Below are 54756 nucleotides of genomic sequence, written 5' to 3'. Positions count from 1 at the left end.
ATCAGCGCCGGCGCCCGTTCGGGCTTGCCTGGCACCGTCGAACGCGTCCGTTCGACGGTGCGGCGGTATTATTCCATTAATCGCAACGATGAAGTGCGAACAGCGCGCATTCTCGGCGCTACCCGATCGGATCATCGTGCTCCTGCGGTTCGGGACGACGCCCGTCCCGCCGATCAGGACGCACGATCATGAAGCTCTACCATCATCCCCTGTCCGGCCACGCGCACCGGGCGCGCCTGTTCCTCTCGCTCGTCGGCGTTCCGCACGAGGCCGTCGTGGTCGACCTGAAGGCCGGCGCGCACAGGACGCCGGAGTTCCTCGCCCTCAACCCGTTCGGCCAAGTGCCGGTGCTCGACGACGCGGGCACGGTCGTCTCCGATTCGAACGCCATCCTGGTCTACGTCGCGAAGAAGCTCGGGCGGACCGACTGGCTGCCGGAGGATCCGCAGGGTGCGGCAGCGGTCCAGCGCTGGCTGTCGGTCGCGGCCGGCGAGGTCGCGTACGGCCCGGCCGCCGCACGGCTCGTCACGGTGTTCGGCGCCGCATTCGATCCGGAGGAGGTGATCGGCCGGGCGCACACGCTGCTGCGGCGTCTCGAAGCCCATCTCACAGGCCGGGACTGGCTGGTGGGCGGGCGCCCGACCATCGCGGATGTGGCGCTCTACAGCTACGTGGCGCGCGCGCCCGAGGGCAATGTCGACCTCGCGGCCTACGCGAATGTCGGCGCCTTCCTCCGCCGGATCGAGGCCCTGCCGGGCTTCCTCCCCTTCGCCCAGACGCCGGCCGGCCTCACGGCCGCCGCGTGACCACGCGGCTCCGGGCGCGCCATCCGGCGCGCCCGCCAGAGAACCGGATCGGAGGATGACGCCATGAGTGATGGTCTGGCCCTGCCGAAGCCCTCGACGCCGAAGCTCCCGACGCCGAAGCTCCCGACCTGGCACCCGGGCGAGAGGGCGATCCAGGAACAGGTCGGCGTCGCCGACCGCATGGAGGAGGTCGGCCGGCGCGTGGTGCGGGACTTCATGCCCGACCAGCACCGCGCGTTCTTCGCCCAGGTTCCCTTCATCGTGGCCGGCAGCGTCGACGGATGCGGGGATGCCTGGGCGACGCTCGTCGCAGGGGCTCCCGGCTTCATCGCCTCGCCGGATCCGGCGACCCTCACCCTCGCGGCGCGGCCCGATCCCACCGATCCGGCGAGCGCGGGCCTGCGCGACGGCGAGGCCGTCGGGCTCCTCGGCATCGAGCTGCACACCCGCCGGCGCAACCGCGTCAACGGCTTCATCCGCGGCGCGGCCGACGACGTCCTGCGCGTCGCGGTCGACCAGAGCTTCGGCAACTGCCCGCAATACATCCAGCTGCGCGACGTCGCCGTCGCCCGCGACCCGCGGGTGGCCTTCGCGGGCGACGTCGAGGAGAGCGCCGGGCTCGACGCGGCGGCCCGGGCGATGGTGGAGGCGGCCGACACCTTCTTCGTCGCCTCTTACGCCACGCGCGAGGCGAGCGGCCAGATCCATCGTCAGGTCGACGTCTCGCATCGCGGCGGCAGGGCGGGCTTCGTCCGCGTCGGCCCCGACGGAACGCTCACGATCCCGGACTTCGCCGGCAACCTCTTCTTCGCGACGCTCGGCAACATCCTGCTGAACGGCAAGGCCGGTCTGGTCTTCGCCGATTTCGCGACCGGCGACCTCCTGCAGATGACCGGCGATGCCGAGGTCGTCTTGTCCTCGCCCGAGATCGCGGCCTTTCAGGGCGCCGAGCGGCTGTGGACGTTCCGGCCGCGCCGGGTCGTGCGCCGGCGCGGCGCGCTGCCGCTGCGCTGGACCTTGCGGACGGACGGGTGGTCGCCCAACTCCCTGATGACCGGCGACTGGCGCGAGGCGGCCGACCGGCTCCGCCCCGCCGACCTCGCGACGCGGTGGCGCCCGTTCAGGGTCACGACGATCGTCGACGAGAGCCGCGCGATCCGCTCGTTCCACCTCCTGCCGGCGGATGGATCCGGGCTCATCCCGCACCAGGCCGGGCAGCACCTTCCGATCCGCCTGACGCTCCCCGGCGCGGACAAGCCCGTCATTCGCACCTACACCCTCTCGGTCGCGCCCTCGGACGCGGTTTACCGGATCAGCGTCAAGCGCGACGGCGCGGTGTCCGGCTACCTGCACGACACTCTTCGGGTTGGGGACACGATCGAGGCGCGAGCGCCGGAAGGCGGGTTCACCATCGACCCCCATGCGGGGCGCCCGGCGGTGCTGCTCGCCGGCGGCGTCGGCATCACGCCGCTCCTCGCGATGCTGCGCCACCTCGTCTACGAGGGCCTGCGGACCCGGAGCATCCGGCCCACCACCCTGATCCAGGCCGCCCGCACCCGGGACGACCGTCCCTTCGGCCAGGAACTGGCGGATCTCGCGGCCGCGGCGGGCGGCGCGGTCCGGATCGTGCGCGTGCTGAGCGACCCGAGGGATGCGGTGGCGGGCGTCGATTACGACGCTGCGGGCCGGATCGACACGGCGCTCCTCACCCGCATCCTGCCCTTCGGCGACCATGACTTCTATCTCTGCGGGCCGCCCGCCTTTACCCAGGCGCTCTATGACGGCCTGCGCGGCCTGAACGTGGCCGACGAGCGCATCCACGCCGAGGCGTTCGGGCCCTCGTCGCTCGTGAGGAGCGTCCCGACCGCCGCGCCGGCACCGGCGCTGCCCCCCGCTTCTGCCGAGCCGGTCGCGGTCGCCTTCCTGGATTCGTCCAAGGAAGCCCGCTGGACACCGGAATCCGGTACGCTGCTCGAACTCGCCGAGGCTCGCGGCCTCAGCCCGGACTTCAGCTGCCGGGCCGGCACCTGCGGCACCTGCAGGACCAGGCTCCTCGCCGGCGCGGTCACCTACCGGCGCACGCCCACGGCCCCCGCCGCGACCGACGAGGTCCTGATCTGCTGCGCGATTCCCGCTGCGGGAAGCGGCCCCGTCCAGTTGGCCCTCTAGCCGGCGCGAAACCGTCCCTGACGCGGCCCACGAGATCCGTCACGTCGTTTCGGGGGATCACAACGGGGAACGCGAGACCTGGGATTGCCCCGGACGGAGACGGCCGGCGAATCCTTCCGGCCGGCTACTGCGTTGCTGGAACGAGGCAGATCGCTGTCGGCGGAGGATCGCCACGTCGCTGCATCCCGGCATGGGGACGCTGTCGCCGGGCGTGCGGACCCGGCATCTGCGGCGGGCCCGCCATCTCGGACCGGCCAAGGTCCACCGCCGGCATGTGCTGACCGCCGCCCTCACCATCGGCCGGATCGCCGACCGGCGGGCGGGTGAGACCGTCGCAGCGATCCGCCGCTCGCCCTTCGCTCGCCTCATCAGCCACGCCGCTTGAGCTGCAGACTCCGCCGGCATTATCCGATCCGGGGCAATCCCAGAACCCGGCGCAGCGGGTGGGCAGGCCGGGCATGGCGGTGTCGCCGTGAAGGCAGGCACGTGCATGCAGGTTCGGACCGCGCCCCGATGTCAGACGGTGTTCCTTCGAGACGATCGTAGCCACCAGCATCAGCGCTTCGCAGACGACGTCGACCGTGGCGTGTCCCGCAACCCCAAGCCTCGTGCATGGAACCCGTCGCGGGTGTGTGGGGGGGGGCGGCAGGCCCGTCACCTTCCGGACAAGCTTCGCCGCTCGCCGTTGCGCACAGGATCAGATGAACGCCGTCCTGGAGGCCTGATCGCACGGCGTCCCAGGCTTTCCGGACCAATCAACCATCGATGAACCCTGACAACGAGGCCTGTCCGGCAGCTTCCAACACCTGTCTGAATCACGTAAGCTTCGATGCTGCTCCAGCTTCGAGGACGGGACACCCCCTGTTGTGGTCGGTCGACCCTGCTCAGACCCGACTCGCGTGCCGAGGTCCGCCGCGCCCGTCCCTGTCGGCCTCCTGGGCGTCATCCTGACCGTGGGAGGGAGTCCGGCCCTCGCCTCACCCGACGCCGCCGATTGGTCCGAGGCGGTGATCGAGCCTCTGGAGCGCGCCGCGGCGGCGTTCTCGACGGGGCTGCGGGAGCGGCTCGCGCGGATGGGGGCGGCCGGTCTCGATCTCGACCTCCTCTGGTCCACGCTCGCCGCCGCCGGCTGGCCTCCGGCGAAGCTCCTGGCCGGGATCGTCGCCGTCGTGGCCGCGGGCCTCGCGGCCCATTGGGCGACGGCCCGCGCCCTCGGTGCCGCAACCCGGAGGCGCGACACGTCGATCGTCCGCGCTGCGGTCTCGGCGGTCGCCGCGTTGGGGGTGGGCCTCGTCGTGGCCTACCTCGTCGCCGGGGAGGCCGAGGCCGCGCGTCGCACCTTCCGCACCTGGGCATTCGTCATCCCGTTGGCCGCGCTCGCCTCGACCCTGATCGGGGCGACGATCGTGGCGGCGTCCCCCGCCGCGCGCCGCAAGCGCCTCGCCCCGCTCGCTAATGGGCTGGCCGCGGCCGTGGCCTGGGCGCTCGGCGGCATCGCCGTCCTGAGAACCCTGGCCGCCTGGGGCGCCGGAAGCGGCCTGCAGGATCTCGTCGGAACGGCGTTCGTCGCGCTGCCGACCGCCGGCCTGATGATCACGGCCTATGCCGGTTCGCGCCGGCCGCTGGCGGCCACGCTCGCGGGCCCTCGCCCCCGATCGCGCCGGCGGCGCTTCCTGGCCCGCCGCTGGCCGGCGATCGCCGTCGGCATCGTCGTCGTGACGGTCGTCGTGCTGCAGGTGGCGACGACGCTCGGCCGCCCCCTGCCGTCGCTCGCCACCCTCGTCACGCTGATCCTGGCGCTGATGTGGCCCCATGTCGACGGCCTGATCGTCGTCTGGGCCGAGCGCGGCTTCAGGGCCGAGACGGTGTCGGCGGCCTCGGTGGCGGCCCGCCGCACCACCCGCCTGGCGCTCGCCGCACTGATCGGCGCGGCCCTCGCCGCCATGTGGGGAGCCCCCGCCGCGTCGGGGTTGGGTATCCAGCTCGGGACGCTGGTCCGGGTCACCCTGGGGATCACCGCCGTCGCGCTGGCCACCGCCTATCTCTGGAACCTGGTCGGCGTGGCCTCCGACCGCCTTCTGAGCGAGGAGAGGGCCGCGCAAGGAGGCCACCACGCCGATGAGGAGGCCGACCCGGCCCCGCACACGCGGCTCGGCACGATCCTCCCCCTCGTGGTCGGGGCGTCGAAGGCGGGACTCGCCACACTCGCGGTGCTGTCGATCCTCCTGGCGGTCGGGATCAACGTGTGGCCCCTGGTGACCGGGTTGTCGGTCTTCGGTCTCGCGATCGGCTTCGGCTCGCAATCGCTGGTGAAGGACGTGGTTTCGGGCTTGTTCTTCCTCGCGGACGACGCGTTCCGCCTCGGCGAGTACATCGAGACTGTGGGCGCCAAGGGCCGGGTGGAGAAGATCTCGATCCGCTCGGTCTCGCTTCGGCACCCGCGAGGGGCGCTCGCCACGATCCCCTACGGGCAGATCGGAAAGGTGCAGAACTACAGCTGCGACTGGGTCATCGAGAAGCTGGCCTTCCGGGTCGCGTTCGACACCGATGTCGACAAGGTGCGCAAGATCTTCAAGCAGATCGGTCAGGACATCGCAGACAATCCCGATCTGAAGCCCGACATCCTGGAGACGTTCAAGAGCCAGGGAATCGCATCCGTCGACGAAGGAACGCTCGTCATTCGCGGGAAATTCAAGGCTCGTGCCGGCCACCAATTCGCGATTCGCAAGGCGACGCTCGCTGCCGTGCAACAGGCCTTCCAAACCAACGGGATCAGTGCGATCGCGCGGCCGATCGTCACTTACGCACCACAGAATCAGGATAAATAAGGCTGATCGTACGGAGCCAAGGCGACGAGATGCGGCGTGAACGCGGCCGTGCGACCGATCCACGCCAGGATCGGGGCCGGAGTCAAGACGCGATATTCGCCCGCTCGCGACGGTCTCGGCGCCCCGGTATCCGTCCCTCGCCCCGGCTCCCTCACCCCACCCATGCGACGCTCGATAGTACAGGACCTCGGGCATCACGTTGGCCCGGATGCCGCCGTCGGTGATGAGCGTGCGCGCCACGTAGTCGAGGTCGTAGTTGCCGACCGCCGCGGGCTGGGCCCAGCCGTTGACGATGACGCCGGGCAGCCTCTCCAGGTCGAAGGCCGGAGTGACCGGAATGTCGGGCAGCGTCGGCGACCCGGTGGTGCGGAGCGTGAACCGGTGCTGGAGGCGCACCGCCTCGTCCGGATCCGAGCCCAGCCCGACACGCAGCAGGACGCGGGAGGATCTCACCGGCAGGTCGATGCGCTTGACGTCGGGGAGCAACGGCACGTTCACGCCCCGCAGGCAGATGGCGAACTCGCCGTCGCGTCGCCGCGGGAAAACACGAAGCCGCAGATCAGGGTGGCCAAGCTTCCAACCGCGACGGCCTGCGCCCAGGGATGCCCGCGCCGGCGCGCGATGCGCCCGGGCATCGGGGCATCGCCCCGAGGGCGACGACGGCCGCCACGAGCGTCAGGGCGACGACGGCGAGGACGATCCAGGCGACGATGTCGATGAACTCCATCGGCGGCTCCTCACGACCTGAAGGCGGAGCGGAAGGCGCGTCGCAGCCGCTCATCCCCGCCCGGGCGCACGCGCAGGTGGGGGCCGATCAGCCTGCGGAAGGCGAAGGCGACCTGCGCGTATTCCTGGCCGCAGCCCTCGGCCCGCTCCTTCGGCAGGACGTCCTTGGCCACGATGGTGCGAAAGCGCCGCTCGTCCGAGCCGTAGGCCATGCAGGTCAGGTTGTAGAAGCGCTGCCAGGACAGGCCGTGCACGTCCGCGAAGGCGCCCCTGTCGACGGGCTCGTCCCTCGCGGTCGTCGCGAAGTAGTAGCCGCTGCCCATCACCACCATGCGGGCATCGGCCGGGGAGAGGTGCAGCAGGATCAGCGAGGCGATTTGGTCGGCGGCGTCCTCCTCGCGCCCGAGGATGGGCACATCGAGAAGGTCGAACAGGGCGTGGCTGCTCTCGTGCAGCAGGATCTGGAAGACCGGTCCCCGGATCGCCTCCTGTCGCGTGACGCCCGCCGGCGACTTCGTCCGGGGAGCGGCCTGCGCCACGCTGGCGAGGAGCTCGTAGCAGACGGTGACGCTCCGGCTCTCGGGCGCGTACCAGGCGTTGAGCTCGCCGGCGCATTCCTTGAGCCGGTAGGTCAGCCGGGTCGGCAGGCGGACGAGGCCGATGACGGCACCGACCCGCTCCAGGACGCGGTGCTCCCGCATCTCCCGGTAGATGCCGCGATAGGCGGCCGTCCTCGGAGCCTCGTAGACGACTCGGACATGCCCGCCGTCCTGCATGCTCGGTCCGGCCGTGCTCGCCCAGGGCAGGATGCAGGCCGCGAGGATGAGGGGCAGGAGGCGCGCCCGGGCGTTCATCGGCGGGCGCCCGGGCCGGGAGTGTCCAGCCGCTCCATCGCGGACACCGTCGCCCGGTCGTCCATCGCGACGAGACGGCCATCCCGTTTGGACAGGCGGTAGAACGGGAGGGCGATCTGCCCTCCGCCCATCAGGCGACGGACGCGGATGATGGCGGCCTCGTGCATGCCGTCCGGCGTGGTGCGCACGTCGATGATGCGCCCGACCGCGTGGCCGTCTGAGGAATAGACCGTCTTGTTCAGGCCGAGCTGCCGGAGCTCCTTCGCCATGATCTGGTAATAGGCATTGTCCCAGCCGTCCGACGGGTCGAAGGGGATGGGGGCCTGTGCCCGGGCCGGGACTGCCCCCGCGAGATGCAGGAGCACGATGACGAGCGTGGTCGCCGTCCCGGCGACGTCTCGTGGCTGGCCGGTCATGGCAACCTCCTCATGGGCTCCCGGATCATCCTCGGCGGGACCGAGGAGCGGACGGCAGGGTTGAGCGGCGGCAGCCGCGTCGCATCGCCGGTCGGTGCTGCCGCCGCCAAAGCCGCCTCGCGAAGCTCGCCGAGCCGGGCGCCGAGCCGCCCTGCATCCGCGGAGGTCCACGACGTCGGCGAGGCTCCCCCGAACAGGACAGCGGACAGGCGGCCGGCGGCGGCGTCGATGGCGGCGTCGGGCATCCGGCTCGCCCCGATGGTCTCCCCGAGGCGGCTCCGCCACCGATGCAGGGCGGCGTAGGCCGGCCGGGGATGCGGGCCCCGGCACGCGCGCCGGAGGCGGCGGAACGCCGCGCGCTCGGACCGGCGCTGCGCCCGTCGCCAGGCGAGGATGGCCTTGGACGTCCGTCGGCCGGCCCAGAGCAGGGCCGCGAGCGTGACCAGAACGAGGGGGTAGGCGAACCAGGTCAGGCGCCCCGCCCTCTCGAGGACGGGGGCTCTCGCATCCGGCGGCCGGGCCTGGACGTGCACGCTCGCGCCGGGGGCCTCGGCCTGGCGAAGGGTTTGGGCGCCGAGGTCCCACCAGGGCTGGCGCAGGGCGGGAAGCCGGAACTCCCCGGCCGTCTCGAACACGTAGGTGATCCGGTCGAGCCGCCGTCCGATCAGGGTGTCGCGATGGCTGCGATCGTCGGCGTCCGGCGGATCGGAATAGGCGCGCACGCCCTCGGGCATCGGGCCGCGCAGGTCCTGCATCGCGAGGGCCGGCACGTCCTCGGCCTCGCGGATGATGATCCGCCTCAGGGCACCGCCGGCCGCGATGCCGCCCGGCGGCGACGGCTCCCAGCGCTGGTCGAGGCTCAGCCGGGTGGTCGCGACCACAGGCCGGGAGGCATCAAGGCCCGGCGGTACCCGGACCGCCAGGGCCGCCGCCTGGCCGGAGAGAATTCCTGCCGCCTCGCGCTGGCGGTCGAGCAGGATCACCTCGGCAGGAGGAACGCTCAGGGTCCCGCCGCGGCGGGGGAACAGGGCGAACTCGAAGCGCTGGCCGGCATACGGGCTCCCGTTCACGCGGTCCTCAAGGACGGTCGCCTGGCTCTCGAACCGAAAGACCTGCGCGCCCGGCACCTCGGGCAGCCGGACCTGCGGCGGGACCGGCATCTCGCCGGGGAACAGCACGTCGACGAAGACCGACACGCGCTGGCCGACGACCGCGCTGGCGGGCCGGACGCCCTGGCGGACGACCACGCCGCCGGCCTCTTCGGCCATGGCGAGCGGGCAGGCGACGACGGCCGAGAGGAGGAGCAGCCCAAGGCGCGTCATCGCCGGCGCTCCTCAGGGTCAGCCGCGGGCGCGTTCTGCAGCTGGTAGGAGAACTTGGCTCGCAGGAAGTCGCCCGGACGGGTCTGGACCCGCCGCAGCCAGAGAGCCCGGGCCGCCTCGTCGCTCATCGGCGCGCCGCCGGCCACCTCCGTGTCCTCGCCCTCTCCGGCGCTCTCCTTCGTGCGGTCATAGACGACCGCGTCGGCGCGGGACTCGGTGTCGCCGGTCTCACCGCCCTCCGTTCTCATGCGGGCGGCGCGCAGCTGCGCCAGGGTGCGGTTGGCTTCGGCGTCGGGCCAGTCCGGGCGGAGCTCCAGCGCGCGGGCGTAAAGCTGGGCCGCTCGATCGTACTGTCCGAGCATCACGAGGGCGTTGCCGTGGTCGTATGCCGCCTGGGCGGTGCCGAGGCCGCCGAGCACCTGCGCAGCCTGCTTGAACTCACCGGCCCGGAACAGGGCGATGCCGCGCCAGAGCGGGTTCTCGAAGGCGGCCGCCGCTGCCCGGAAACTCCCACGCTCGACGTGCCACCGGCCCCGCTGGTCCGGCGAGGCGAACAGGTCCGCCGGACCGAGCCGGGCGGCGGCGAGCCCCAGACCCAGCGCGGTCGAGGCCGCCACGACGGCGTAGGGATGCACCCGCGCCGCGTCGCCGAGGCGCCCGAGCAGGGAGGCGAATCTCCGGAAGGCCATCGAACCGCTCCTCAGCTCGCCAGGACCCAGCCGCGCCGGAACCAGCCCGCCACGAGGGCGGCCAGCAGCGGCGTCAGCCAGTAGCCGGTCTCCGCCCAGCGCTCGCTGGCCGGGTCCCCCACGGAGGCCCGGGCGACGTCCAGGCGGCGGGCGATCCGCCGGACATCGGCATCGTCGGGCGAGAGCGGCACGAGGCCGGCGTCGAGGGCGGCGGCCGCGCCTTCGAGGGACACGGTGGTTTGGTCGGGGGGAACCATCGCCAGCAGCGTTATCGGCGGGGCGCCGGCCCCGCCCGCCGCCCGCAGGAGCGCGTCCTGAGCCGGCGCGACCGCATCGGCCAGGACCAGGATCGAGCCGCCCTGACCCCCGCTCGCGAGCGTCCGGGCCGCCAGGGAGACGGCCTCGGCCAGCCGGTCGCCCTCGACCGGCATCACCTCCGGCGAGAGGGCGCGGAACGACGACAGGAGCACGGAAGTGTCGGGCGTCGGCGGCAGGACGAGGTGGGCCGAGCCGCTATAGGCGACGAGCCCTGCCGCCGCCCCCTCGCGCAAGGCGAGCAGATCGGACGCCTTCTGCCAGGCGCGATCGGCCCGGGTCGGCGCCACGTCGGCGGTCTGCATGGACGGCGTTACCCGGAGGACGAGCATGACCGGGGGCTGGGGCGCGGCGAAGGGGACCGGCTCGCGCGTCCAGGTCGGCCCGGCGACGGCGACCGTGCCGAGGATCCAGGCGAGCGCCAGCATGGCCGCCGGAGTGATCCGGCCCCGCTCGCCGCCGGGGGCGGTCAACAGCGGGAGCAGGTCGGGCGCGATCACCTCCCGCCAGCGCATCGTCGTGTCCGCCCGCGCCCGCGTCAGCCACCACAGGGCCGCGGCCGGGACCAGCAGCACGAGGGCCCAGGGCCGCAGGACATGGAAATCCGCGAGCACCCCGGTCATGCCGCGCTCCCGGAATGCGGGGCCGCCGGCGATGCCGGCCGCGAGGCGAGCGCCAGGCCGAGGCCTTGCGCGCCCATGCTCAGGAGGAGCGCGAGGCCGAGCGGCACCCAGTAGAGGTCGGTCCTCGGGCGGAACGACACGGTCTCGATCCGACGGGTCTCGACGGCGTCGAGGCGCCGGTAGATGCCGGCAAGGGCCTCGCGGTCGAGCGCGCGGGAGAAGTCGCCGCCGGTGGTCGCCGCGACCTCCCGCAGGGCATCCTCGTCGAGCTTCTCCTCCCCGATCGCGGCCGGATCCCCGATGGCCACGGCATGGATGACGATACCCTTGTCCCTGGCGATGCGGGCCGCCTCCGCCGGGGGCACCCGGCTCGCCGTGTCGTTCCCGTCCGTCAGGGCGATGATGGTCCGGGCGCGGGCGCGCGATGGGTCGAACAGGGTGATGCCGAGGCCGATGGCGTCGCCGAGCACCGTCCGCGGCCCGGCCATTCCCACGGCGGTCTCACGGACGAGCTCGCGACAGAGCGCGAGATCGGTCGTGAAGGGGACGAGGACGAACGGGTCGTCGCCGAACACGATGACGCCGACCCTGTCCCCCTGCCGCCGTGCCAGGAAGTCGTCCAGCACGCCCTTCACCGCCGTCAGGCGGTCGGTCGGCCGCCCAGAGGCGTCACGGAAGTCGCGGGCATCCATCGAGCCCGACAGATCGACCAGGAGGAGGAGGTCGCGGGTCGGCTGGTCCTTGTGGAGCGGCGCCTCGATCCGCTGCGGGCGCGCGAGGGCGGCGAGCGCGAGGAGCCAGCAGGCGGCGAGCACGCCGGTGCGCCAGCGCGCCCGGCTGGCGACGACTGCGCCGCTCTGCGGGCGGGCGCCGGTCAGGGCGACCAGCGCGTCGAAGAACGGCACGGACAGGCCGGCGCGCCGCTCGGCCCGGGGCGGGGCCAGGCGGGACACGAGCCAGGGCAGTGGCAGGAGAAGAGCGACCCAGGGATAGGCGAAAGTCAGCATCGGTCCGTCCCCTCCGACCGCCCATCCCACCGCCCATGCGCCCGGACCCAGGCCCGCGCATCCCGGAGCGCCGCCTTGAGGGCCGCCGCGGGGACGGCACGGTCCCCGGCGAAGGTCCATTCCGCGATCCCGCGCGCCGCACCATCGGTGAAGGCGGTGGTGCGCCCGGTCCGGTCGAGGAACCCGAGCCAGGCGGGGCCGGTCAGCGAGGCCACCGCGGAGCGGGGATAGGCCGCGAGTGCCGTCCGCTTCAGCACGACGGCCAGCTCGGACGCCGCCCCCGCGCACCGGCCGGCCTCGACCCGGCGCGCGATGGCGTCGAGCTGCCGCCGCGCCTCGCGGCGATAAGCGTTCGCGCGGTAGCGCCGCCACGACCGCCATCCCGCCACCAGGGACGCGGCGGCGAGGCCGGCGGCCAGGATCGACCAGCCGGGCGCAGGCGGCCAGAGCGGGACCGGCGGCGGCAGCGCGAGGTCGCGCAGGTTCTCCAGGCTGGCGGGGTCCGGATTCATCGTCCAGGCCGTCCCGCGAGGGCGGCCCCCGTCCGCCCGCCGTCCCGGCGACGCCCGAGGATCTCCCGGACCTGCTCGGCCGTGTCGCGGTCCGTGCTCACGGGAAGGACCGGGATGGCGCGCTCGCGCGAGAAGGAGTGCAGGCGGCTCCGCCGCTCGGCGAAGGCCTGGCCGAAGCGGTCGCGGAGGTCGCGCGATCCGGTATCGACCTCGACCCGGCGCTCGCCATCCGCCACGACGACCCGGCCGAGCGCGGGCAACGTCTGTTCCAGCGGGTCGTAGACGAACACCGCCACGACGTCGTTGTGGGCCGTCAGCGCCGTGACGAGGTCCGCCGTCTCGTCGTCCGTGCCCGTCCCGTCGGAGATGAGGCAGACCAAGGCGTCATGCGGCGCCATGCGGGCGGCCCGGCGCAAGGCCTCGTTCAGGTGCCCGCGCGCTTCCACCGCTCCGCCCGGCGCGGGAAGCAGGCGGTTGGCGCGGCACGTCGCGTCGAGGATGCGCCGGACGGCGCGCTCCCGGGGCTCCGGCCGGATCTCGGCGATGCCGGCCGGCGACAGCACGACCGCGCCGACGCGGTCTCCAAGCGAGGTGACCCGCCAGGCGGCCAGGGCCGCGACCTCCGCGGCGACGACCGACTTGGTCGCCCGCCGGCTGCCGAAGAACATCGCCGGCCGCTGGTCGACGACGAGGATGACCGGGCGGTCGCGCTCCTCGCTGTAGACCCGGACGATGGGCTTGCCGAGCCGGGCGGTGGCGCGCCAGTCGATGGCGCGGGTGTCGTCGCCCTCGGCGTAGCCGCGCAGCTCCTCGAAGCTCAGCCCGCGTCCCCGCAGCCGCGAGGCGTGCCGCCCGTAGAGCAGGCTGTGCACGGGCTGGCGCGGCAGGAAGCTGAAGCCCGTCGCCTTGTGCCTGAGCCGCACGAGGTCGGCGAGCGCGACGGTGGCTTGCGCCCGTCCCGCCGGGATGCCCGCCGCCTGCGGGACCTCGAGGGGCGTGACCTGGAGGGGCAGGACCTTGAAGGGCATGTCGGTCCTCCTTCCGGCTCAGGCGGGCACGGCGACCTGGGCGACGATCTCGTCCACGATGTCGTCGACCCTCACGCCGTCGGCGCCGGCCTCGTAGGAGGGGGAGATCCGGTGGCGCAGACAGTCATGCGCGACGGCCTGGACGTCCTCCGGGACGACGTAGGTGCGGCCGCGCAGCCATGCGACGACGCGGGCCGTCCGGTCGAGGGCGAGCGAGCCCCGCGGACTGGCGCCGAGCGCAATCCAGCGGGGCAGCCTGTCGCCGTACTCGGCCGGGCGCCGGGTCGCGGCGATCAGGGCGACCATGTAGGTCTCGACGGCCGCGACCGTGGTGACCGCGTCGATCTCCCGGCGGGCAGCGAAGACGGCGGCTTGCGGGATCCTGGGCGGGGGCGGCGCCGTGCCCGCCCCCGCGGCCTCGGCTCGCACGAGACGCATCACCCGCACCTCGTCGGTGTCGCTCGGGTAGTCGATGGTGACGTGCATCAGGAATCGGTCCATCTGCGCCTCGGGCAGCGGATAGGTGCCCTCCTGCTCGATGGGGTTCTGTGTTGCGAGGACCATGAACAGGTCGGGCAAGGGATAGCGCTTGCCGGACACCGTGACCTGCCGCTCTTCCATCGCCTCGAGGAGGGCCGACTGCACCTTGGCGGGGGCCCGGTTGATCTCGTCGGCCAGCACGAGGTTGCCGAAGATCGGGCCCTGCCGGAACTCGAAGTCGCCGCCGCCCGCACCGTCGCTGCGGTAGACCTCGCCGCCGGTCACGTCGGAGGGCAGCAGGTCGGGCGTGAACTGGATGCGGCTGAACGCGCTCTCCAGGTTCCTCGACAGGCTCTTGATCGCCCGGGTCTTGGCGAGGCCGGGCAGGCCTTCGAGCAGGACGTTGCCGTTCGCCAGGAGCGCGACGACCAGCCGCTCGACCACCCGCTCCTGGCCGATGATCGACGCGTTCACCCGGCTCTGCAGGTCGAGGACGGCCTCGCGGGCGGACGTGTCCGCCGCTTGCGGGAGCCGGAGCGTCGCGGGCTCGGTCTTGCCTGCCACCATCGCGATCCTCCTCAGCGGCCTTCCGGCCGGGCGGCGGGAAAGACGGTCTTCCAGTCGCGGGCCATGTCCACGACGACCCAGCCTCGCCGGTCGGCCTCGTCGAGGGCGTCGTCGAGGCGGCCGAACGGGGATTGCCGGTCGTAGGCGAATTCGCGTTCGGCGTCGGTGTGATGGACGAGGCCGAGAAACCGTGGTCCGGACCCGCCCGCGCTCCATTGCAGCATCTGCAGGTCGCCGTCCGAGTTGCCGAATGCCAGGATCGGCCGGCGCCCGAAGACGGCGATGCGCCCGGCAGGCGCGACGTAGTCCTGCGTGCCCGGCGTGGTCACGCGCCCGACGAAGACCGTGATCTCGCGCTTCGCCCGCCCCTCGTTCCACGCGTTCAGCGGGTCGGCTTCCGCGGCCGACATCACCGGCGCGCTCGGTGCCGCGATCAGGATCGCGGCGCCGGCGAGGACCGCACGGCGAGGCGGAGTGACCACCTTCATCGGCATGCGAGGGCTCCACGAGGTGAGGCGGGCCGACGGCGCGGCTCGCCGCCGGTCACTGGTTCTGGGTGTCGAAGGCGCGCTGCATCTTCTCCACGAGCTGGTCGATGCTGAAGCTCGACGGCCGCTGGCTGGGCGGATACTCCTTGAAGCTGGCCAGGAACGCCCCGACCACGGGCGGAGCCGCGATGAACACGCCCGCACCATCGGACATCAGCCAGTCGTAGTAGGTGTTCGACGTGATGTCCGCGCGCTCGAACGGGTCGGCCCGCAGGTTGAAGAGCTTGGGGACGCGCAGCTTGGTGAAGGGCTCGGCCCAGATGCGCAGCGTTCCCGGCGCGCGCTGCTCCTCGAAGACGACCTTCCAGTTGCCGTAGCGCAGCGCGACGAGATCGCCGTCGTCGTTGAAGTAGATGAACTCCTTGCGCGCGCCGTTCGGCTGCTGGCCCGTGAGGTAGGGAAGCTGGTTGTAGCCGTCGAGATGGACCTTGAAGGTCTTGGTGCCGGCGCGATGACCTTTCAGCAGCTTGTCCTTGATGTCGGGATCGCCCGCGGCCGCCATCAGGGTCGGCACCCAGTCGAGGCCGCTGACCATTTCGTTCGACACGGTGCCGGCCTGGATGCGTCCCGGCCAGCGGATCAGGCAGGGCACCCGGAAGGCGCCCTCCCAGTTGGTGTTCTTCTCGCTGCGGAACGGCGTCGTGCCGGCATCCGGCCACGAGTTCTGATGCGGGCCGTTGTCGGTGGTGTAGAGCACGATGGTGTCGTTCGCGATGCCGAGGTCGTCCACCGCTTTCAGGATCTGGCCGATGGTCGCGTCGTGCTCGATCATGCCGTCGGCATACTCGGTCCGGGAATCCAGTCCGGGCCTGTCTCGGTGATCCGCCCGCACGTGGGTGCGAAAGTGCATCCGCGTGGAATTGAACCAGCAGAAGAACGGCTTGCCGGCCCTAGTCTGCCGCTGCATGAAGTCGATGGCCGCCGTCGAGGTCTCGTCGTCGATGGTCTCCATCCGCTTCCTGGTCAGCGGTCCCGTATCCTCGATCCGGCCGTCCACCGAGGTCCTCAGGACGCCGCGCGGCCCGAAGCGCTTCCGGAACTCGGGACTTTGCGGGTAGAAGTGGTTTTCCGGGTCCTCCTCGGCATTGAGGTGGTAGAGGTTGCCGAAGAACTCGTCGAAGCCGTGGTTCGTCGGCAGGTACTCGTCGCGGTCGCCGAGGTGGTTCTTGCCGAACTGGCCGGTGGCGTAGCCGAGCGGCTTGAGCAGCTCGGCCAGCGTCGCGTCCCGCGCCTGGAGGCCCACGGTCGCGCCCGGGATGCCGACTTTGGACAGGCCGGTGCGCAGCGTGCACTGCCCGGTGATGAAGGTCGACCGCCCCGCCGTGCAGCTCTGCTCGGCATAGTAGTCGGTGAACATCATGCCGTCCCGGGCGAGCCGGTCGATGTTCGGCGTGCGGTACCCCATCAGCCCGAACGAGTAGGCGCTGACGTTGGTCTGGCCGATGTCGTCGCCGAAGATGACGAGGATGTTGGGCGGCCGGCCCGCCGCCCCCGACCGCGCCGGCGCGCTCGGCTGGGGCTGCTGGGCGTGCGACCCGGTCGTGCCGCCCAGGGCCGCCGCGACCGCGGCGCCCCCCTGCAGCAGCATGGCCCTGCGGTTGACCGCCACGGGCCGATCCTCGCCGGTGGCATCCCGGGACGGCACGGGCTCGGTCATGCCCCACTCCTTCTGACGCAGCGAAAGCCGATGTGGCTCGTGGAGGTGTCGACCGGGTGCGGATGGCGCGCGGCCGGCCGATAGCGGCGGCAATAGTTCGGCGCGCAGAGGTGCGAGCCGCCCTTGACCACCCGGCGGGGGATGCGGATCGCGGGCTGGTTCGGGTCGTAGCTGTCGTCCTCGCGGCCGCCGCGCGGGTTCTGCGGGATGCAGCACGCCTTCGGGGCGTCGGCGGGGTGGCGGGGGGTGAAGAAGTCGGTCGTCCACTCCCAGACGTTGCCGATCATGTCGTGCAGGCCGTACCCGTTCGGCGGGAAGGCGGTGACGGGCGACGTCCGCTCGTAGCCGTCCTCGGCGAGGTTCTGGTGGGGGAACGTGCCCTGCCAGGTGTTGGCCCAATGCCGGCCGCTCGGCGTGAATTCGTCACCCCAGGCGAACTCCGCCCCGTCGAGCCCGCCACGGGCCGCGAATTCCCACTCGGCCTCGGTCGGCAACTCCTTGCCGGCCCAGGCCGCGTAGGCCGCCGCGTCGGCGTAGGCGACGTGCACCACCGGGTGGTCGTCGAGCCCGGCGATGGAGGAGCCTGCTCCGTAGGGCCGCCGCCAGTGCACGCCGGCCCTGAACCGCCACCACGCGCCGGAATCGCGCAGGTCGACGGGCCCCTTTGGCGGCCGGAAGACCAGGGAAGCCGCGCGCAGCCGGTGCGGCAGGGCGCCCGGATAATCCCCCGCCTTTGGCTCGCGCTCCGCGACCGTCACGTGGCCCGTGGCCCGCACGAAGGCCCGGAACTGGGCGTTGGTGACCGGCGTGCGGTCGATCCAGAAGGCATCGACCGTGACGCGGTGGACGGGCGCCTCCTCCGGGTAGTGCCGGTCCGACCCCATCCGGAAGGTCCCGCCGGGGACGAACGCCATGCCGGGATGCGCACTCGCTTCCGTGTCCCGCCGTTCGACGCTGGGCGCATCCATCATCGGCTGCTCCTCGACGGTGACAAGAAGACTACGGGCAGCACTTCCTGCTGCCGACCGCCCGTCCCGGGCGGCGCACGGTCTGCACGGTCCCGGCGACCCGGACATTCACGCGGAATCGGATCGCTCCGGGCGCCGCGATGCCGTTCATGGCGTCGGCGACCGGGTCGGCGATGGGGTTTAGGCTCGAAGGAGCGGACCGCGCCGGCTCGGGGACCGACGGGGCGAGAACTGCGAAGGTCGCGAGGCAGCAAAGCTCGACGGCGCAGCCGCATCTCTACCTCCCCCAGGGTGCGACCGGCTTTCACACGCCGTGCTCGGACGCGCGGCCAGCGGAATTAACCTGTGACAGATTAAACACCGAAGACAGTCCGTCCATCGGGGAAAACCCCGATTGGATCGGGTAGAAAACCCGAAATGCGAAACAAGGCGCCTTACGGCTCGATCAACTTGTTCCTGACCGCGTAGCGGACCAGGGCGGCCGTCGTGCTCAATCCCAGCTTGTGCATGGCGGAGGCGCGGTGGGTCTCGACGGTCTTCAGGCTGATGGCGAGCGTCTCGCTCACCTTCTTGCTCGACTGCCCTTCCGCGATGAGCTGCACCACCTCCCGCTCGCGCCCGGTCAGCAGATCCAGCTCCGAGGACCGGCCCGGATGGGCGAGGTAATGGGCGAGCAGCGCCTCGCTCACCCGGCCCGTGAAGTAGGGCTGATGATGGGCCAGAGCGTTGACGGCGGCGATGAGCTGATGGTCGGCGTCGGACTACAGGAGGTATCCACGGGCGCCCGCCGCGAGCACGTCGCGCACCAGCGCCTCGCTCTCGTGCATGGTGAATACCAGAACCTCGGTTCCCGGGCTGGCCTCCCGGATGCGCCGGGTGAGCTGGGACCCGTTCATCACGGGAAGCGAGTAGTCGATGACGGCGACCGTGGGCTTGTGCAGGGTGGCGAGCTCGAGCGCCTCGGCACCGGTGCTCGCCTCGGCGACGACCTCGAAGCCGTCCCGCGTCTCCAGGATGGCGCGGACGCCCCGGCGGATGGCGCCGTGGTCGTCCACGATCAGGATGGTCACCGGCACGGGCTCCGGCCTCCCTCAGCAGGTCTTACAAAAGTGGCCGCCCGATTGGCGACCAAAACCATAGACAGGACATGAATTCCAGCAGACGTGCTGTGGCAGGCCAACGCAAGTCTGATGAGTTCAGACCCTGGACATGGCAGAGGCCCGGTCCCCGAAGGTGGGTGCCGGGCTGGCTTCCATGGTGCACCACATCGTCTGCCTTCGCGGGCACGTATAAATCGCGTTACGTCTCCCCCATCCGGGTCGTGCTCCCGCCCCCGTCAGGATTTCGTGGCGGTGGGCCTCGGCTCCGGGGCGGCCTTCGGTGCGACCCAGAGCGGGAACGACACCTGGAAGAAGCCGATGGTGCCCTGCAAGCGGTTCTCGACCTCCACCTCGCGCAAAAGCTTCAGGCGAACGGTGACCGGGATCGTCCCGACTTCGCCCGTGATGCCGATGGTGCCGCCTACCGCCGTCATGCGCCCCTTGAACGGCCCGAGCCGGGCGCCCGGGCCGCTGTCGCCGGTCAGCTGCTGGTAATGGGAGGCGATGACGCCGACCGAGACGTCCTTGGACAGGAATTTCGAGGCCGAGACGTCGACGTGGAACTCGCTCCCCGTCGTGTAGCGCGTGGACGGGTTCGTGCCGTTGAGCGTGACTCCGACCGCGGCCGAGAGCTCGTAACCCAGCGTCGGATCGAGGTAGGTGGCGGCGGCGGAGACATCGCCCACGGTGCGGTTGAAGGCCACGTTCGAGAGCTCCCCGGGTTCGTAGCCGCCCGCCGGGATGCTGAGCACGCCGGCGATCTTCCAGTGCCAGGGGCCGGAATGCCAGCCGAGCGTCGCCGACAGGATAGGATCGCCCGGATTGAAGTCCCTGTCGGCGACGGATGCTCCCGCGGGGCGGCCGAGCGCCTGGTTCACGAGAGGCCCGTTGAGGAGGATGCCGGCGCGCAAGGCAGGCTCTCCGAACGGCATGACGAAGGCGACGGCGAGGCTGCCGCCGCCGATCTCGACCGGCGTCACCCATAGAGCCGTCGCGAAGTCGGCCACGATGTTGGCCCTGACATTGGCGACGACGTTGCCGCCGAGCTGGGTGGTGCGGTTGCCGCCGATGCTGGCGCTGTAGAACCAGGTGGTGCTGTCGAAGTACAGGCCGGGCGGGGGCACGATGCCGCCGAGCGGCAGGGCCTGCCCCGCGACGTAGAAGCTGAGGCCGCCCTCGGCTGCCCGCCCCGGCATAGCCTGGACGGCGACGCTGGCGAGACACGTGGCTCGGACGAGGTGACGCGCGACAGGTCCCATGGCCGCCCCCGGCTGTGGCTGGGGAGGTACATTCCACGGGCGCCCGGCCATTCGGCAATCGGGAGAAACCCGTAGTCAGACAGGTGAAAACCCTGATATACAACAATGACTGTCATCGATGCATGCTGGAAGCCCGCCTCGACAGAATCCGTGCGAATCTGATAGAGTCAGTTTCGTGTCGATGTTGAGCAGTCGGGAGTGGGTGCCGTTGGTTTGTTTTGGCACAGCGCCCTGTTCTGTCATTATCATGGCGGCACACTTGCCCGGCGGCGAACTCGTGTTGAGTCATTCGCCCGGCCGTCGCTACGGGAGTTGATCGACGAAGACGTGGGGGCACGATCGGGAGGGAGCTCTCGCATGGAATGGGGCCGAGCGGGATTCGAGGGGAGCGCGGGAACCGGCCGGGCTGGAATCGGGCGCGCACGCCGCAGGCTCGGGACCACACTGCTCTGGACGGCCTGGGCTGCCTGCGTGCTGGCCTTCGCGGGGCCTGCAATGCTCTGGGCGCAACGCTCCCGCGAGGCGGCCCTCGCCGCGGCCGGCAGGGACGTCGCCCACCTCGCCGAGGCCGGCAAGGGGGCGATGGAGAACGTGTTCGGCTTGACGGACGTGCTGCTGCGGAGGTTGTCCGAAGCCACGGTCGAGGGGGATCTCAGCGGTCCCGCCATCGACAGGCTCTGCCCGTCCTTCCTCTGCTCGACCAGCCGACGGTTGTCCCCCCATATGCTGATGGCCGTCACGCGTGCCGACGGGGGCGTGCTCGTCCAGGACAAGGAAATGCCGCCCCGGAGCCTGGCCGATCGGGACTACTTCACCGCGCAGCGCGAGGGGGATCCCGGTCTGTTCGTCGGCGCGCCGAGGCGCACGGCGCTGATCGACGGCCTGTTCGTGCCGATGAGCCGGCGCGTGACGCTCGGGGACGGGAGCTTCGGCGGCATCGTTGCCGCCGCCATCAACGTCGACCTGTTCCGGGCCGTCTTCCAGGGGCTGGGCATCGGGCGGGCGGACCGCGTCGCGCTCCTGGATGCGGATGGCAGACCGTTGATCGAGTGGTGGTCAGGACGCGGTGCCGGCCCGGCGGGTCCGGTCGAGCGTGACGACTCGGTCGCATGCGGGCCGGACGTCCCGGACGCGGCATCGGGGAGGCTGGCCGCGTCGCGGGCGCTGCGCATCGGAGGCTTGTCGGTCGAGGTCTGCCGGAGTACCGCCAGCGCCCTTCGCTCCTGGCGCAACCAAGTCCTGACCGTTGCAGGCGCCGGCGCCCTTCTGCTGCTCGCGCCCGTACTGGGCTATCCGCCGATCAGCCGGCTCTTGCGGCGTCAGGCCGGTCTGCAACGGTTGGTCGAAGGCCAGTCCGACCTCCAGTTCATCGTCGCGGCTCGGCCCGACGGACGGTTCGTGCTGGAGGCGCTCACGTTCAGCCGGCGGGACGGTGCGGAGAGCCCGGCCGCGGCGAGCCTCGTCGGGCGGACGGCCCGGGAGTTCATCTCTCCGGACGATGCGGATCTCGTCGAGGCCGATTACCGGGCCGTCCTCCTCTCGGGGGAGACCCGTCGGACGGAGCGTCGCATCCGGATCGACGGCGCCGAATTCGTGTGGAGCACGGTCCTGGTTCCGCTGCGGGAGCCGGGCGGACGCCGGGACTACATCTACGGCGCGGTCACCGACATGACGGAGGACCACAGGCTGGAGCGACGCCTGCTCGGCGTCGTGGAGGACACGTTGCGCCGTGAGGACGAGGAGCGCCGGCGCATTGCGCGGGAGTTGCACGATACGACCGGACAGACCCTCATCGCCGCCGGCTACGAACTCGCCGTCGCCGAACGGGGCTTCGCGGAGGCGCCGCCGCCCGTCCGGGCCGCCCTGGCGCAGGCCCGTGCCATGGTCGAGGCCAGCGTGGCGGAGCTGCGCACCTTGTCCTACGTGCTGCATCCGCCGCTTCTCGACGAGGCGGGTCTGGGCGTCGCGCTGGGGACCCTGGCGGACGGGTTCCAGAGGCGGGCCGGTATCGCGGTGGCGTTCGCCATCGGTCCTGAGGTCGACGGCCGCCGCTGGTCGCCGGAGATCGAACTCGCGCTCTACCGTGTCGCCCAGGAGGCTCTCACCAACGTGCAGAGGCACGCGGCGACGAGGACGGCCCGCATGTCGTTCGACGGGTGCGCCTCCGGTCGTCTGCACCTCGTCGTCGAGGACGGACCGGTGGGGGCCCGCGGCCCTGCGTCGTCCACGGCCTCGATCACGGAGGGTGCCGGCATCAGGGGGATGCGGGACCGCCTCGAGGCGCTGGGCGGTTCCCTGGTCGTCGCCCGGCGGGACGGCGGCTTGCGCGTGACCGCGACGGTGCCCGCGCGCAGGGCCGTGGGCGACGGGTGAGCGGCCCGGTCAGCGGCGGAAGCGACCGCCGCCGTAGACGCGGCCGCCCCGGTAGGCACCGACGCGGCGACCATAGACGGCCCGGCCGCCATACACACGGCCGCCTCTGTAGACGCGGCCGCGGTAGACGGCTCCACCGCGATACCCATAGACCGCCCCGCCCCGGTACCCGTAGGCCGCGCCGCCGCGATACCCGTAATAGCCCGGAGCGCCGTAGACGTTCGGCCGGCAGCCGCCGTAGGGGCCGCGGTGAAAGCCGATCCCGCAGCCGCCGGCGGCCCGGGCGGGTCCGATGCCGAACCCACCCTGGTCGAGTGAACCGATGCCGATCCACGCCGCGAACGCCAGGGCTGCGAGTGCCGGTAGTCTCAGGACTTTCATCGCTTCCTCCCGGATCGTATCGACGGAACGCTACCGGATGGCCGGAAGCGGGCACATCGGGGAGAACCCTTGGTGCGGCCCGGAATCACCCTGATCCGAAAATCCTGAGTCCCTGGTGGGGGCGAATCACCACCAAGCCGATCATTTGCATGCCGATCATTCGCGTCATCCGGCGCTTGTGCAGAGGTCTGCTTCCGACGGACGAGCCGCCATGCAGTTGGCGCTGATCGACGGTCCGGGACCGCACACCTGATCCCCGAAGCCGGCTGTGCGCCGCTCGTGTCGAAAAACTTCAGCGCCAGCCAAAGCTGCACCACGCTCAGGGCGCCGCGCACGCAGACGCCACACCCCCGAGGTCGAGGTGTTGAGGACCGCTCTCCCCTGCCCCTCCGGATCTTCAAGGGAAGGGCCCGGCTCTCGGAACCGTACGGCTGCCGCGCCTTCCGGATGCGATGCGCCGGTACTCGCCCGCAGGATCCTCCCCGATGGGAAGAAGGCCTGCGCCGGTGGTGGCCGACCGAGGCGGGCGCGGTAGGCGCCGCGGCCTCGGGCATTACTCCAGGGCGACGAGGGCGGTGGTCCGCCGACCGGTCAGGGGATGGCGCGCATAGTCGAGCGCGGGCCAGTCCGGTCCGTCGAGGCGGAGGGTGTCGAAGGCGCGCAGGAGCGCGCCGCGGGTCAGGTCGCGCCCGGCCGCGGCGAGTGCCCCGCGCAGGAGCACCGCGGCGGTCCTGGCCAGGCGCGCCGCCGGGGTGACCGAGGCGTCGATGCCGGGACCCGCGCTCGGATTCGTGACGACGAGCCGGACGCCTCCCCGCGCGAGGGCGGGGACCACCTCGCCGACCTCCGGCCCGATCGCGTGGACGCGCGTGCCGGGCCGCAGCAGGCCGAGGAGTCCGCGCCAGCGCGCCGGCGCGACGAGCACGACCAGCTCGGACGGAAGCGGTGCTTCGAGGCGATCGGCGTCGAGAATCCGGCGCCCTACCTTGACGGACAGCAGGGCGCGGCCTCCGCCATCCGTGAGAACCGGCGCCTCGGGCGGAGCGGCGGCCAGGAGAGTGTCGGCCTGGTCGCGACGCGACGGCATCAGGCTGCGGGCCTCGTCGGCGCGGACCTCGTCGTCGATCGGGGCGAGCGGGAAGAGCAGGGGCAGCCCGCCGTCGCTGTGGCGTAAGGCCGGATCGGTCGCGAACAGGAGCGCGAGCAGGCGGCCCTCCTCGAGGTCTGCGCCGCGAACGGGCACGAGGTCGATGCGGCGTCCGTGGATCCGCAGGTCGCCACCGAAATCCTCGCTCAGCCTCTCCAGCAGCCATGGACCCGCCGCGGCATCGACGCCCAGCCTGAGGCGGTCGGGCTCGACGCCGTGGCGCTCACTCGTCTCGAGCCGCGCGAGGTGGCGCCACAGGGCGGCCGCATCGTCCACGCCGACCGGGTAGCGCGGCATCAGCGCCTGGAGCCGGCCTCCGCCTGATCCGACACCGTCGCGCAGCGCGGTGGCGAATCCGGCCTGATCGTAGGCCGGCCGCGCGAGGGTGGTGCGGGTCAGGGCGGATCGGGCGATCGGCGGTGCGAGGACGCCGCCTTCCCGGCCCCCGGCCCCGTCCCGTCCGTGACAGTCGCGGCAGCCGGGCAGGACGACCGGCCGTCCGCCCGGGACGGCCGGCACCGTCCGGACGCCCCCGAGGAACAACGCCTCGCCCCCGGCCTGCCCGGCGGCGAGGCCCGGCTTCAGGACGAGGGCTGCCAGAAGAGCCCCCAAGAGAGCGGCCGCAGCGGCGGAGCTCGTCCGCGGAGCGTCGCGGCTCATCGATCCGGGATCGCCACCAGCGCCGCGACCAGCCGCTCCGGCGTCGCCTCGTCCCCGTCGATCCGGGCGACGAAGCGACCGGTGCGGTCGAAGACGAGGAAGAAGAAGGCGTGATCGGAGACCGAGCCGAAGGACATCCCGAGCCCGTCGAGGAGGGGGATGAGCTCTCCGAAGCTGCCGGTCAGGAAGCGGCGCGAGGGGCCGGGCGCGAAGGACTCCGCGTGCCGCCGCAGGTCCTCGGGCCGGTTGTCCGGATCGATGGTCAGCGTCACGAGGCGGATGTCGCCGCGGCCGCGCGCGGCGAGCGCGTCCTCGACCTGCGTGACGCGAAGATCGGAGATCGGGCACTGAACCCGGCAGCCGATGAAGGTGAACGACACCAGGGTGACGCCCTGGCCGAGCACGTCGCGCCGGAAGCGGACCGCGCTTCCGTCGGTGCCGCGCAGCTCCGCGTCGATCACGACCGGCGCCGGCGGCCGGGCGACAGCTGCGACCGAGGCGGGCCGCGCCGGCGGGGCGGCGGCGACGAGGCCGGACAGGGCCAGGGCGGCCGCGCGGGCGAGGGTCGTGGCCGCAGGCCGCCTCATCGCCCGGCCTCCGGAGCGGTGGGACGCAGGTCGACGATCGCGGGATCGGGCCGCAGCGGCGAACCGTCGGCGAGGCTGACCGCGTAGAGCCCCGGCGAGGCCGCGAACGGGGTCGTCACGTAGCCCTCCCCGAGCGGATCAGCCGCGACGTCGCGGATGTCGCTGCCGTCCAGGGCCGCCAGCCGGATCCGGAGCACGGCGCCGGGTTTCGCCGGAATCCCGCCGCGCAGGCGGATCGCGAGGGTGACGGTGCCACCCGCCCGCGTGCCGATCTCGGCGTCGAGCCGCGGCGCCGGCGGCGGTTCGGCCGTGACCTCGACCGGGATCGGCAGGCAGGCCGTCGTCCCGCCGATCCCGGTCGTCGTGACGAGCTCCCACCGGCCCCCATGCGGCAGCCGCGCCGTCGCCTCGAAGCGCCCCTCCCCCTGCGACACGAGCGAGCGCGGATAGGCGGCGAGCGCCACCGGCGGATCGCCCTTGAGGGCGATCGCCTGGGCGGGTGCGGAGGACAGGCCGCCGCCCGCAAGCACCGTCTGCAACACTCTCCCGCCCGGCCGCATCACGGCGACTGCCGAGAGCGGCGAGAGCGGCGCCATCATCGGGCCGCGGCGCGGGACCGGATGCGACTCGTCCGGCCCCCCGAGGCGCACGTCGCGGACGGCTGCATCCCCGTCCTTCAGCGCCGCGAGGTCGATCACCGTGACGACCGGGCGCGTCGGCCAAGTGAGGAAGATCGCGGCCCCGAGAAGGACGGCCTCGTCGAAGGGCTCGGGCGCCTCGAAGCCGTGGACGCGCCGGCCGGTGGTCAGGTCGAGGATGTCGAGCGCGAGCGGGCCCGCCGCGCTGCGCGCCAGCGGGCGTGACAGGACCAGGGCCCAGCGGCCGGCCGCGTCGGCGCGCACCGCCAGCGGCGCGCCCGGGACATCGAGCGCATCGGGCCGGTCGGGAGCGTCGGCGTAGAGGCGGACGAGACGGCCGTCGCGGATCGTGAGCACGGCCGCGGGCGTCGCCGCCGCGACCGGCCCGATCGTGCCGGGGGCGAACCGCGCGACCGCCTCGGCCGTGCCGCGGTCGAGCATCAGGCCGGAGCCGTCCCGGCCCGCCGCGAGCACCCGCCCCGGCCCCGCCTCGTGCAGCACGACCGGGCCCGGCAGGGGCAGGCGGTGCAGGGTTGCGCCGGTCCGGTCGAGGAGCCGGACATGCTCGTCCTCGGCGAGCCAGAGCCGTCCGGCCGGAGCGGGCAGGATCGCGTGCGGCCCGGCGAGCCCGGAGGCGAGGACCGACGGGCGGCCCCAGGGCAGCGGCAGCGCCACCACGTCGCCCCGGTCGGGCCGGCCATAGATCAGCTCGCCCCGCCCCGGATGGACCGCGAAGCCCGCCGGCCGCCCCTCCATCGGCACGATTCCCGCCACGATCCGCGACGCGGCCGGGCGGTGGGGGTCGACGACGGCGACGCGGTTGGCTTCATCGAGCGTGACGAGCGAGAGCCCTGCGAGGGGCACGTCGTCGCCGGAGAGCCGCCCGGTCACGCGCGCGGCCCGGGCGCTGTCCTGGCAGGTCGAGGCGGTGGGACCCAGCGGCCGCAACCAGGCGACCGGGCTCGTGACCGGGCGCGCCCCGCCGGCCGGATCGCGAAAATCGAGGCGGATCCGGAACGGAGTCCCGATTCGCGCCTCGGCAAGGGGGCTCCCGTCGAGCTCGGCGATCTCTGCCGTCACGGCGAGGCCGGCGGTGCCGAGGGCCGCGACCGACGCGTCCGGCTCCTCGCCGTCGGCCGCCCGGCCCCACCCGGCGGCCGCGACGGCGCCGAGCAGCAGGACGGGGGCGAACCAACGGCTCACGGCCGGCATTCCGGCGCGTCCGGACCGCCTGGCGTCACGGCGACGTGCCCCCAGGCGCCGGCCGCGAAGGTCGCCTGCGGCCCGTCGCGCCAGAGATAGGTGCCGGGCTGGCGCGGGGCGCAGAGCGAGGCCGTGAAGGCCTTGCCCGGTGCGAGATGGCCGGAATGGCCGGTGCCGAAGCCCGGAAACAGGTCGTCGTAGGAGGCGCCGAGAGTCACGAAGGCGCGGTGGCGGGAGCGGCCCGCCGGATGGGCGAGGCGGATCATCATCTCCTCGCCCGCGCGCGCATCGAGGGTCGGGGTCGGGACCGGGGCGAAGCTGGGCGAGAGGAAGTCGCGCGGGAACACCACGGCGTTGAGGTTCGTGTCGTCGTCCGGATAGGTCCGCAGGCCGAGGGCGCCGCCGAGGCGGCGCGTGAAGGGCGCCGTGCGATAGCTCACGCCCTTCTCGCCGAGATCGTAGGAGTCGTCGCAGACCGGGCAGTTCGGCAGCGGGTGCCCGGGATGGCCGGCATGGTCGACCGGAACGGGCTTCGGCCTGGACCCCGCCCAGCGGCGGCTCCACAGGTTCAGCCCGTCCTGAACCATCAGGGCGTGCTCGCGGATCGCCGCCTCCGGGATGCGGACCGGGCAGGTCTCGCCGCCGCCTTCCGCCTCGGGTGGGCAGAGCCTCAGCGGCGCGACGCGGAGGGACTCGCCGCCCTGGCTCCGAACCCGGGAGACGACGTGGATCGGGTCGCTTCCCTCCTGGCGGCCGGGATAGGCGGCCCCCTTGGGCTCGACGATCAGCAGACCCGAGAGGCCGTGGGACGCGTGGCCGATCAGGTCCCCTGCCACGCGGATCGGCAGCGCCCCGGCCGCGTAGGGAATCGCGGACAGGAACTCGCCCTGGCGCTCGCCCAGGTAGTCGGCGAGCCGGCGCGCGACCTCGTCGGCGTTGTCGGCCGCGGGGCCGGTGGCGGCGGCCGAGAAGTCGAGGGGCGTCGCTCCGTTCGCGGCGCAGAGCAGCACCGTCAGGAAGGCGAACTCGACGCGGCCGGGTCCGCAGCCGGTCCGGGGCCGGGTCTCGATCCGGATCGCGGAGAGCGGGCTGTCTGGCGGAAGCTGCCAGGGCAGGAGCCGCTGCAGGCCGCTCGCATCCACGCTGAGCGCGCCGGCGTAGAACGTGACCGTGGTCCAGGAGCGGTCGGGCAGGCACCGGCCCGCGCCGAGGGCGCACGCGGCCGGCGCGGGATCGGACCGCTCGACGTCCCGCGCCTCCGTCTCGGTGAGGAGCGCCGGCATCTGGTTGATCCCGAACGGGAACGGCACGCCGTTGCGCGGCGAGGTCACGGCGGCCGGCAGGGTGAAGGTGACCCGGGTCGACGGCCACAGGTCGCGGCCGCGCCCTCCGAGCTGGCGCGGATCGGTGTTGAGCGGCACGATCTTCGGCAGCAGCGCGTCGCCCGGCAGGTCGCGCATCCGGAACGGGGTGTCCGGCGGCGGGGCGTCGTCCGGCCGCAGCGCGTTGATCATCGTCACGCTGACGCAGTCGCCGGCATTGACGCGCAGCATGTAGGGCTCGGGCCGGTCGACGCCGGCGTAGCGTTGCTTGAGCATGGCGACGATGTCCTCGCGCCGCGGCAGGGCCCGCGCCTGGAGGACGTCGTAGAACGTCCGGACCTGCGCGAGGCCGGTCGCGGGCTCCGGCGGCACGGCCTGCCGCAGGTCGTCGAGCGGGAGCGACACGATCATCAGCCCGTCCGGATCGAAGAGCCCGGTCCGCCCGTCATAGGGAAGGCCCGGAAGCAGGCCGGCGGCCGGACCGTCGAGCACTTCATCGGCCCGGACCGCCACCATGATCGTCTCGACCGTCTGCGCGCCCGCCGGGCACACGAGGGCCTGGGCGGTCGCCGCGCGGGGCGGGGCCTCGTCCTCCTCCGGGCCGGCGGCGTCCAGGACGAGCGGTCCGGGCCTCGCCGCGACACCGTCCGTGCGGACGGGCCGGAACCGCTCGCGGGCGGCCGGCCGGCTCGCGGTGAGGCAGTGGCTCGCTGTCGGGTCGCGCAGGCAGCCGCCGAGGTCGAAGGAGCCGGGCCGGTCGTAGATCCGCACGAGGCCCCAGGCCCCGTTCCAGATCGCGTCGGCGGAGCCGAAATTGTACAGGTAGTCGAGGGCCTGCCGCAGGTCGCCGTCCTTCACGGCGACCTGCTTGCGGAAGGTGTCGAGGTTCAGGCTCGGTCCGGTCGCCGACTGGTTGCGCAGCCGGTCGCCCGCCCAGGGCCGTCCGGCCGGCGCGCCGGCCAGGGCCGAGCGCGGCGCGCGCAGCCGTCCCGAGCTGTCGGCGTAGGAGGCGGTGACGGCGATCCCGGCACCCGGCCGGGCGGCCAGGGCCGGGGATGGGGCGGCGCGGTCGGTGCCCGGCAGGGTGTCGTTGCCGGGGGCGGTCGCGCTCAGACGCACGCCGACCTCGAAATGCTCCGAGAGCCCGATCTCCTGAGCCGAGGTGATGCCGAGCAAGTTGTCGCAACCGCCGATCAGACGCTCGAAGGTCGTCCAGAAGCCGGCAGTCGGTCCGGTCCGGGAGACGAGGCCGGCGAGGTCGCGGGGGCGCCCGTCGCGGGCGATCCGGTCGTCGTGGCAATGCTCGTTGCGCGGGCGCAACGCCGTCGCGAGGCGGCCGAGATGGGCGCGCGCCGTCGGGTAGGCCTGATCGGCGTTCCGCCGGAAGGCGATGCCCTCGATGTGGAAGGTGTGCTGCACCTCCTGCGCGCCCTGGACCATGCGCAGCACCAGGCGCTCGCGGGAATATGCCTCGATGAGAGGCGTGCACGGATCGCCGTGGCCCTCCGTCGCCCGGCCGTCCGGGCGGTCCCAGGCGCTCCGGAAGACGTTGGCGAGATCGCCCGCCTCCCCCCGGCGCTGGGCGCGGATGTCGCCGTGGTTCTGCCGGTGCGGCCGGTCCGCTTCGGTCTCGCCCGCGGGGGTGACGCCGCCGCCGAGGGCGCAGGGATTGCCGGCGAAGGCGAACTTGTCCCCGCCGGGATCGCGGGACCCGACCCTGAGGGGCACCGGCTCGTTGCGGTAGTTCACCAGGTACGGGTCGTGGTGCTTCTGGCTGAAGGCTTCCGGGCGCGGCGGGGCCGCGACTGGCCGCCCATGCTCCTCGCGCCACGCCGCGGCGTGCGTCGCGAGGGCGGTCACTTGGCCCGCATGGTCCGGCTTCGGCGAGGCGTCCTCGGCGGCGCTCGCCGGCGCGTCGACCGGGACCTGGCCGGCGGCGTTCACGCAGAGCCCGGCCCGCCGCGCCGGGATGCTCTCGCCCGGCTCGATGTCGGGATCCTGCCGCGCGGCCTCGGTCAGGTCCTTGACCTGGCAGCGCGCCTCGGCGACGAGCCGCGCCATCCCCTTCGGCGTCGGCTGCCTGGTGTCGCCATCGAAACCCTGCGGCGGCTGCTTGGCGCCGTCGTAGAGCAAGGCAAAGTCGGCGATCGCGAGGGCGAACTCGCGGGTATTGGGGTGGATCGGGTCGCCCGCCCGGTCCTGTTCGCCCGCTTGGGGCCGAGCGCTCGACCTGTTCCGGTCGGTGACAGCCTCGACGACCGCGCGGGCGCCGACGAGGCCGCGGCCGCCCTCGACGAGGCGGGGCGTGACGGGCTCGCCCGCCGCCGGCCAAACGGGCGGCGGCACCGGCCCCGGCATGTCGGCGCGCGCCTGATCGGGGCCGGCATGGCGCTCCACGGCGTGGGTGTTAGGCTCGATCAGGAGCGCCGCGTAGTAGCCGTGCTGCTGGATGTTGCTCGGCCCGAAATGGTCGTGGGTGAACACGGTCCGGAGCGTCCGGTCGGCCGCCTTGCCGTCGCCGGTATTGGACAGGATCGGGTCGGCGAACCAGCGCTGCACCGTGGTCTGGAAGTAGGTCCTGCGGTTCGCCTCACCCTTGCGCCACCAGAGCTGCGCCGCCCGCAATCGCCGGCGCGCCTCGGCGATCGCCCCGGCATCGTTGCGCGCCACCGCGTCCTCCAGGGCCGCCTTGGCGGTGGCGAGCGCGGTGCATTCGGCCTCGCGCGGGGCGATCCCGCCTTGCGGCTTCCCGGCGGCGCAGATCCGCGCCAGGATCTCGTCGGGCGCGAAGGTGCCGTCCTCGTAGTTGAAGCCGTTGCCGGAGCCGTCGGCGGAGGTGACGTCGAACTTCACCAAGTGAATGTGCTGGCCGATCGTATCGGTCGGCACCCGGAGCTGGAAGTCGTCGAGCTCGAGGTCCTTGGGCAGCTCGTTGGTGTGCCGCAGCTCGATGCACTCGCCGGAGAAGCCCCGGAAGAAGAACGGCTCGGCCCGGGCGCTGCGCGATTCCTTCCAGGCATCGGCCTCCGCGGTGAGGACGGCGATGCGGGCCTGGGGGTCGTGCCAGCCGGCGCGGTTGACCGTCATGTCGAACTGGATCGCCGAGACGTCGTAGCGGCGAAAACCCATGAGGCCGGGATCGGGCACGAAGTCGAGGTTGCCGCGCAAAGCCTGCAGCGCGGCATCCCCGGCAATCGCCGGGTCGGGCTTGGGCGTCAGGATCGTGCCCTCGAACAGGTCGCGCTCGGGCATGCCGGCGCGATACCCGACGAAGCGTCGGAACGGGCTGGAGGCCAGGGTGGAGGCGGCCCCGCACGGGTCGGCGTAAGGGGCGCCCGGGGCGGGCGGCGCACCGTTCACCGGGAACCCGGCCAGTTCGAGACGCGCCGCGCCGCCGAGCGGCGGCAGGCGCAGGGACGGGTAGCTGCCGAGGCTCTGCGGTCCGACCGGGTCGCCGGCCGCGTCGCGCAGGGGCAACGCGCCGCCGCCCGGGCGCTTGCCGTCATGGTGGAAGCCCATGGCGTTCCGCTCGAGCCGCGTCCCGGCATGGGGCAGGACCTTGAGATCGAGCCGCTCGTATTCCGAGGTCGCGTCCCCGAGCGCCAGCATCCGCGGCACCAGGGTCGGGGCGAGCGCGGCGAGGGTCGAGGGATCGGATCGGGCCGCGCGCTTCTCGGCCGCGGTCAGCACCGCCGGCAGGGAGAGGCCGCCGGTGACGACGTGGCGCGGCAGGCCGCCGTCGAGGAGGCGGCCATCCCCGCCCTTCGTCAGGTCGCGCGCCATGTCGAGGGGCGGCTGCGGCGCGCGGTGCCCGGGTTCGCCGGCGATGAAGAACGGGTAGCCGGGCATCCCGTCGGCATCCTCGGGCTTCGTCCCGGGTGCGGTGTAGACCGGCAGCAGGGGCGCCGCCTCGCCCGGGATCGGCACGAGGCCCGGAATCGGGGTGCCCTGGTCCTTGCCGGTGCCGCGCCACTCGCCGCTCTGGAGGGCGACGGACCCCTCGCGCCGCTCGAACGGCGCCGGGTTGCGGCCGATCGAGAGACCGGGCCGCTTCTGGCCGTCGGGCAGCACGCGCGTGCCGTCCTCCATGACGTCGTGGACGCGCCACAGGGCCCACATGCCCTGCGCGAAATGCGGGTAGAGGTGACAGTGGAAGATGGCGTCGCCGACCGTCCGGTTGCGGTTGCCGGAGCCCTTGGCCGCCTCCCACCAGCCCCGGGCGCCGGCGGGGGTGCGCTCGTCGCGGTGGCGGTCCAGGCCACCGTGATAGATGCGGTAGGTGAAGCCCTGCTGCGGCGCGATGGTCTGGCTGTCGAGATAGGCGCCGCGATTCTCGTCGTTGCCGGCGAACCACTGGTGGCTGTGCAGGTGGAAGACGTGCGTCTCCTTGCCGATATGGAGGTTCCGGAAGACGACCTTGTCGTTCAGGTAGCTGTGGTGGACGTTCGAGGGATCGTCGGGATAGTTCTCGAGCAGCGCCGGGTCGCCGTTCGCCCAGCTCTCGAGGAAGAACTCCTCGTAGAGGCATTCCGGGCAGTTGGCGGTGGGACCGATGCCCTTGCGGTTGGCCAGCACCATCGCGCCCGCCCCCGAGGAGCCGTAATTGATGGCGAAACCGTCGCGGGCGGCGGAGAGCTGCCCGAACTGCGACAGCTCGCGCTGCGGATCGGCGTAGTAGGTCTTCAGCTCGTCGTGGAAGACGACCGTGAACTCGCGGAACGGCGCGCGCGCCTCCTGGTCGAGGCGGATCGCGGTACGCCGGTCCTCTCCCGTCAGGACTGGGTCGACCGGCGGCAGGGCGCGGCCGGGATCCGGCACGATGACGGCGTTGAGGTCGCCGTGCACGAGCTCGGCCCGCGCATAGGTGACGCCGTCGACGGTCTCGCTGCCCTGGCAGGATCGGAGGACCGCCAGGACGGGGACAGGCCCGTCGCCGCACGGATAGGCGTTGGCGCGCGCGTCGCGCGAGCGCGGATCCCCCGAGGCGGCGGCGAAATCCGGTGCGCCGGATCGGGCGTGGCGGACCGCTCCGTCGCCCTGCCCTGACTTGTCCTGCCCTGACGCCCCCGACTTTTCCGTCTCGGACTTGCCCTTTTCCGGCCAGACCTTGTCGAAGGCGGCGCTCGAGACCTGGCTGCGCAGGGCGGTCGCGCCCGGCGACTCGACGATCAGCGCGCCGAAGAGGCCGTGCGTGGCCGAACCGGCATCACCCTCGCCGCCCGCGGGCGCCGCCAGGCTCGAGACCAGGTGCGTGCCCTCGCGCTCGAGCCGGTAGCGGCAGGTGAAGGACTGGCCCGGCGGCACGGCAGCGAGGCCGAGGCAGGCGTCGGGCACGGCCTCGCCGACAGGGAGCGGTTCGAGGCCGGGAATCGAGAGCGACAGGCTGCGGGTCGCCGGCCAGTCGCCGCGACGCTCCGCGGCGGCCGCCGCGCGCTCTGCCTCGGTCCCTTGTTCCTTCACGTGTCGCTCGATCCGGCCGGTCTCCTCGCATTGCGCGTCGAAGGCCGCGCGCTCGTCCCGGCGCGTGGGCCGCGTGCCGTCGTCGCTCTGGCGGCTCCCGCACCACGTCTCCGAGATGTCCGGCTGGGACGGCCTCAGCAAGTTGGTGAGCGTGATCTCGAGGATGTCGCCGACATTGGCCCGCAGGGTGAGCGGCCGCGCGCGCTTGCAATCCTTCAGCCGGACGGCGCCCGGAATCAGCGCTCCCTCCCCCGCCTCGGTGCCGTCCCGCATCCGGCACTGGTCGGCATCGATTGCCGCGCCGGGCCCGAGCGCCGAGACGTCCCGGCGGAGCGCGAACACCATCCCGTAGGGATTGAACGACCCGAACCGGTTGTAGACGATGAGCTGGTCGAGCGCGACGAGGTCGGCGTGGACGATCCGGTGCGGCGCGCCCGGCGCGGACCCGGCGGCGATCTCCGGCATGCCGGCGACGGCGGCGCCGGAGCCGATCAGGAGCGTGGCCGCAACGAGGTACTGGCGCAAGGCCGCACTCCGCCCGCTCGCCACGGAGGCGTCGTGGCACTTGAGTGCCAGCAATCTGCTCCGAAACCTGCGATAACACATTGATCTCATCCAACGGTCATCTCAGCCAGAAAGGCGGATCATTAACTAATCTGAATCAAACTCATTTATCTTGATTGATTAACAATTTTATATGACAACAATTATATATCATGAACTATGAATTTTTATTGATGTCAAAAATATGCAGCGATCAAAGCTATCGATATCACCGACTCGACCTGCGGAGCGGATCTGCCGCAGAGCTACCACGGCATGATCTCGTCATTAAATCTGACAGATAATCACGCTACAAAAAATCCACCATATGGAGGATCTGCAACGCTGCTTTTGCCCATCGGGCGTAGTCCCGCTTCGGCGACCGACCGGTGGACCGGCCGGTCGGAGCCTGCGCGCCGAACCACGACGGTGTCGGCGCCCCGGGTGAACGGGATCACCGCCAGCCGAGAGCCGGGGCGACCTGCGTCAGGAGGGTCTCGAGGAGGTGAGCGTTGTAAGCGACGCCCAGCTGGTTCGGCACCGTCAGAAGCAGGGTGTCCGCCTCGGCGATGGCTTCGTCGGCCTTGAGTTCCTCGATCAGCCGCTCCGGCTCTGCGACGTAGGAGCGGCCGAACACCGCCCGCATGTTGTCGATGATGCCGACCTGGTCGCTGTCGCCTCCGCGCCCGAAAGTCGCCCGGTCGCGATCGCTCACGAGCGCGAAGATCGAGCGTGAGACGGAGACCCGCGGCACGCGGGCGTGACCCGCCTCCGTCCAGGCCTGCCGGTAGCGGCGGATCTGCCTGGCTTGCTGGATGTGGAACGGCTCGCCGGTCTCGTCGGCCTTGAGCGTCGAGCTCTGCAGGTTCATGCCCTGCTGCGCCGCCCAGATCGCGGTGGCGTCGGAGGCCGATCCCCACCAGATCCGCTCGCGCAAGCCCTCCGCATGCGGCTCGAGGCGCAGGAGGCCCGGCGGGTTGGGAAACATCGGCCGCGGGTTGGGCTTCGCGAAGCCCTCACCCCGCAGCAGGTCCAGGAACACCTCGGCGTGCCGGCGCCCGAGGTCGGCGTCGCTCGCGCCCTCTGGCGGGGCGTAGCCGAAGTGCCGCCAGCCATCGATCACCTGCTCGGGCGAGCCCCGGCTGATGCCGAGCTGGAGGCGCCCGCCCGAGATCAGGTCCGCCGCGCCCGCATCCTCGACCATGTAGAACGGGTTCTCGTAGCGCATGTCGATGACGCCGGTGCCGATCTCGATACGCCGGGTCCTGGCCCCGATCGCCGCGAGCAGCGGGAACGGCGAGGCGAGCTGCCGCGCGAAATGGTGGACCCGGAAATAGGCGCCGTCCGCCCCCAGCTCCTCCGCCGCGACGGCCAGCTCGATCGATTGCAGCAGCACGTCCTGCGCCGTGCGCGTCGCCGAGTGCGACGCCAGCGACCAATGCCCGAACGACAGGAACCCGATTCTCTTCATCGTCGCATCCATCCTCATTCCGATGGCCGGCCACGAGGGCCGAGCCGATGCGCTCAGCCGCCGACGCACCCGTTCCAGCCCAACAGCGCGTGACGCGCCACAGCCTCCAGCTCGGCCCGGCTCGCCCCGTCGCGGGCCTGGAGCGACAGCCCGCCCTGCACCGTCATCACGAATCGCGCGAGCGACGGGAGGTCGACCGAGGCGGCGATCTCGCCCTCGTCCACCGCGCGCGCCAGGCGCGCGACGACCCGCTCCAGCCCGCGCGCCCGGGCTGCCCGCACGATCTCGCCGAGTTCCACCTGTCCCTCGCTGCCGGCGGCCGAGAGCGTCACCATGCAGCCGCGTGGCTCCTCGCTCCCGCAGGGCCCCGGCAGGGCGACCGCCGAATCCATCAGAAGCGCCTCGATCGCCTCGCGCGCCGTCGGCGCCGCCGCAAATCGGGACCAGACGAAGGCCTCGTAACGCTCGCCGTAGTGGCGCAGGGCCTCGGCGTAGAGCGCCTCCTTCGATCCGAAGGCCGCGTAGAGGCTCGGCGAGCCGATCCCCATGGCCTGGGTCAGGTCGGAGATGGACGTAGCCGCGAAACCCTTGCGCCAGAACAGGCGCATCGCCTCGGTGAGGGCCGCTTCACGGTCGAACCCGCGTGGCCGGCCGCGCCCGCGGGCGGGCGGGCGGTCCTGTGATCGTTCGGGCGATGAATTCTGCATCGATCATTATATAAATTGCTTGACGCCGGACCGCAACGCGCCTAGCCATTTCTGTGTCAATCGACACAGAAAAAGGTCGGACCATGAGCGAACTCGCAGGCAAGCGCGCCCTCGTGACGGGCGCCTCCCGGGGCATCGGCGCCGCCATCGCGCTGGCACTCGCCGGGCGGGGCGCGGACGTCGCCCTCACCTACGAGCGATCCGCCGAGCGGGCGGCCGAGGTCGCGCGGCGCATCGAGGCGATGGGCCGCCGCGCCGTCGCGCTCCAGGCGGACAGCGCCGATCCGGCGGCCGTGACGCGCTCGGTCGCTGCGGCCGCGGAGCAGCTCGGCGGTCTCGACATCCTGGTGAACAATGCCGGCATCGCCCGCGGCGGTCCCCTGGTGGAGATGGGCCTGTCCGACATCGACGCCCTGCTCGACGTGAACATCCGCTCGGTCGTGCTGGCCTCGCAGGCCGCCATCCCGCATCTGACGCGTGGCGGGCGGATCATCTCGATCGGATCGTGCCTCGCCGAGCGCGTCCCGTTCCCGGGCGTGACGGTCTATTCCATGACGAAATCCGCCCTGCTCGCGTTCACGCGCGGGCTGGCGCGCGAGCTCGGGCCGCAGGGCATCACGGTGAACCTCGTTCAGCCGGGCTCGACCGACACCGACATGAACCCGGCCGACGGCGATCTCGCGGACGGGCAGCGGGCCATGACCGCCCTGGGCCATTACGGGACGCCGGACGACATCGCGGCGGCGGTGGCGTTCCTGGCCAGCCCCGCGGCGCGGCAGATCACCGGCACCGCCCTCACGGTCGATGGCGGCGCGAACGCCTGAGAGCCGGGTTGAGCGGCTTTTCCGATCACGGGTCTCATCCTGAAGTGGCGGCGATCGAAGATCGACCAGCATCTCGGGATGAGGTGAGCGGGTCGGAAACGCCGAATACCATTCAAACTGACTCCAAGGCGATCGATCCATTCTCATTCGGCATCCGTCGCCCCTCGTTCTCGCAGCGGCGTTCACCGGGCGGCGCGGGGATGGGCGAGGAGGAAGGGCAGCGCGCGGCCGAGGGCGACGGGGACCACCGAGGCGTGGTTCTCGTCCTCGAAGACGTGGACACGGATGTCGGGCCCCGCGCCGGCCGGATCGCGCAGGCAGTCGGCGACGACCCGGGCATTGGCGACCATCGCGCGCTCCCCGATTCCGTCCTCCCCGGGCCGTGCCGCCTGCGCCGGCGACTGCTCGAGGGCGCCGACCGCGATCATCAGCCGGACGGCCTGCGGGAGCCGCGCCGCGTCGCGGGCCCGCAGCAGGGCACGGTCGTCGAACCACAGCGACGGGCTGGCGGCGGCGTAAGCCGCGAAGGCCGAAGGCCGGTTCAGGACCGTGCGGAGAACGAACAGGCCGCCGAGGGAGTGCCCGAACAGGGAGCGGCGCTGGGCGGAGAGGCCGAAGCGGGCCTCGACCATCGGGGCGAGCTCGCCGGTGAGGAAGTCGAGGAAGGCGTTCACCCCCCGTCTTCCGGTCATCGGGGCTTCAGCGACGCCGCACAGTGTCGAGCGCCATGATCGCCTGAACCGGCATCGACGGAGTGCAGGGCCTGAGATCCCGAGCGCGGTCCCCACGCGATGTCATCGGGAGCCAGCGCTCCGGCGCGAGCGGCGCTCGACCTTGCGCGTGGCGGTGTCCCGGAGGTGCTGCTCGATGGCGTCGTTGGCCCGGCCGCGCATCGCCCGGATCGCCTCGACATCGTCGAAGGTTTCGGGAAAGCGTCGCGACAGCCACAGGTAGGCGCTCGCGAGCTTCACCGTGCGCTCCTGGTAGTCGAGCTCCCCGCGCAGGTTCGCCCGCAACGCCGGCACCCCCATTCCCGCCGCGCGGGCCTGGGTCCACCGCTCCAGCACCGCCATCGCGACCTCGTCGCGCCGGTCGACGGGGCAGACGGAGAAGGCGAACTTCTCCTGGATCGGCAGGCGCGCGCGATCGACCAGCCGGGCGACCTCGAGAATCTCCTCCAGGGCGGAGGGTTGGAACGGCGAGCCCGCGTAGAAGGTGGCGCGAGCGAAATGCGCCAGGACCTCGCGCAGGTTCTGGGTCTGCATCTCCTCGGCGACCGACGTGATCGCGATCAGGTCGGGCCGGACGAAGAAGCGCGTATCGGCGGCCGGTGCCGTCGGCGCGCCGCCGAGCGCGGTCCGGAGCGGCGCGATCCCGCTCTCCTCGGCGGCCGCGACGAAGCCGACCTCCTGATGGCCGAAACGGCCGGCCCGGCCGGCGATCTGCCGGATCTCGGAATTCGTCAGCGCCCGCTCGCCGACGCCGTCGAACTTGCGCACGGCCGAGAACACGATGCGTTTCAGAGGCCCGAGGTTCAACCCCATGCCGATCGCGTCGGTGGTCACCAGCACGGTCGCCTCGCCGGTGCGGAAGCGCGCGGCTTCCGCCCGCCGCACCTCCGGCGAGAGCGCGCCATAGATGGTGGCGACGCGGTGACCGGCCGCCACGAGGATCTCGCGGTTCTCGTGCACGGCCCGACGCGAGAAGGCGACGACGGCGTCGCCCGGCTCGACCTTCTCCAGGGGCACCGGCTCGTCCATCAGCACGAGCGGCGTCTTGCGCTCGAAGGTGACGACCTCCAGCGACTCGCCCGCCGCCTCGGCGGCCCGCCGGACATAGGCGAGAGCGTCGTCCGACCCGCACACGATGACGGTCTTGGCCGGCACGCCGAACAGCGCGTTGGTCCAGGCCCAGCCGCGGTCCGGATCGGAGAGCATCTGGATCTCGTCGATCACCGCCACGTCGACGGGTCGCGTCAGGTCCGCCGTCTCGATCGTGCGCGCGGTGTGGGTCGGGCTCGCCTCGCCCAGCACCTCCTCGCCCGTGACCATGCCGGCGCGCAGGCCCCGCTCCAGCAGCGCCTCGTAGTTCTCGAGCGCCAGGAGCCGCAGGGGTGCGAGGTAGGTGCCGGTCGCGGCCTCGGTCAGCACCTTGAGGGCGGCGTAGGTCTTGCCCGAATTGGTGGGTCCCATGTGGAACAGGATGCGCCGGTTGAGCCGACGCGCCGCGGTGAACTTCTCGATGTACGCGCCGAAGCCGACCCGATCCTGCAGCCGCCGGAGACGGGAATCCTGGCGCGCCACAATCCTGGCGCGTTTGCGCACGGGAGTGAGGGTGTGGAACAGCGACCCGCCGAGATCGTCGTCGAAGGGGAAGGGCCGGGATCGCAGCGACCGGTCGAGCTGAGCGATGTAGGCGGAGGCATCGGCCCCGACCTCGCGCAGATCGAGGCGGATCTGGTCGCGGAGACGCTCCACCGGCCGGCGCAGCTCGCCGGTGGTCCGGGCGGCGACCTGCGCGACGGCGGCGCGCAGCTCGTCGAGCCGCCATTTCGGGTCGTTGCGGTGCGCCATCATGCCCCTGAGGATGGCGGTGACGGCCGCGTCCGGCGGGGCATCGACACGCAGCTCCAGGCGGCCGTCATCGAGGAGCGGGATCGCGACCCGCACGCTCCACCTGATCGCGTGACCGTCCGAGATCGCGGCCCGGAGGCTCGGCACCGCCCGCCTCAGTGCCTCGATGCCGGTCTCGGCGAAGGCGCGGTGGGCCTTCATCGCCCGCAAGCCGCGCGCGACCCGCGCGTCGTCGACGTAACCGCCGAACTCGGGCAGGCCGAGATGGGCCCGCAGCGCCTCGAGGTCGACGGCCTGGGACGGCAGCCCGAGACGCGCGACGATCTCGCTCAGGATCTCGGTCGTGGGTTGGACGCGCCTGCGTGCCACGGATCGGCTCCTCCGTTCCTGCGCTGTGGGCAGGGCTGTTCATCACCTCCGGCCGGATCGCAAGCCTCCCGTCGAGGAGGCTGCCGCTCTCGCCGCTCGATCCGGCAAGGACCCCTCATCCCGTCCGGTGAAGCGTCCGTGCCCCGGGGAACCGATGGAGGAAGCGTGCCTCCTTCTCCGGCGCGACGCGGATCGCGAGGTGCACCGTGCCGTTCACCTCCTCGCGCCGGTCGAGTACCTCGGCGTTCTCATAGAGCCAGTGCAGCTGCGCACCGTCCTCGGGCGGCAGCACCACCGCGAAGGCCGACCGGCTGCGCGCCAGGCGCGCCTCGATGCGGCTCGTGAGCGCCGGGAGCCCCTCCCCGGTCACGGCCGAGACCAGGACCGGTGCTGCACTGTCGCGGTCGTGGCGGCCGCCCTCGCCGTCCTTGACGCTGAGGTTGAGTAGGCGCGTGCGCTCGGCCTCGTCGAGGAGGTCGGCCTTGTTCCAGACCTCGATGATGCGGTCCGCATGGGAGCGGATGCCGAGCTCGTCGAGGACCTGTCCGACATCCTCGGCCTGGGCCTGGGTGTCGGGATGGGCGACGTCGCGGACGTGGAGCAGGATGTCGGCCTCGATCACGTCCTCCAGCGTCGCCCGGAAGGCGGCGATCAGCATCGTCGGCAGGTCGGAGATGAAGCCGACGGTGTCGGACAGGATCACGGTCTCGCCGTGCGGCATCCGGGTGGCGCGGGCGGTCGGGTCGAGGGTCGCGAACAGCATGTTCTCGGCCAGCACGTCGGCCTTGGTCAAAGCGTTGAACAGGGTCGACTTGCCCGCATTGGTGTAGCCGACCAGCGCCACGATCGGGTACGGAACGCGCGCCCGGCTGCGGCGATGCAGGCCGCGGGTGCGGGTGACGGTCTCGAGCTCGCGCTCGATCCGGGTCATGCGCTCCTGGATCATCCGCCGGTCGGCCTCGATCTGGGTCTCGCCCGGGCCTCCGAGGAAGCCGAAGCCGCCGCGCTGGCGCTCGAGGTGGGTCCAGGACCGCACCAGCCGGCTGCGCTGGTAGGCGAGATGGGCGTGCTCGACCTGCAGCGTGCCCTCGCGGGTCGAGGCGCGGCGCCCGAAGATCTCCAGGATCAGCCCGGTGCGGTCGATGACCTTGACGCCCCAGGCCTTCTCCAGGTTGCGCTGCTGCACCGGCGAGAGCGCGCAGTCCATCACCACGAGGCCGATCTCCTCCGCCTTGATCAGGCCGGCCAGCTCATCGACGCGCCCCTTGCCGAGGTAGGTCGCCGGGCGGATCCTTTGCAGGTTCAGCGGAAGGGCCTGGACCACGTCGAGATCGATGGCCGCCGCGAGGCCTGCGGCCTCGTCGAGGCGCGCTGCCGTGGAGCGCAGGTTCTGCGCCTGGGCTGCACCGGACGCCGGGGGTGCCGCATTGCGGGTCGGATAGGGACCGATCACGAGGGTGCGCGTGCGCGCCGCGATCTCGATTTCCGGAGAACCTGGTGGCTGAAGGCGGACGTCGTCCGAGACAGGATACTCACTCATGACGATCATAAGTCCCGTCGGGCTTAAAAGATGCCGATCAAAAGCTTCCTCGTCGCCCCAGGCCCGGGCAAGGGGACCGGCTCGGTGACGGCGCCCCCCGTGCCGGTGAGCCGGGACATCCCCAAACCCGACATGCTGAGGCCGAGAGGTCGTTCGGTGATCGTCCGCCCCGGCCCCCACCTGCCTCGGGCGTGATCGCGGCATTCTCAGCAGGTGCGGCAGCCGATGACCGCCCGGAAGAGCCGGCCGGATCGATGGCGGCGCGGCCCGCCAACGGCCGGAATCGGGCCACTTCACCATCGGGCAGCCCCCTCCGCCAGAGGCCGGAAAGCCTGGTCCGCCGGAATCGTGTCGACATGCGCGTAGTCGTCGCACGCTTCTTCCGACCCGGCCGGTGTCTACACCTCGAACGGGGAGATCGGGTGGATCGCCCGCCCGTCCGGGCGCACCGTGAGGTCGCCGAACAGCCGGTCGCGCGGGGCCTTGCGCGTCATCTCCGCCACCGCGGTCCGGGCGTCGTCGCTCCCGATGCGCGCCACCGCGTCGAGACGGGCGAGCGCCGCCGCGTAGACCCCGGCCTGGTTGCCGCTCGGCACCTTGCCGGCTTGGCCCGGGAGGCGACCGCCGCCGACGGCGTCTCGTACCCTCGCGCCTTCGCATCGACGCGTCGATGCGAAGGCGACCGGCGCATTAGCGCCGGCGCCCGTTCGGGCTTGCCTGGCACCTTCGAACCGTCCGTTCGAAGGTGCCGCGGTATCAGGATTCACCCGGCTCGGAATCGGCACGCCCGATATCCGGTTCGGCGAAGCCCTTTCCTCTCGGCCGTCGGCGCGCCTATCTGTTGCCTCGCAACACCGGAGTGCGCCCCATGAGCGATCGTGCCGATTACGTGCCGCCGAAGGTCTGGACCTGGGATAGGGAGAGCGGCGGCCGCTTCGCCAACATCAACCGTCCGATCGCGGGCCCGACGCACGAGAAGGCGCTGCCCGTCGGGCGGCACCCGCTCCAGCTCTACTCGCTCGGCACGCCGAACGGCCAGAAGGTCACGATCCTGCTGGAGGAGCTGCTCGCGCTCGGCCACGCGGGCGCCGAGTACGATGCCTGGCTCATCCGCATCGGCGACGGCGACCAGTTCGGCTCGGGCTTCGTCGAGGCCAACCCGAACTCGAAGATCCCCGCCCTCGTCGACCGCAGCGGCGCGACGCCGATCCGGGTCTTCGAGTCGGGCGCCATCCTGACCTACCTCGCCGAGAAGTTCGGCGCCTTCCTGCCGACCGAGCCGGCCGCGCGGGCCGAGACGCTGTCCTGGCTGTTCTGGCAGATGGGCTCGGCGCCGTTCCTGGGCGGCGGCTTCGGGCACTTCTACGCCTACGCGCCGACGAAGCTCGAATACCCGATCAACCGCTACGCCATGGAATCGAAGCGGCAGCTCGACGTGCTCGACCGCCGGCTGGCCGAACACGAATTCGTAGCCGGCGACGCCTACACGATCGCCGACATGGCGATCTGGCCCTGGTATGGCGGCCTGGTGAAGGGCTGGCTCTACGAGGCGGCCGAGTTCCTGGATGTCCAGAGCTACCGGAACGTCGTGCGCTGGGCCGACCAGATCTTCGCGCGGCCGGCGGTGCAGCGCGGGCGCAAGGTCAACCGCCTCGCTGGCGAGCTGGCCGACCAGCTCCACGAGCGCCACGACGCGAGCGACTTCGAGACGAAGACGCAGGACAAGCTGGCCGGAGCGCAGGGGTGATGCAAGCTCTGCCTGGCCTGCTCGTAGACCAGTAAAGCGCAGGGTCCCCTCTCCCTGCCCGCCGGGAGAGGGGACGCACGATCGTTGAGTTGGCCTGCAAAATCACACGGGGAATGGGAAGTGCGTTCTATTGTTATGGGAGCAGATAAAGCTCATGCCTCGTGAACGAAACTTATTTACTTTGATCGAAATAGGACTGTCAAAATTCGAATCAGTATCATAATATTATTTTATCTCTTAATTAAATGATCTCGAAACATATGCGTCATTCAAAATTTTCTCTCCGGAAAGCGGGGTGATCCCGTGAGCGTCAAGATTGTCGAGGAAAGTCCGACAGGCTCCAAGACAATCAGCTCTGTCGCCGTGCTCCACCATGCGTCCCCGGAACGACCGGGCGTGCGGCACCGCCCTCGTCCACCCCCTCCCGCGCCAGCAACCCCTCCACCGAACTCTCCACCAGCGTGACGTGCCGCAGCATCGCGGCATGGGCCTCCACCGCTTGGCCCGCCAGGATCGCGGCGACCACCGCACCGTGCTCCGCGTGCGAGCGGGCGAGGCGGCCCTCCAAGCGGAACTGCGCCTCCCGGTAAGGCTGGAGGCGGCGGCGCAGGCTGAGCGCGAAATCGGACAGCACCGCATTGTGGGCGCCGGCATAGATCGCGCCGTGGAACGCCGTGTTGGCCCGCGCATAGGAAGCCGGGTCGTCGGTCCGGGCGAGGTCGCCCATGGCGTCGTGGAGCGCGTCGAGACGGCGGCGCTCGAGCGGGCTCATCGACTGGGCGGCGAGACGTGCGCAGGTCGCCTCGATCTCCGCCATGGCGACGAACAAGTCGGCGAGCTGGGCCGCCGTCACCTGCGCCACCACCGCGCCCCGGCGCGGCCGCACCTCGACGAGGCCCGACGTGCCGAGCTGGCGCAAGGCCTCGCGCACCGGCGTGCGCGATACCCCGTACTGGTCTGCCAGCGCCTGCTCGTCGAGGCGGCTGCCCGGCGCCAGCGTGCCGGTGACGATCGCCTCGGCGATCTCGGCCGCCAGCCGCTCGGTCCGCGTCCGTCCTGCCGCGTCGTCCATCTCGCCCCCGTCCCGAACGGCCCCGACCGTGCCGCATCGCCACGGCGCAGGCGTGCCTGAAATTGCAGCTCCCGCGCACAAACTCCGTGCGTGCAACACCGCACGAATGCATGCACTCTCGCTGTGTTGCATGCAATTTCCGGTGCCGGTCCGAACCTTGCCTCGCTCCATGGTACGCCCCCCGGCGCGCCGGTGCGGGCATCCCATTCTTCTCGCCAGATAAGGTCCGCGCCGCATGATCACCCGCCGCACCGCCCTCGTCGCCGGGCTCGCCGCGCCGTTCGTGGCGCGCCACCAGGCGAGCGCGCAGAACCCGACCCGCAACGAGACCCTGCTGCTGGTGCAGGAATACGGGCCGAACTCCCTCGACATGCAGGGCATCGGCGCCTCGCAGCCGGTGAACGGCGTGGCGCTCAACTGCTATGACAGGCTGCTGCGCTTCAAGCCGGTGCCGATCCCGGGCGGGGGCGGCAACGCCGTGAAGATGGGCGAGCTGGAGGGCGAGCTCGCCGAGAGCTGGCAGGTCGCCTCCGACGGGATGAGCTGCACCTTCAAGCTCCGCGACGCCAAGTTCCATTCCGGCCGTCCGGTCACGGCGAAGGACGTGAAGTGGTCGCTGGACCGGGCGGTGTCGATCGGGGGCTTCGCCACCACGCAGATGAATGCCGGCTCGCTGGAGAAGCCGGAGCAATTCGTCGCCCTCGACGACAGGACGTTCCGCATCGACTTCGTCCGCAAGGACAAGATGACGATGTCGAACCTCGCCGTCACGATCCCCTTCGTGATCGATGCCGAGCTCGCCCAGCGCAACGGCGGTGGCGATCCCTGGGCCAAGGAATGGCTCAAGAACAACGTAGCAGGCTCCGGCGCCTACCGGGTCGAGAGCTGGAAGCCGGGCGTCGAGACGATCTACACCCGCAACGACGCCTGGGCCTCGGGCAAGCTGCCGCAATTGCGCCGGGTCATCGCCCGCGACATCGCCTCGCCCTCGACCCGCCGGGCGCTGATCGAGAAGGGCGACGCCGACATCTCGTACGGGCTGCCGCCGAAGGACTTCAAGGACCTGATCGACGCCGGCAAGATCAAGGTCGTCGGCGTGCCGATCCCGAACGGGGTCTGGTCGGTCTACCTCAACACCGCCGTCGGGCCGTTCACCGACGTGCGCCTGCGCCAGGCGGTCGCCTGGGTGCTGCCCTACGAGAAGATCCTGCAGGCCTCCTTGTTCGGCCGCGGCCTCGACATGTCGGGCGGGCCGGAGACGCCCCGGGTCGCCTGGCCGCAGCCCTACCCCTACAAGACGGACCCGGCGAAGGCGAAGGCCCTGGTGCAGGCGGCGGCGCCGAACGGCCTCTCGACCACCCTCCTGTTCGATGCCGGCAACGCCACGGTGGCCGAGCCGATGGCGGTGCTGATCAAGGAGGCGCTCGCCGGCATCGGCATCACCGTCGAGATCGGCAAGATTCCGGGGGCGAACTTCCGCGGCGAGATCGCGAAGAAGACCAATCCGATGGTGCTCAACCGCTTCGCCGGCTGGCTCGACTATCCCGACTACTACCTGTTCTGGACCCTGCACGGGGCGAACTCGATCTTCAACATTGCCTCGTACCAGAACCCGGCGCTCGACAAGCTGATCGACACCGCTCGGTTCACCGACGACAAGGCGGTCTACGACAGGAGCGTGATCGACTTCGTGTCGCTCGCCGAGCGCGAGGTGCCGATGGTGCCGATCGCCCAGCCGACCCACGACGTCGCGATGCAGCGCACGATCAACGGCTACCAGTTCCAGCCCTGCCGCGAGCCGGACTTCCGGTACCTGACCAAGGGCACGGCGTCGTGAGAGGTGAACACATCGTCCGGCTGCATCTGCAGGCCGGTGACTGTCCCGCATAGAGCGTAGACCGATCCTCACCGTCCTTTTCCGGACCGCGTCCACCTCGTTTCGATCGTCCGGGAAAGGGGAGAGGCTGAACCGGCCGTCCACGCCGACGGATGGATGCCTACAGGAGGGCCCACGATGCTGCGCACGCTCCTCGACCGCCTCGCCACCACCCTGCCGGCCCTCGCCGGGGTGGTCGTGGTGTCGTTCCTGCTCACCCGGGTCCTACCCGGCGACACCGCGGCCTACTTCGCGGGGCCCGCCGCGACGCCCCAGGCGATCGCGCAGATCCGCACCGAGCTCGGCCTCGACCGGCCGCTGCCGGAGCAATTCGCCCGCTACGTCGCCGACCTCGCCCGCGGCGACCTCGGCCGCTCGCTCACGACGGGCCAGCCGGTGACGGCGGATCTCGGCGCTCGGCTGCCCGCCTCGGCGGAATTGACCCTGTTCGGCCTCGTCCTCTCGCTCCTCGTCGCGATCCCCCTCGGGGTCGCGGCGGCCCTCCGGCAGGGCTCGCTCGTCGATCACGCCTGCCGGATCGTGGCGACGGCGGGCGTGTCGCTTCCGGTCTTCTTCACCGGGCTCCTCCTCGTCTACGCCTTCTACTTCGTCCTCGGCTGGGCTCCCGCACCGCTGGGGCGCCTCGACGCCTTCGCCTCGCCACCGCCGACGCGCACCGGCTTCTTCCTCCTCGACAGCCTGATCGCGGGCGACCTCGAGACCTTCCGGGCGGCCCTCGGCCAGATCGCCCTGCCGGGCCTGACGCTGGCGATCTTCGCGCTGGCTCCCATCGCCCGCATCACCCGGGCGGCGATGCTGGCGGTGCTCGCCGCCGATTTCGTGCGCACCGCCCGGGCCGCCGGCCTGTCGAGCCGCCGGGTCGTGGTGACCTACGCGCTCCGCAACGCCATGCTGCCGGTGGTGACGACGCTCGGCATGGTGTTCTCCTTCCTGCTCGGCGCCAACGTGCTGGTCGAGAAGGTCTTCGCCTGGCCGGGTGTCGGATCCTACGCGGTCGAGGCCTTGATCGCCTCCGACTTCGCCCCGGTCCAGGGCTTCGTCCTGGCGATGGCCCTGCTCTACACGGTGCTGAACCTGGCGATCGACCTCGCCTACGGGCTGATCGACCCGCGCGTGAGGGCCACCGCATGAGCGCCACCGGCTCCCCCGCCCTCGCGACCGACCGGCCCCGCAGCGGCATCTCCGCGACGCTGTCGCACGCGGCCTCGGTCGTCGCCGGCAACCCAGTCACGGGCTTCGCCTTCGCGCTGCTCCTCGGGCTCGTCGCCTGTGCCGCGTTCGGCCCGTCGCTCGTGCCCTACGATCCGCTCGCCTCCGACACCTCGGCCGCGCTCCAGGCCCCGTCGCTGGCGCACCCGTTCGGCACCGACCAGCTCGGGCGCGACATCCTCTCGCGGGTCGTGGTGGCCGCGCGGCTCGATCTCGCCATCGCGGTCTTCTCGGTGGCCCTGGTCTTCGTCGCAGGCGGCCTCGCCGGGATCATGGCCGGGTTCTTCGGCGGCTGGACCGACCGGATCGTCGGGCGGCTCGCCGACACCATCATGGCCTTCCCGCTCTTCGTCCTGGCGATGGGCATCGTGGCGGCCCTCGGCAACACCGTCGGCAACATCGTGCTCGCCACCGCGATCATCAACTTCCCGCTCTATGCCCGTCTCGCCCGGGCCGAGGCGGCGCAGCGCCGCAATGCCGGCTTCGTCCTGGCGGCACGGCTCACCGGCAACACCGACCTGCGCATCGTCCTGACCTCGATCCTGCCGAACATCCTGCCGATCATGATGGTGCAGATGTCGCTCACCATGGGCTACGCCATCCTGAACGCGGCGGGCCTGTCCTTCATCGGCCTCGGCGTGCGGCCCCCGACCCCGGAATGGGGGATCATGGTGGCGGAGGGCGCGAGCTTCATCGTCTCGGGCGAGTGGTGGATCGCCCTCTTTCCCGGCCTCGCGCTGATGCTCGCGGTGTTCTGCTTCAACCTCATTGGCGACGGCCTGCGCGACATCGTCGACCCCCAGAGGCGCACGTGACCGCGATCCCGCTCCTCGACATCCGCGACCTCACGGTCGAGTTCGCCACCCGCCGCGGGCCCGTCCAGGCGGTGCGCCAGGTCGACGTGACGGTGGCCAAGGGCGAGACCGTCGGCATCGTCGGCGAGTCCGGCTCGGGCAAGTCGGTCACCTCCTACGCGGTGATGCGCATCCTCGACCGGGCCGGGCGCATCGCCGGCGGCGAGGTCGATTTCTCCGGCATCGACCTCCGGGCGGCGAGCGAGCGCCAGATGCGCGACCTGCGCGGGCGGGAGATCTCGATGATCTTCCAGAATCCCCGCGCGGCGCTGAACCCGATCCGCAAGGTCGGCCACCAGATCGAGGACGTGCTGCGCCAGCACGCCGAGGCCGGCTCGGGCGACGCCAAGGCGAAGGCCATCGCGGCGCTGGAGCAGGTCAAGATCGCGCGGGCGGCTGAGCGCTACCACGCCTATCCGTTCGAATTGTCGGGCGGCATGTGCCAGCGGGTGGTGATCGCGCTCGCGCTCGCGTGCCGGCCGCAGCTCCTCATCGCCGACGAGCCGACCACCGGCCTCGACGTGACGACCCAGAAGGCGGTGATGGACCTCGTCACCGCGCTCACCCGCGAGCGCGGCATGGCGACGGTGCTCATCACCCACGATCTCGGACTGGCCGCGACCTATTGCGACCGGATCGCCGTGATGGAGCAGGGCCGGGTCGTCGAGACGGCGCCGGCGGCGGCGATCTTCCGCGCCCCGGCCCACGCCTATACCCGCAAGCTGATGCAGGCGACGCCGCGCCCAGGGGTCACGTTGCGCGACCTGCTGCCGGCGGGCGCGCTGGCGGCGCCGTCGGAGCGCGCCGAAGCGGCGGGGGCGCCGCTTCTCAGCGTCTCGGGGCTGGTGAAGGAGTACCCGAAGGGGAAGGCCCTGCTCTCGCGCAAGGCCGCGGAGGCGCCGTTCCGGGCAGTCGATGCCTTGAGCTTCAGGGTCGATCGCGGCGAGAGCGTCGGGCTCGTCGGCGAGTCGGGCTGCGGCAAGTCCACCACCTCCACGATGGTGATGCGGCTCCTCGACCCGACCGAGGGCTCGATCGTGTTCGCCGGCGAGGAGATCGGCCGCGTGCCGGCCTCGCGCTTCGCCCGGCACCCCTTGCGGCCGAAGATCCAGATGGTGTTCCAGGATCCGACCGAATCCCTCAACCCGCGCTGGACCGCCGCGCGCGCCATCGCCGACCCGCTGCTGCGCTTTCGCACCGTGCGGGGCTCAGAGGCGATCCGGGCGCGCTGCGAGGAACTGGCCCGCCTCGTCGGCCTGCCGGTCGAACTCCTCGACCGCTTCCCGCACCAGCTCTCCGGCGGCCAGAAGGCACGGGTCGGCATCGCTCGCGCCATCGCACCCTCCCCCGACCTCGTGATCCTCGACGAGCCGACCGCGGCCCTCGACGTCTCGGTCCAGGCGGTCGTCCTGAACCTGCTCGCCGACCTCAAGCAGGCGCTCGGCATGAGCTACCTCTTCGTCAGCCACGACCTGCAGGTGGTGCGGATGCTCTGCGACCGGGTGATCGTCATGCGGGGCGGCCGGATCGTCGAGGAGGGGCCGACCGCCCAGGTGCTGGAGGCGCCGCAGGCCGATTACACCCGTGCGCTGCTCGCCGCGATTCCCCATCCACCCGTGTGAGGGCCGACCATGACGACATCTTCCCTCCCCCTCGACGACGAGACGGCCGGCGCGGTCGTCGACGCGATGGTGCCGCTCGTCGGCATTCCGATGGCGCCGGAATGGCGCGAGACGGTGATCGCCAGCGTCAAGGCGACGGCCGCCGCCGCCCGGCTGGTGCTGGACTTCCCCCTCGACGACACCGTCGAGCCGGCGCCGGTGTTTCAGGCCAGCGGACCTCTCGCATGAGCGCGCACGAGACCGCCTCCGCGATCGCCGCCGCCGTGACGGCGGGCCGGCTCTCCGCCGCGGCCTCGGTCGAGGCCGCCCTGGCGCGGATCGCCGCCGCCGACCCGGGCGTGAACGCCTTCACCGACGTGACGGCCGAGCGCGCCCGGACCCGGGCGGCCGAGATCGACGCGGGCCTCGCCGCCGGCAAAGCGCCGGGCCCGCTCGCCGGCGTCCCCTTCGCGGTCAAGAACCTCTTCGACGTCGAGGGGATTCCGACCCGCGCCGGGTCGAAGATCAACCGCGAGCGCGAGCCGGCCGGCCGCGACGGCGCCCTGGTGCGGCGCCTGGAAGCGGCCGGAGCGGTGCTGGTCGGCGCCCTCAACATGGGCGAATACGCCTACGACTTCACCGGCGAGAACGCCCATGACGGCCCCTCGCGCAACCCGCACGACCGCGCGCGGATGACCGGCGGCTCGTCGGGCGGCTCGGGGGCGGCGGTCGCCGCGGGGCTCGTGCCCCTCACCCTCGGCTCGGACACCAACGGCTCGATCCGGGTGCCGTCGGCGTTCTGCGGCACCTTCGGGCTGAAGCCCACCTTCGGCCGGCTGTCGCGGGCCGGCTCCTACCCGTTCGTCGCGAGCTTCGACCATCTCGGACCCCTCGCCCGCTCGGTCGCCGATTTGGGCCTCGCCTACGACGCGATGCAGGGCGAGGATCCGGACGATCCCTGGCAGACGCCGCGCCCGCTCGAGCCGGTGTCGGCCGCGCTGGCGCAGGGGACGACGGGCCTGCGCATCGCGGTGGCCGGCGGCTACTTCGCCCGCGGCGGCGAGCCGGATTGCTTCGCGGCCGTCAAGCAAGCTGCCGAGGCTCTGGGCGCGACCCGCAGCATCGAGATCCCGGAAGCGGCGCGCGCCCGCGCCGCGGCCTTCGTCATCACCGCCGCCGAGGCGGCGGGCCTCCACCTCGACCGCCTGCGGGTGCGCCCCGGCGATTACGACCCGGCGGTGCGCGACCGGCTGATCGCCGGCACGACGATCCCCGCCGCCTGGGTCCACCGCGCCCAGCGCTTCCGCAGCTGGTACCGGGCACGGGTGCTGGCCCTGTTCGACGAGGTCGACGTGATCCTGGCCCCCTGCACGCCCTGCCGGGCGCTGCGGATCGGCCAGGCGACGATGGAACTCGACGGCGTCACCGTGCCCGCGCGACCCAACATCGGCGTGTTCACCCAGCCGATCTCGTTCATTGGCCTGCCGGTCGTCGCGGTGCCGGTGCGGGTCGGGGGCGGGCTGCCGCTCGCCGTGCAGGTGATCGCAGCGCCGTGGCGGGAGGACCTGGCGCTGCGGGTGGCCGGGGAGCTCGAGGCGGCGGGGGTGGGGGCGGCGCCGGTGGCGGGGTGAACCCCTGCCGGCCTTGCGAAAGCCGCCATGGCGGAGACCGACCAAGTTATCGAAGTCGAGCACGTCCCCCTCTCCCAGACGGGAGAGGGGATCCCGCGATTTCGAATGGTCGGCACGGATCTGCCGAAAACCACATCAAGGGAGGAACCCCATGGACATCGACCACCCTGACGTCAAAGCCGAGGTCGAGGCGGCCTTCGCCCGCTACGAGACTGCCCTCGTCACCAACGACGTGCCGACCCTCGAGGCCCTGTTCTGGGACGATGCCCGCACCATCCGGTACGGCGCGGCTGAGAACCTCTACGGCATGGACGCAATCCGGGCCTTCCGCCGGGCACGCTCGCCGGTCGGGGTCGAGCGCAGCATCGGCGAGACGGTCATCACCACCTTCGGGCGCGACTTCGCCACCGCCTCGACGCTGTTCTGGCGCGAGGCCCATCCCGGCAAGGTCGGGCGCCAGATGCAGTCCTGGGCCCGGCTGCCCGAGGGCTGGCGGGTCGTCGCCGCGCATGTCAGCCTGATCGACGAGGAGCCGGCATGACGGCCTTTCCCCTCACCCTCGCCCAGTACCGCGAGGCCTACGCCTCGGGGGCCCTGACGCCGGCGGCGGCCGTGCGCGAGGTCTACCGGCGCATCGCGGCACAGGCCGATCCGGCGGTCTTCATCACCCTGCGGCCCGAGGCCGAGGTAACGGCGGACGCGCAAGACCTGCCGGCGGGCCCGCTCCACGGCATCCCGGTCGCCGTGAAGGACAATATCGCCGTCGCAGGCCTGCCCACCACCTGCGCCTGCCCCGACTACGGAAATGTCGCGACGGAGGACGCGGCGGTGGTGGCGCGGCTGCGCCAAGCCGGGGCGCTCGTCATCGGCAAGACCAACCTCGACCAGTTCGCCACCGGCCTCGTCGGCGTGCGCTCTCCCTATGGCGTGCCACGCAACACCCTCGACCCGGCGCTGGTGCCCGGCGGCTCGTCGTCGGGCTCCGCGGTCGCGGTGGCGGCGGGACTCGTCCCGCTGGCGCTCGGCACCGACACCGCCGGCTCCGGCCGGGTGCCGGCCGGACTGAACAACATCGTCGGGCTCAAGCCCACGCTCGGGGCGCTCTCGACACGCGGTGTGGTGCCGGCCTGCCGCACCCTCGATTGCGTCTCGGTCTTCGCGCTCACCGTCGAGGACGCGTTCGCGGGCTTTTCGGCGCTCGCCGGCTTCGATGCCGCCGATCCGTTCTCGCGGGCCCTGCCGGTCGGGCGGCCGGGGCCGCTGCCGCTGCGGGTCGGCGTACCGGATGGGGCGAGCCGCCGCTTCGCCGGCGACCGTCTCTCGGAGGCCGCCTTCGACGCCGCCTTGGCAGATCTCGCAGCTCTCGGCGCGACCCTGGTCCCGGTCGACCTGACCCCGTTCTTCGCCGCCGCCGCCCTCCTCTATGACGGCCCGTGGGTGGCCGAGCGCTGGGAGGCGATCCGCACCTTCATCACCGAACGGTCCGAGGCGCTGCACCCGGTCACCCGCGCCATCACCGAGCGGGCGACCGCCTTCTCCGCCGCCGACGCCTTCGCGGGCCGCTACCGGCTGGCGGAGCTGCGCCGCGCCGCGGAGCCGGTCTGGCAGACGATCGACGCCCTGTGCGTGCCGACCTTCCCGCGCCCGCAGACCGTGGCGGCGCTGGCCGCCGACCCGATCGGCCCCAATGCCGAGCTCGGCACCTATACCAACTTCGTCAACCTGCTCGATCTCTGCGCGCTGGCGGTGCCGAGCCATCCCCGCGCCGACGGAGGGCCGGCCGGCGTGACGCTGATCGCCCCGGCGGGGCGGGATGCCGCCCTGGTCCCCCTCGGCGACGCCCTCCACCGCGCCGGCGGCACCCCGATGGGGGCGACCGGCGCGCGCCTGCCGCCTGCGGCCGAGCCGGGCCCCGCACGGGCCTCCGGCGACGAGATCGAGCTGGTGGTGGTCGGCGCGCACCTGTCGGGCCTGCCCCTCAACGGCGAGCTGATCTCCCTCGGCGCACGGCTCCTGCGGGCGGTCGCGACCACGTCCGACTACCGGCTCTTCGCCCTGCCGGGTGCGGGCCCGCGCCGTCCGGGCCTGGTGCGGGTGGCGGCGGGCGAAGGCACGGCAATCGCCACCGAGGTCTGGGCGCTCACGCCGGAGGCCTTCGGCCGCTTCGTCGCCGCGATTCCCGCCCCCCTCGGCATCGGCACCCTGCGCCTCGCCGACGGCACGTCGCCGAAGGGGTTCCTGTGCGAGCCGGAGGGCGTGCGGGACGCGGAGGACGTGTCGGGCCACGGGGGATGGCGGGCGTATCTGGCCGCCGGCTGAGTCATCTCCGGGGTGGAGGGCCGTTTGTCCCGTTTCGTCGGCCGGATGCTCGCAGAACCGCCGACGGCGAGAACGGTAGCCATGGGGGATAAACTCCGGGACGGGTGTGCGGAGAAGGCGCGTCAGTCGGTAGCCCGGCCGCGCCCTGATCGCCTCGGGCGGGCGGCACCTGCTGGTCCAGCGGACCGGCGGGACCGACACGGTCGGCGTCAAGGACGGCTCCCTCGTCTTGCGCCACCGCCCGTCCGTCGACGTGATGTTCCGCTCGGCGGCTCAGTGCGCAGGCGCCAACGCACTCGGCATCGTGATGACGGACATGGGCGACCACGGCGCCAACGGCCTGCTGGAGATGCGCCGCGCCGGTGCCCTGACGATCGCCCAGGACGAGGAGAGCTGCGTCGTGTTCGGAATGCCGAAGGAGGCGATCGAGCGCGGTGCAGCCGCCAAGGTGGTCGCGCTCGATCGCCTTCACCTGGAGATCCAGCGCTTCAGCGCTGCTCAGCCCCTGGGCCGGACCGCCGGAAGCTGCGGGAGGACGGCCCGAGCCGTATCGACATGTGCTGCCCGGACTTGAACCCAGAGCGCGCATACCCATCTAGGGTACACGCCGGCCGCGGGGACCGGGCAGTCCCCTGCCCTCCCTTTGCCACCTCGGCCGGATCCCCCCGGATCCGAACGAGTTGACAGGCGAGCCGGCTCCCCTTAAACGACCGCTCACCGACGGGGCGCCGAGACGAACGGCTTGCCTCCGGGA

The 54756-nt window shown here is 72.0% G+C and carries 43 protein-coding genes and 2 pseudogenes; 17 read left to right on the top strand and 28 right to left on the bottom strand.

The window, feature by feature from the left end:
* From MFF64_RS29595 to MFF64_RS29575, 5 genes are all read left to right on the top strand, one after another.
* A partial coding sequence (locus MFF64_RS29595; protein WP_238193082.1) for a hypothetical protein occupies positions 1-192 on the top strand: 192 nt, incomplete at its 5' end.
* Complete coding sequence (locus tag MFF64_RS29590; RefSeq protein ID WP_099900171.1) at positions 189-806, top strand: glutathione S-transferase family protein; 618 nt, start codon at positions 189-191, stop codon at positions 804-806. The genes MFF64_RS29595 and MFF64_RS29590, both read left to right, overlap by 4 nt.
* Before the next feature lie 63 nt (positions 807-869).
* Positions 870-2975, top strand: a complete 2106-nt coding sequence (locus MFF64_RS29585) for a 2Fe-2S iron-sulfur cluster-binding protein (RefSeq protein ID WP_238193081.1) — start codon at positions 870-872, stop codon at positions 2973-2975.
* A gap of 190 nt (positions 2976-3165) precedes the next feature.
* A complete protein-coding gene (locus tag MFF64_RS29580; RefSeq protein ID WP_238193080.1) occupies positions 3166-3360 on the top strand; it encodes a hypothetical protein in 195 nt (64 codons plus the stop codon).
* Positions 3361-3874: 514 nt separating this feature from the next.
* Positions 3875-5803 (top strand): mechanosensitive ion channel family protein, encoded by a 1929-nt coding sequence (locus tag MFF64_RS29575; protein ID WP_238193079.1) that lies wholly within the window; start codon positions 3875-3877, stop codon positions 5801-5803.
* A 559-nt stretch (positions 5804-6362) separates the two neighbouring features.
* Here MFF64_RS29575 and MFF64_RS38220 read toward each other — a convergent pair.
* The 16 genes and pseudogenes from MFF64_RS38220 to MFF64_RS29500 all read right to left on the bottom strand — a co-directional run bounded on the left by MFF64_RS38220 (position 6363) and on the right by MFF64_RS29500 (position 19874).
* Positions 6363-6530: a hypothetical protein gene (locus tag MFF64_RS38220; protein WP_369010724.1), complete on the bottom strand. Its 168-nt coding sequence runs from the start codon at positions 6528-6530 to the stop codon at positions 6363-6365.
* A gap of 10 nt (positions 6531-6540) precedes the next feature.
* Positions 6541-7383: a DUF4344 domain-containing metallopeptidase gene (locus MFF64_RS29565; protein WP_238193077.1), complete on the bottom strand. Its 843-nt coding sequence runs from the start codon at positions 7381-7383 to the stop codon at positions 6541-6543.
* On the bottom strand, positions 7380-7799 hold the full coding sequence (locus MFF64_RS29560) for a PRC-barrel domain-containing protein (protein WP_238193076.1): 420 nt from the start codon (positions 7797-7799) through the stop codon (positions 7380-7382). The genes MFF64_RS29565 and MFF64_RS29560 overlap by 4 nt, the downstream gene beginning before the upstream one ends.
* Complete coding sequence (locus tag MFF64_RS29555) at positions 7796-9121, bottom strand: BatD family protein (protein WP_238193075.1); 1326 nt, start codon at positions 9119-9121, stop codon at positions 7796-7798. The genes MFF64_RS29560 and MFF64_RS29555 overlap by 4 nt, the downstream gene beginning before the upstream one ends.
* Positions 9118-9810 carry a tetratricopeptide repeat protein gene (locus MFF64_RS29550; protein ID WP_238193074.1) on the bottom strand — a complete coding sequence of 231 codons (693 nt, stop codon included), beginning with the start codon at positions 9808-9810 and terminating at the stop codon, positions 9118-9120. The genes MFF64_RS29555 and MFF64_RS29550 overlap by 4 nt, the downstream gene beginning before the upstream one ends.
* An 11-nt stretch (positions 9811-9821) precedes the next feature.
* Positions 9822-10748 carry a VWA domain-containing protein gene (locus MFF64_RS29545; protein ID WP_238193073.1) on the bottom strand — a complete coding sequence of 309 codons (927 nt, stop codon included), beginning with the start codon at positions 10746-10748 and terminating at the stop codon, positions 9822-9824.
* Positions 10745-11755, bottom strand: a complete 1011-nt coding sequence (locus tag MFF64_RS29540; protein WP_238193072.1) for a VWA domain-containing protein — start codon at positions 11753-11755, stop codon at positions 10745-10747. Before MFF64_RS29540 ends, MFF64_RS29545 begins: the two co-directional genes overlap by 4 nt.
* Positions 11749-12267 (bottom strand): DUF4381 domain-containing protein, encoded by a 519-nt coding sequence (locus MFF64_RS29535; RefSeq protein WP_238193071.1) that lies wholly within the window; start codon positions 12265-12267, stop codon positions 11749-11751. The genes MFF64_RS29540 and MFF64_RS29535 overlap by 7 nt, the downstream gene beginning before the upstream one ends.
* Positions 12264-13295, bottom strand: coding sequence for a DUF58 domain-containing protein (locus MFF64_RS29530; protein WP_238193070.1), 1032 nt, complete (start codon positions 13293-13295; stop codon positions 12264-12266). Before MFF64_RS29530 ends, MFF64_RS29535 begins: the two co-directional genes overlap by 4 nt.
* Before the next feature lie 18 nt (positions 13296-13313).
* Positions 13314-14342 carry an AAA family ATPase gene (locus MFF64_RS29525; RefSeq protein ID WP_099902993.1) on the bottom strand — a complete coding sequence of 343 codons (1029 nt, stop codon included), beginning with the start codon at positions 14340-14342 and terminating at the stop codon, positions 13314-13316.
* A gap of 11 nt (positions 14343-14353) precedes the next feature.
* Positions 14354-14617: pseudogene (locus tag MFF64_RS29520) on the bottom strand (haloacid dehalogenase-like hydrolase); the annotation flags it as partial.
* Positions 14618-14885: 268 nt separating this feature from the next.
* Positions 14886-16547 (bottom strand): arylsulfatase, encoded by a 1662-nt coding sequence (locus MFF64_RS29515; protein ID WP_238193069.1) that lies wholly within the window; start codon positions 16545-16547, stop codon positions 14886-14888.
* Positions 16544-17515, bottom strand: a complete 972-nt coding sequence (locus tag MFF64_RS29510; RefSeq protein ID WP_238193083.1) for a formylglycine-generating enzyme family protein — start codon at positions 17513-17515, stop codon at positions 16544-16546. The genes MFF64_RS29515 and MFF64_RS29510 overlap by 4 nt, the downstream gene beginning before the upstream one ends.
* Before the next feature lie 434 nt (positions 17516-17949).
* A complete protein-coding gene (locus MFF64_RS38075) occupies positions 17950-18204 on the bottom strand; it encodes a response regulator transcription factor (protein WP_309296470.1) in 255 nt (84 codons plus the stop codon).
* A gap of 72 nt (positions 18205-18276) precedes the next feature.
* Positions 18277-18585, bottom strand: a complete 309-nt coding sequence (locus MFF64_RS38070; protein WP_309296469.1) for a response regulator — start codon at positions 18583-18585, stop codon at positions 18277-18279.
* Positions 18586-18851: 266 nt separating this feature from the next.
* Complete coding sequence (locus MFF64_RS29500; RefSeq protein WP_238193068.1) at positions 18852-19874, bottom strand: SphA family protein; 1023 nt, start codon at positions 19872-19874, stop codon at positions 18852-18854.
* 357 nt (positions 19875-20231) lie between these two features.
* Here MFF64_RS29500 and MFF64_RS29495 point away from each other — a divergent pair, with 357 nt between their 5' ends.
* Complete coding sequence (locus MFF64_RS29495) at positions 20232-22247, top strand: histidine kinase (protein ID WP_238193067.1); 2016 nt, start codon at positions 20232-20234, stop codon at positions 22245-22247.
* Between the two features lie 9 nt (positions 22248-22256).
* Here MFF64_RS29495 and MFF64_RS29490 read toward each other — a convergent pair whose 3' ends face one another.
* From MFF64_RS29490 to MFF64_RS29460, 7 genes are all read right to left on the bottom strand, one after another.
* Positions 22257-22628 carry a GCG_CRPN prefix-to-repeats domain-containing protein gene (locus MFF64_RS29490; protein ID WP_238193066.1) on the bottom strand — a complete coding sequence of 124 codons (372 nt, stop codon included), beginning with the start codon at positions 22626-22628 and terminating at the stop codon, positions 22257-22259.
* Between the two features lie 553 nt (positions 22629-23181).
* The gene (locus MFF64_RS29485; RefSeq protein ID WP_238193065.1) at positions 23182-24435 is read right to left on the bottom strand and encodes a hypothetical protein; all 1254 of its coding nucleotides are present in this window, start codon (positions 24433-24435) and stop codon (positions 23182-23184) included.
* Positions 24432-25022, bottom strand: a complete 591-nt coding sequence (locus MFF64_RS29480; RefSeq protein ID WP_133123158.1) for an SCO family protein — start codon at positions 25020-25022, stop codon at positions 24432-24434. Before MFF64_RS29480 ends, MFF64_RS29485 begins: the two co-directional genes overlap by 4 nt.
* On the bottom strand, positions 25019-26863 hold the full coding sequence (locus MFF64_RS29475) for a hypothetical protein (RefSeq protein WP_238193064.1): 1845 nt from the start codon (positions 26861-26863) through the stop codon (positions 25019-25021). Before MFF64_RS29475 ends, MFF64_RS29480 begins: the two co-directional genes overlap by 4 nt.
* The gene (locus tag MFF64_RS29470) at positions 26860-34224 is read right to left on the bottom strand and encodes a cupredoxin domain-containing protein (protein WP_238193063.1); all 7365 of its coding nucleotides are present in this window, start codon (positions 34222-34224) and stop codon (positions 26860-26862) included. The genes MFF64_RS29475 and MFF64_RS29470 overlap by 4 nt, the downstream gene beginning before the upstream one ends.
* 418 nt (positions 34225-34642) lie before the next feature.
* On the bottom strand, positions 34643-35659 hold the full coding sequence (locus MFF64_RS29465; RefSeq protein WP_238193062.1) for an LLM class flavin-dependent oxidoreductase: 1017 nt from the start codon (positions 35657-35659) through the stop codon (positions 34643-34645).
* Positions 35660-35712: 53 nt separating this feature from the next.
* Positions 35713-36366: a TetR/AcrR family transcriptional regulator gene (locus MFF64_RS29460; RefSeq protein ID WP_238193061.1), complete on the bottom strand. Its 654-nt coding sequence runs from the start codon at positions 36364-36366 to the stop codon at positions 35713-35715.
* 83 nt (positions 36367-36449) lie between these two features.
* Here MFF64_RS29460 and MFF64_RS29455 point away from each other — a divergent pair, with 83 nt between their 5' ends.
* A complete protein-coding gene (locus MFF64_RS29455) occupies positions 36450-37190 on the top strand; it encodes an SDR family oxidoreductase (protein ID WP_238193060.1) in 741 nt (246 codons plus the stop codon).
* Between the two features lie 182 nt (positions 37191-37372).
* Here MFF64_RS29455 and MFF64_RS29450 read toward each other — a convergent pair whose 3' ends face one another.
* The 4 genes from MFF64_RS29450 to MFF64_RS29435 form a co-directional block, all read right to left on the bottom strand.
* Positions 37373-37978 carry an alpha/beta hydrolase gene (locus MFF64_RS29450; protein WP_273557180.1) on the bottom strand — a complete coding sequence of 202 codons (606 nt, stop codon included), beginning with the start codon at positions 37976-37978 and terminating at the stop codon, positions 37373-37375.
* Between the two features lie 6 nt (positions 37979-37984).
* Complete coding sequence (locus tag MFF64_RS29445; protein ID WP_238193058.1) at positions 37985-40132, bottom strand: helicase-related protein; 2148 nt, start codon at positions 40130-40132, stop codon at positions 37985-37987.
* 115 nt (positions 40133-40247) lie between these two features.
* Positions 40248-41672, bottom strand: a complete 1425-nt coding sequence (gene hflX, locus MFF64_RS29440) for a GTPase HflX (RefSeq protein WP_238193057.1) — start codon at positions 41670-41672, stop codon at positions 40248-40250.
* A gap of 398 nt (positions 41673-42070) precedes the next feature.
* Positions 42071-42268, bottom strand: a complete 198-nt coding sequence (locus tag MFF64_RS29435; RefSeq protein WP_099901269.1) for a hypothetical protein — start codon at positions 42266-42268, stop codon at positions 42071-42073.
* A 272-nt stretch (positions 42269-42540) separates the two neighbouring features.
* On the opposite strand from MFF64_RS29435, the gene yghU reads away from it, so the two are divergent.
* The gene (gene yghU, locus MFF64_RS29430; RefSeq protein WP_238193056.1) at positions 42541-43419 is read left to right on the top strand and encodes a glutathione-dependent disulfide-bond oxidoreductase; all 879 of its coding nucleotides are present in this window, start codon (positions 42541-42543) and stop codon (positions 43417-43419) included.
* A gap of 349 nt (positions 43420-43768) precedes the next feature.
* Here the strand turns inward: yghU and MFF64_RS29425 are convergent, their stop codons facing one another.
* Entirely contained in the window at positions 43769-44491 is a 723-nt protein-coding gene (locus tag MFF64_RS29425) for a GntR family transcriptional regulator (RefSeq protein ID WP_099907284.1), read from the bottom strand.
* A 235-nt stretch (positions 44492-44726) separates the two neighbouring features.
* Here MFF64_RS29425 and MFF64_RS29420 point away from each other — a divergent pair, with 235 nt between their 5' ends.
* From MFF64_RS29420 to MFF64_RS29380, 9 genes and pseudogenes are all read left to right on the top strand, one after another.
* Entirely contained in the window at positions 44727-46328 is a 1602-nt protein-coding gene (locus MFF64_RS29420) for an ABC transporter substrate-binding protein (protein WP_099907282.1), read from the top strand.
* Positions 46329-46505: 177 nt separating this feature from the next.
* On the top strand, positions 46506-47519 hold the full coding sequence (locus MFF64_RS29415; RefSeq protein WP_099907281.1) for an ABC transporter permease: 1014 nt from the start codon (positions 46506-46508) through the stop codon (positions 47517-47519).
* Positions 47516-48412, top strand: coding sequence for an ABC transporter permease (locus tag MFF64_RS29410; protein ID WP_099907279.1), 897 nt, complete (start codon positions 47516-47518; stop codon positions 48410-48412). The genes MFF64_RS29415 and MFF64_RS29410 overlap by 4 nt, the downstream gene beginning before the upstream one ends.
* Positions 48409-50073, top strand: coding sequence for a dipeptide ABC transporter ATP-binding protein (locus tag MFF64_RS29405; protein ID WP_099907278.1), 1665 nt, complete (start codon positions 48409-48411; stop codon positions 50071-50073). Before MFF64_RS29410 ends, MFF64_RS29405 begins: the two co-directional genes overlap by 4 nt.
* Positions 50074-50082: 9 nt before the next feature.
* Complete coding sequence (locus tag MFF64_RS29400) at positions 50083-50301, top strand: DUF4089 domain-containing protein (RefSeq protein WP_099907276.1); 219 nt, start codon at positions 50083-50085, stop codon at positions 50299-50301.
* Positions 50298-51683, top strand: coding sequence for an AtzE family amidohydrolase (locus tag MFF64_RS29395; RefSeq protein WP_099907274.1), 1386 nt, complete (start codon positions 50298-50300; stop codon positions 51681-51683). The genes MFF64_RS29400 and MFF64_RS29395 overlap by 4 nt, the downstream gene beginning before the upstream one ends.
* 151 nt (positions 51684-51834) lie before the next feature.
* Entirely contained in the window at positions 51835-52224 is a 390-nt protein-coding gene (gene hpxZ / locus MFF64_RS29390) for an oxalurate catabolism protein HpxZ (RefSeq protein WP_238193055.1), read from the top strand.
* Positions 52221-54002 carry an allophanate hydrolase gene (gene atzF, locus MFF64_RS29385; RefSeq protein WP_238193054.1) on the top strand — a complete coding sequence of 594 codons (1782 nt, stop codon included), beginning with the start codon at positions 52221-52223 and terminating at the stop codon, positions 54000-54002. Before hpxZ ends, atzF begins: the two co-directional genes overlap by 4 nt.
* A gap of 133 nt (positions 54003-54135) precedes the next feature.
* A pseudogene (locus MFF64_RS29380) lies at positions 54136-54576 on the top strand (CheB methylesterase domain-containing protein); the annotation flags it as partial.
* Positions 54577-54756: the final 180 nt, after the last annotated feature.

It is taken from the genome of Methylobacterium frigidaeris (genome assembly GCF_022179185.1).
GTDB lineage: Bacteria > Pseudomonadota > Alphaproteobacteria > Rhizobiales > Beijerinckiaceae > Methylobacterium > Methylobacterium frigidaeris.
This window is presented reverse-complemented; position numbering and strand designations above follow the sequence as displayed.

Excerpts from the sequence above, each read along its gene's own strand:
- MFF64_RS29590 (WP_099900171.1), top strand. The coding sequence starts at position 189 with ATGAAGCTCTACCATCATCCCCTGTCCGGCCACGCGCACCGGGCGCGC.
- MFF64_RS29585 (WP_238193081.1), top strand. The coding sequence starts at position 870 with ATGAGTGATGGTCTGGCCCTGCCGAAGCCCTCGACGCCGAAGCTCCCG.
- MFF64_RS29580 (WP_238193080.1), top strand. The coding sequence starts at position 3,166 with ATGGGGACGCTGTCGCCGGGCGTGCGGACCCGGCATCTGCGGCGGGCC.
- MFF64_RS38220 (WP_369010724.1), bottom strand. The coding sequence starts at position 6,530 with ATGGAGTTCATCGACATCGTCGCCTGGATCGTCCTCGCCGTCGTCGCC.
- MFF64_RS29565 (WP_238193077.1), bottom strand. The coding sequence starts at position 7,383 with ATGAACGCCCGGGCGCGCCTCCTGCCCCTCATCCTCGCGGCCTGCATC.
- MFF64_RS29560 (WP_238193076.1), bottom strand. The coding sequence starts at position 7,799 with ATGACCGGCCAGCCACGAGACGTCGCCGGGACGGCGACCACGCTCGTC.
- MFF64_RS29555 (WP_238193075.1), bottom strand. The coding sequence starts at position 9,121 with ATGACGCGCCTTGGGCTGCTCCTCCTCTCGGCCGTCGTCGCCTGCCCG.
- MFF64_RS29550 (WP_238193074.1), bottom strand. The coding sequence starts at position 9,810 with ATGGCCTTCCGGAGATTCGCCTCCCTGCTCGGGCGCCTCGGCGACGCG.
- MFF64_RS29545 (WP_238193073.1), bottom strand. The coding sequence starts at position 10,748 with ATGACCGGGGTGCTCGCGGATTTCCATGTCCTGCGGCCCTGGGCCCTC.
- MFF64_RS29540 (WP_238193072.1), bottom strand. The coding sequence starts at position 11,755 with ATGCTGACTTTCGCCTATCCCTGGGTCGCTCTTCTCCTGCCACTGCCC.
- MFF64_RS29535 (WP_238193071.1), bottom strand. The coding sequence starts at position 12,267 with ATGAATCCGGACCCCGCCAGCCTGGAGAACCTGCGCGACCTCGCGCTG.
- MFF64_RS29530 (WP_238193070.1), bottom strand. The coding sequence starts at position 13,295 with ATGCCCTTCAAGGTCCTGCCCCTCCAGGTCACGCCCCTCGAGGTCCCG.
- MFF64_RS29525 (WP_099902993.1), bottom strand. The coding sequence starts at position 14,342 with ATGGTGGCAGGCAAGACCGAGCCCGCGACGCTCCGGCTCCCGCAAGCG.
- MFF64_RS29515 (WP_238193069.1), bottom strand. The coding sequence starts at position 16,547 with ATGACCGAGCCCGTGCCGTCCCGGGATGCCACCGGCGAGGATCGGCCC.
- MFF64_RS29510 (WP_238193083.1), bottom strand. The coding sequence starts at position 17,515 with ATGGATGCGCCCAGCGTCGAACGGCGGGACACGGAAGCGAGTGCGCAT.
- MFF64_RS29500 (WP_238193068.1), bottom strand. The coding sequence starts at position 19,874 with ATGGGACCTGTCGCGCGTCACCTCGTCCGAGCCACGTGTCTCGCCAGC.
- MFF64_RS29495 (WP_238193067.1), top strand. The coding sequence starts at position 20,232 with ATGGAATGGGGCCGAGCGGGATTCGAGGGGAGCGCGGGAACCGGCCGG.
- MFF64_RS29490 (WP_238193066.1), bottom strand. The coding sequence starts at position 22,628 with ATGAAAGTCCTGAGACTACCGGCACTCGCAGCCCTGGCGTTCGCGGCG.
- MFF64_RS29485 (WP_238193065.1), bottom strand. The coding sequence starts at position 24,435 with ATGAGCCGCGACGCTCCGCGGACGAGCTCCGCCGCTGCGGCCGCTCTC.
- MFF64_RS29480 (WP_133123158.1), bottom strand. The coding sequence starts at position 25,022 with ATGAGGCGGCCTGCGGCCACGACCCTCGCCCGCGCGGCCGCCCTGGCC.
- MFF64_RS29465 (WP_238193062.1), bottom strand. The coding sequence starts at position 35,659 with ATGAAGAGAATCGGGTTCCTGTCGTTCGGGCATTGGTCGCTGGCGTCG.
- MFF64_RS29460 (WP_238193061.1), bottom strand. The coding sequence starts at position 36,366 with ATGCAGAATTCATCGCCCGAACGATCACAGGACCGCCCGCCCGCCCGC.
- MFF64_RS29455 (WP_238193060.1), top strand. The coding sequence starts at position 36,450 with ATGAGCGAACTCGCAGGCAAGCGCGCCCTCGTGACGGGCGCCTCCCGG.
- hflX (WP_238193057.1), bottom strand. The coding sequence starts at position 41,672 with ATGAGTGAGTATCCTGTCTCGGACGACGTCCGCCTTCAGCCACCAGGT.
- yghU (WP_238193056.1), top strand. The coding sequence starts at position 42,541 with ATGAGCGATCGTGCCGATTACGTGCCGCCGAAGGTCTGGACCTGGGAT.
- MFF64_RS29425 (WP_099907284.1), bottom strand. The coding sequence starts at position 44,491 with ATGGACGACGCGGCAGGACGGACGCGGACCGAGCGGCTGGCGGCCGAG.
- MFF64_RS29420 (WP_099907282.1), top strand. The coding sequence starts at position 44,727 with ATGATCACCCGCCGCACCGCCCTCGTCGCCGGGCTCGCCGCGCCGTTC.
- MFF64_RS29415 (WP_099907281.1), top strand. The coding sequence starts at position 46,506 with ATGCTGCGCACGCTCCTCGACCGCCTCGCCACCACCCTGCCGGCCCTC.
- MFF64_RS29410 (WP_099907279.1), top strand. The coding sequence starts at position 47,516 with ATGAGCGCCACCGGCTCCCCCGCCCTCGCGACCGACCGGCCCCGCAGC.
- MFF64_RS29400 (WP_099907276.1), top strand. The coding sequence starts at position 50,083 with ATGACGACATCTTCCCTCCCCCTCGACGACGAGACGGCCGGCGCGGTC.
- MFF64_RS29395 (WP_099907274.1), top strand. The coding sequence starts at position 50,298 with ATGAGCGCGCACGAGACCGCCTCCGCGATCGCCGCCGCCGTGACGGCG.
- hpxZ (WP_238193055.1), top strand. The coding sequence starts at position 51,835 with ATGGACATCGACCACCCTGACGTCAAAGCCGAGGTCGAGGCGGCCTTC.
- atzF (WP_238193054.1), top strand. The coding sequence starts at position 52,221 with ATGACGGCCTTTCCCCTCACCCTCGCCCAGTACCGCGAGGCCTACGCC.